The organism is Phycicoccus sp. DTK01 (assembly GCF_017312765.1).
Classification (GTDB): Bacteria; Actinomycetota; Actinomycetes; order Actinomycetales; family Dermatophilaceae; genus Phycicoccus; species Phycicoccus jejuensis.
The window spans coordinates 1-57,289 of the sequence record NZ_BOPU01000007.1 but is presented as its reverse complement, the minus strand read 5'-3'; the positions used below and the strand labels follow the sequence as shown (position 1 = coordinate 57,289).

Here is a 57,289-nt window from a genome sequence, read left to right as displayed (position 1 = left end):
TTGACCGGCTCGGCGTCGGCGAGCGCGTCGACCGTGCGCTCGGTCGGGCCGCCGAGGTCGATCGTCACCTCGAAGGGCCGGCCGGCCTTGCCGCCCTTGACGCCCCAGCAGGCGAGGATCGAGCGATCCGCGATGGACATGAAGTGCGCGTCCTCGAGCATCCGGATCTGCTTCTCGTAGCCGAGGCCGCCGCGGTGGCGCCCGGCGCCACCGGAGTCGACCGCGAGCCCGAGGCGCTCGACGCGGAACGGGAAACGGCTCTCGGTGAACTCGGTCGGGAGGTTGCGGCTGTCCGGGACGACGTGGATGGTGTCCTCGCCGTCGGCGTAGTAGCGGCCGCCCGAGCCGCCGCCGAGCACCTCGCGCATGAGGTAGTCGTTGCCGTCGCGGTCCTTGCCGTAGACGCCGGTGTAGCGGATGGTCTCCTGGTCGGCCGGCATCCGGCCGTCGACCGCCTTGGCGACGACGCCGGCGAGCACGCCGAGCAGGCGCAGGATGACGAAGGTCCGGGCGTTCGTCGGCGCCGGGTAGACCGGCGTCAGCAGGGTCCCCTTCTCCGGGAAGCGCATCTCGATGAGCGGCACGACGCCCTCGTTGACGTCGAGCTCGGCCATCCGCTCGGGGGTGTCGGCGAGGTTGCGCAGGATCGGGGCCAGCCACTTCTTGAGGAAGTTGCCGCCGACGTAGTCGCCGCAGTGGTTGATCGGACCCTTCGCCTGGGCGCTCGTCCCGGTGAAGTCGATGATGAGCCGCGGCCCGCCGTCACCGGGGCCGGGGCCGCCGGTGCTGGTCTTGGTCAGCGTGATCCGCTGCGTGTGCAGCATCGGCTCGTCGACGCCGTCGTGCTCGGCGTAGTCCTCCCAGACGTACGAGCCGTCGGGGATCTTGTCGAGGATCTCGCGGCGGTAGGTCTCGGTCGTCGCGTCGAGGATGGCGTCGAACGCGGCCTCGACCGTCTCGCGGCCGTAGCGGGTGAACAGCTCGCCGAGGCGGCGCGCGCCCATGAGGCAGGCCGAGCACTCGGCGTCGAGGTCGGCCGCGAGGCTGTCGGGCATCCGGCTGTTGCGGGTCATGATCCGCAGCGCCGCCTTGTTCGGGACTCCGCTGTCCCACAGCTTGATCGGCGGGACGGAGAGGCCCTCCTCGAACACGCTCTGGGCGCCGCTGGGCATCGACCCGGGGCAGGCGCCGCCGATGTCGTCGTGGTGGCCGAAGGCCTGGACGAACGCGACGACCTCACCCTCGTGGAAGACGGGGACGGTGACGCAGAGGTCGGGCAGGTGGCCGATGCCGCCCTCCGACTCGTAGACGTCGTTGTGGAAGAAGACGTCGCCCTCGTGCATCTCGTCCAGCGGGAAGTCGCGCACGATCGGGTGCACGAGAGCCGAGTACGAGCGGCCGGTCAGCTTGCGCAGCTGACGGTCGTGGATGCCGGCGCGGAAGTCGTGCGCGTCGCGGATCATGGGGGAGCGCGAGGTGCGCGCGATGGCGGTCTCGACCTCCATCTCGACGCTGGCCAGCGTGCCCTGGACGATCTCGACGAGCACCGGGTCGACGGCGCTGCCCTCGGGGGTGAGGCGGCCGCCGTGCTCGTACGCGGTCGGCAGGCCACCGGGGTTGACCGGCTCGCTGGCGAGGTAGGCCTCGAGGTCGACGAGCGGGTCGGGGGTGGTGGGGACGGCGGTCATCGGGTCGCCTCCTGGGTGATGACGAGGTTGCCCCAGGTGTCGACGCGGACGGCGAAGCCGGGGTGGACGGGGACGGTCGAGCCGAACTCCTCGACGATGGCCGGGCCGCTGAAGGAGTCACCGGCCCGCAGGTCGGGTCGCCACAGCACCGGGGTGTCGACGTAGCCGGCGGCGGGGTCGAAGCAGACCGGGCGGACCGAGCGCTGCGCGGGCAGCCCGTCCGTGACCTCGGACGACCCTTCGCGGTCGGGGAGCGGCCGCAGCTCGGGACGGGTGATCGGCCCGACACCGGTGACGCGCAGGTTGACCCACTCGACGTGCTGGGTCGGGTCGTCCCGGAAGTCGTAGCCGTAGAGCTGCCGGTGCTCGTCGTGGAAGCGCGTCGCGACCTCGTCGGCCCACGCCTCGTCGACCGGCCCGGGGCCGGCCGGCACGCGCACCTCGTAGGCCTGCCCGAAGTAGCGCAGGTCGGCGGTGCGGACGAACTCGTGCTGCTCGGGCGCGAAGCCCTCGGCCGTCAGCGCCGTGGCGCCCTTGGCCGTCAGCGAGTCGAGGACCGCGGCGACGGACGAGAGGTCGATGCCCTCGTGGCGCGTCACGTGCGTCTGGACGTAGTCGTTGCGGACGTCGACGGTCAGCAGGCCGAACGCGCTGAGGTTGCCCGGGTTCTGCGGGACGACGGCGCCGGCGAGGTCGAGCACGTCGACGAGCCGGCACGCGAGGAGCGAGCCCGAGCCGCCGAAGGTCGTCAGCATGAAGTCGCGCACGTCGAGGCCGCGCTTGACCGACACCTGGCGCAGGGCGTTGGCCTGGTTCCACGCGGAGATCTCGAGGATGCCCGTCGCGCAGGTCTCGAGGTCGAGCCCGAGCTTGCCGGCGAGGTCGACCAGGCCCGCGCGGGCGGCGTCGACGTCGAGGGGGATCTCGCCGCCGAGCAGGTGCGGGGGGATGCGGCCGAGGACGACGTGCGCGTCGGTGATCGTCGGCTCGGTGCCGCCACGGCCGTAGCAGAGCGGCCCGGGGTCGGCGCCGGCCGAGTGGGGGCCGACCTTGAGCGTGCCTTCCGGCGAGACCCAGGCCACCGAGCCGCCGCCCGCGCCGACGGTGACGACGTCGATCATCGGGATCTTGCTCGGGTAGGCCCCGACCGAGCCCTCGGTGGTCAGGGTCGGCTCGCCGTCGAGGACGACCGAGACGTCGGTCGAGGTGCCGCCGCCGTCGCAGGTGAGGACCTTGTGGAAGCCGGCCTTCTCGGCGATCAGCGCGGCGCCGAGCGCGCCGGCGGCCGGGCCCGACAGGACCGTCGTGATCGGCTGGTGCACGACCTCGTCGGCCGAGAGCACGCCGCCGTTGGACTTCATGACATAGAACGGCACGGGGCGTCCGCCGGTGAACCCGTCGAGGCGCTCGTGGATGTTGGTCACGTAGCGGCTGACGTTCGGCTTGACCGCGGCGTCGACGAGCGTCGTCATCGCCCGCTCGTACTCGCGGTACTCGCGCAGCACCTCGCTGCTGATGGAGACGACGGCCTCGGGGTGCTCGCGGCGCAGGACCTCGCGCATCGCGAGCTCGTGCTCGTCGTTGGCGTAGGCGTGCAGGAAGCAGACGCCGATCGTCGTGATGCCGCGGTCGCGGAAGAAGCGGGCGGCGGCGACGGCGTCGTCCTCCGAGAAGGGCCGCACCTCGGCGCCGGTGACGTCGAGGCGGCCGCCGACCGTGCGGACGGCGTCGGCCGGGACGATGCGCGGCGGCTTGACCCAGAAGTAGGAGTTGCCGTAGCCGTCGGGGACGGCCTGGCGGGCGATCTCGAGCATGAACTCGTAGCCCTCGGTGGTGATGAACCCGAGCCGCTCGACCTTGCCCTCGAGGAGCTTGTTCGTCGCGACCGTCGTGCCGTGCGAGACGGCGGTGAGGTCGTGGCCCGAGGCGCCCATGACGCCGAGGATCTTCTCGATGCCGGCGATGAAGCCGTCGGCGGGGTTCGAGGGGGTGCTCGGGGTCTTGGTCGTCACGACCTCCCCGGAGTCCTCGTCCACGGCGACGACGTCGGTGAACGTGCCCCCGGTGTCGATGCCCACCCGGATGCGTCTGCGGTGCCCGTCGGTCATGGGCACGATCCAACCCGTCCCGGGGTCGCGCTCGCGTTGGCAGATGCTGCCGACGGAACGCCGATTCGACGGCCAACCTCGCCAGGGGCCCGTGGCTGCTCGCCGCGGTGGTCAGCCGCGGGGGGCGACGACGTCGAGGTCGACGGGGCCGTGAATGCCCGCGACCCTCGCCCGGCTGCTCACCTGCCACCAGGCCCAGCCGTCCGTCGACGGGCGCAGCAGGAGGCGGCGCTCCCAGCGGTCGCGGTCGCGCAGGTCCTCCGGCAGCGGGTAGCGGCTCGTCCAGTCGTCGAGGGCGTAGAGGACGACGCGTCGGCCGGTGCTGCGCTCGACGGCCTCGACGAGGTCGGTCAGGCGCTGGTCGACGACGCTTCGGGGCGGCCGGGCCGAGCAGTTGCCGCTCAGCTCGAGGTCGAGCACCGGTGGAAGGGCGGTGTCGTCGGCGCCCACCTCGCGCAGCCGGGCCAGCATGTTCTCGGCCTGCTCGGGGCCGTCCTTGCAGAGGGTGAAGAAGTGGTACGCCCCGACCTCGAGGCCGGCCTCGCGCGCGCCGGACCAGTTGGCCGCGAAGCGCGGGTCCTCGAACGTCGCGCCCTCGCTGGACTTGAGGTACGCGGCTTCGATGCCGTCCGCGGCGACCGCGTCCCAGTCGACGTCTCCCTGGTGGGCGGAGACGTCGATGCCGTAGCGCTCACCGGCGGCGAGGTCCGGACGGTGGTGGGGGAGCACCCAGCGGTACCCGGCCCAGCCGGCCGCGACGACGAGCGCGAGCGCGACGACGACGCCGGTCGTCCACCGCAGCACCCTCCGCCCCATCCGCGCAGCCTAGGTCCCGGCCGTCCGGGGCCGAGAACCGGTCGGCGGGCGCCACGGGTTCATCGGGGAGGAACAGTGTGCTCTCCCGGCCTCCATGCGGCGCGGAAGGAATCCCTTCCACCCCGCAACCACTCCGTGCACCCGCAAGGGATCCTTTGCCGCGCGGAAGGAAACCCTTGCCGGCTGAAAGGGAAACCATGCTGAGTGGAAGAGAACCCGTGCTGGGTGGAACGGAAACCTTGTCGGGTGACTGCTTCCACGCCGTGCCGCCGCTACCTCGCCCTGCCGTCCCGACCTCGCCCTGCCCTCGCGACCTCGCGGTGCCGCCCTGACCTCGCCGTGCCGCCGTGCCATGGCACCCCGGCGAGGCGACCGGACCGCGGCACGGCGGAGTCGCACCGGCCGCCCGGTCACGACACCCCGGAACGTCCACGAGACCCCGGCTCGGAGCCGGGGTCTCGTGGACTTCTCGGGGTGACCCCGAAATGTGGAGGCGCGGAGGGGTCAGGCGGTCGGGGACGACGCGCTACGCACGACCTCGCCGTCGGTCGCCGCCGCCGTGCCCGACGCCGCCGACGCCGTGAAGCGCTGGAGCAGCGCCTGCAGGTCGACGCCCGTCGTGTTCTCGAGCATCGCCATCGTCTGGGTCAGGTTGTCCGTCACCTGCTTCGGCAGCGCGGCGGCGCCGTCGGTCGAGACGACGGTCAGCTTGTCGATGGCCGCCATCGGGGCCGCGACCTCGCGGGCCACCTGCGGCAGCACCTCGACGAGCATCTGGAGCACCGCCGCCTCGTTGTACCGGGCGAACGCGTCGGCGCGCTTGTTCATCGCCTCGGCCTCGGCCTGACCGGTCGCGAGGATGGCCGACGCCTGCGCCTCGCCCTCCGCGCGCGTGGCCTCGGCCTGCGCGACACGCAGCGCCTTGTCGGCCTCACCGCGGCGCGAGCCCTCGATGGCCTCGGCGTCGGCGAGCGCCGTGCGGCGGGCCTTCTCGGACTCACCGGTGAGGCGCGCCTTCTCGGCGTCGGCCTGAGCGGCGGCGATGCTCGCGGCCTTGCGGGCCTCGGCCTCGGCGATCGCGGCGTTGCGCGAGGCCTCGGCCTCCTGCTCGACGCGGTAGCGCTCGGCGTCCGCCGGCTTGCGGACCTCGGTGTCGAGCTGGCGCTCCTTGAGCGCGGCCTGCCGCACGGCGACCTTCTCCTGCTCGGTGAGGATGGCCTGGTCGCGGTCGGCCTGCGCGAGCGGACCCGCCGCGGCGGCCTGCGCCTGCGCGGCGTCGGTCTCGGCCTTGATCTCGGCCTGCTTGAGCGCCAGCTGCCGCTGGCTGATCGCGATCTCCTGCTCGGCGACGATGCGCGCCTGCTCGGCCGCCTGCCGGGCGTTGGCCTCGGCGATCGCGGCGAGCTGGCCGACCTTGGCCGACTCGGGGCGCCCGAGGTCGGAGAGGTAGGTGCCGTCGTCGGTGATGTCCTGGATCTGGAAGGTGTCGAGGACCAGGCCCTGGCCGGTCAGCGACGACTCGGCCTCGTCGGCGACGCGCTGCGCGAAGGCGGCACGGTCGCGGATGATCTGCTCGACGGTCAGCGAGCCGACGATCGAGCGCAGCGAACCGGCGAGCGTCTCCTGGGTGAAGGTCTCGACCTCGCCCTGCTGCGAGAGGAAGCGCTGCGCCGCGGCGCGGATGGAGTCCTCGTTGCCGCCGACCTTGACGATCGCGACGCCGTCGAGGTTGAGCTTGACGCCCTGGCCCGACACCGCCCCGCGGATCTGGACCATGATGCGGCGGCTCGAGAGGTCGAGGATGTGCAGCCGCTGCACGAAGGGGATGACGAAGATGCCGCCGCCCATGACGACCTTCTGCCCCGAGAGGTCGGTCGAGATCTCGCCGGTCTCGGGGTTGCGCACCTCCTTGCCCTTGCGCCCGGTGACGATGAAGGCCTCGTTCGGCCCCGCCACGCGGTAGCGCGACGCGACGACGAGGCCGCTGAGGACGACGAGGAGGACGAGCCCGAGAACCGCGATGAGCCCGGTCGAGACGTCTAGCCCGAACATGGGTGCCTGGCCTTTCCGGGCGCACTCGGCACCCAGGTCTGTGGGGTGACGACATGGACGCGGCGGACGGCCCCCCGGTTCCGGCCGACGCGTGGGTGCGGGGTGCCGGTCAGTCCGTCCGGCGGGCGACGGTGACGGCGGTGGGGCTGAGGACCCCCGTGACGACGATGGCCGCGCCGCTCGGGAGCGGTTCGGCGGCACGGGCGTTGAGGCGGGTGATGTGACCCGCGGCGACGACGCTGACCATCCCGTAGCCCTCGGCCGGGACGGGCTCGACGACCGTGCCGGTCAGCCCCACGAGGCCGGCCGTGCGCACGGTCGCCTCGTCACCGCCGCGCATGAGGCGGCTGCTGGCCCATCCGGCACCTCCACCGGCGGCGACGCCCGCCAGCACCCCGGCGCCGATGGCCACGCCGCTCGGCGCGCCGGCGTCGAGGACGAGGGCGCCGACGAACCCGAAGGCCGCGAGGAAGCCCGCCACCGCGAGGCCCGAGAGGAAGTCGGGTCCGATGCCGTCGAGGAAGCCGTCGACGAGGTCGCCGAGCACGAGCGAGACGACGAGCAGGAGCAGGCCGACCCCTCCGATGACGAGCATCGTGACCTGCATCCGTCGTGTCCTTCCCGCCCCGGGAGCGCGACGCAGCCGGTGCGCGCCGTCGTGTCCGGCGACCCTACCGGGTGCCGTGGAGCGGCGCCGCGGGTCTCAGATCTTCGTGAGGCGGGTGAAGGGGCTCGTGACCCGGGCCCGCTGGGCGCCGAAGTCGACGAGGACGGCCGCGGACTCGAGGACGATGACCTTGCCGAGCCCGTAGCGGTCGTGCGTGACCCGGTCACCGACGGCGAAGGTCTCGACCGGGGACTCCACCGCCTGGACGAACGGGCTGCGCGCGGAGTAGGTCGTGGGGCCGCTCGGGCGTCGTGAGGTCACGACCCCAGTGTCCCCCGGATCCGTCCGCGACACGCCGACGGGGGGTGCCGGGTCCGCTCGAGGGTGCGGACCCGGCACCGCTCACGCGTGCGGGAAGGAGGTCTTCGCCGGGGCCTCGAGGTCCGCGCGGTGGTTGCGGATGAGGTCGAGGTTGCGGTCGCGCAGGTGGTCGAAGCCCTGCCCGACGTTCGAGCCGGGGGTCAGCGAGGCCAGCGCCTCCGCCGGGTCGAGCCGCGCGGACACCCAGCCCTCGTGCGAGGCGGCCTTGGCGGCGATGTGCCCGATCGGCGTCACGACGTGGCTGTTGCCGAAGTAGTGCACGCCCGCGGCGTCGGTGCCGGTGGCGTTGGCCCCGATGACGTAGACGTGGTTGTCGTACGCCCGGGCCCGCGAGGTCAGCTCCCAGACGTCCGCCGAGCGCAGCAGCGCCGACGGGCGGGCGATGACCTCGGCGCCCTGGACGGCCTGGATGCGGGAGAGCTCCGGGTAGTCGCCGTCGAAGCAGATGATCATCCCGATCCGGCCGAGCTCGGTGTCGACGACGGTCACCGTGTCGCCCGGGGTCACCCAGCCGCCGCCGGAGACCGACTCGGAACAGAACGGGTGCGTCTTGCGGTAGATGCCCCGGACCTCGCCGCTGGGGTCGACGAGCACCGACGCGTTGTAGACGACGTCGGGGCTCGGGCCGCGCTCGTAGGTGCCGAAGACGAGGTGGATGCCGAGCTCGGCGGCCAGGTCGGTCAGCCGCTGGGTGATGGGGCCGGGCAGCTCGGAGACGAGCTCCCACAGCTCCTCGGTCGGGCAGCCGGGGGTGAACCCGGTCGTGCAGGACTCGGGGAGGACGACGAGCTCGGCGCCGGTCGCCTCGACGCAGCGGCGTGTGTACTCGATGCAGCGGTCGATGTTGGCGGTGACGGTCTCGGCGGTCAGCGGGGCCGCGACGGGCGCGACCTGGACGGCGGCGGCGGTGAAGGCGCGCATCAGCGGGCCCGCCCGATCCGGGCGCCGAGCGCGACGCCGACGAGGGCGACGACCGCCCCCGCGACGCCGGCGAGGACGAGGTCACGCGCCGACGCGGCGCCACCCGCGCCGCCGGAGCCGGGGGCGGAGGCCGCCTTCCCGACGAAGGTGGTGCCCACCGGCGCCTCGCTCGGCACCGCGACGGCGTCGGCGGACGCACCGGGCGGCGCGATGACGGGGGTCGCCGGGCCGTCGCCGGCGATGTCGGCGTCGAGGGCGCTGAAGAACTGGCCGGCCATCTTCTTCGTGACGCCGGCGAGCATCCGCTGGCCGACGCCGCCGATCGTGCCGCCGACGGTCGCGTCGGCGTCGTAGGAGAGGTCGGTGCCGCCGTTGGCCGCCGGCGACAGCGTGACGCGCACGTCCGCGTCGATGGTGCCGGGTGCCCCGGACCCGTTGGCGCGCAACGTGAGCGCCGAGGGCTTCTCCATGTCGGTCAGCGCGACCTCGCCCTGGTAGGTGCCCTTGATGGCCGCGACGCCCGCGGTGACCGTCATCGCGTAACGGTCCTCGCCGACGGTGCGCAGGGCCTCGCAGCCGGGGATGCAGCGGGCGAGGACCGCGGGGTCGAGGATGGCGGCCCAGACCTGCTCGACGGGGGACTCGAGGGTGGACGAACCGGAGATCTTCATGACGCACCTTCCAGGGCGGCGGGGACGGACGAGTGCTGCCGGCGCAGCTCCCACAGCTCGGCGGGGCTGATCGGCATGGAACGGATGGGGAAGCCCTCGGCGTCCTCGACGGCCGAGGCGATGACGGCGGTGACCGGGATGGTCCCGGCCTCACCGGCTCCCTTGAGCCCCAACGGGTTGAGGGGCGAGGGGGTCTCGAGGTGGTCGGTCTCGACGTGCGGGACCTCGGAGGCGTAGGGCACGAGGAAGTCCATGAACGAGGCGTTGAGCAGCTGGCCGCCCTCGTCGTAGACCATCCGCTCGTAGAGCGCGCCGCCGACGCCCTGCGCGACACCGCCGTGGACCTGGCCCTCGACGATCATCGGGTTGACCATGACGCCGCAGTCGTGGATGACGCAGTAGCGCAGGATCCGGATCTCCGCCGTGACCGGGTCGGTCTCGACGACCGCCGCGTGCATCCCGTTCGCGAAGGTCGCCTGGGTCGGCGAGTAGAAGTCCTGCCCCTCGAGCCCGGGCTCGTCGTCGTCGGCGACCGGCGGCTTGTCGGGGTCGAAGGTGCCGGCGAACTGGGTGGCCGCCTGGGCTGCCGTGTCGAACGCGTAGCGCAGCGGGTTGGACATCACCGCGATCGTCTTGAGGTCGATGCTCGTGCCGGGCGCGCCCTTGACCGAGATGACGCCGTCGGTGATCTCGAGGTCGTCGGGGGAGACCTCGAGCGCGTCCGCCGCGATGCGGAGGGCCTTGTCGCGCACCACCTTCGCCGCGAGGGCGACGGCGTTGCCGGACATCACGGCGCCGCGCGAGGCGAAGGTGCCGACCGCGTACGCCATCCGCCGGGTGTCACCGGTGGTGACGTGCACGTCCTCGAGGCGCACCCCGAGCTGGTCGGCGACGATCTGCGCGAGCACCGTCTGGTGGCCCTGGCCCTGGGTGGTCAGGCCGGTCGCGACGTTGACGCGCCCGTTGGTCTCGACCTGCACGTGGCCGCCCTCGTAGGGGCCGACCCCGGTGCCCTCGACGTAGCAGCCGATGCCGAGCCCGACCTTGCGGCCCTCGCGCGCGGCCTGCTCGCGGTAGGCGGCGAAGTCGTCCCAGCCGACGAGGTCCTTGAGCTTGGCCAGCGACGCGGGGAAGTCGCCCGAGTCGTACTTGAGCGGCCGGCCGTCCTGGAACATCAGGCCGTGGTCGTAGGGCATCTCGTCCGGCTGGATGAAGTTGCGGCTGCGGACCTCGGTGCGGTCCAGGCCGAGGTGCGCGGCGATGGCGTCCATCGTCCGCTCCATCGCGTAGCAGCCCTGGGGGCGGCCGGCGCCCCGATACGGCGTCACGAGAACGGTGTTCGTGTAGAGCGACCAGAACTCGACGCGGTAGGCGCCGGGCTTGTACGGGCCGAGCAGCTGGGTCGCCGTGATGATCGGGACGATGATCCCGTAGGGCGTGTACGCGCCGTTGTCGTGCCAGAAGCGGACGTCGAGGGCGAGCAGGCGGCCGTCGTCGTCGAAGCCGACGGTGACCTCCTGGAGCTGCCCGCGCTCGTGCGCGCTCGAGACGAAGTGCTCGCGGCGGTCCTCGGTCCACTTGACGTCGCGGCCGAGCCGGCGTGCCGCCCACGGCACGAGGACCTCCTCGGGCCACGGGTGCATGATCTTGACGCCGAAGCCGCCGCCGACGTCGGGGGTGACGACCTCGACCTTGGCCAGCGGCATCTCGAGCTTCGCGGCGACGGCCGCGCGCACCCCGGTGCTCGTCTGCGTCGAGGAGTAGAGGCGCAGCGACGCGTCGTCGGCGTCCCAGCGGGCGTAGACGCCCTTGCCCTCCATCGGCATGCAGGCGCTGCGCTCGATCTCGAGCTCGAGGGTCAGCGTATTGGGGGCCGCCGCCATCGCGGTGTCGACGTCACCGACCTCCTGGAGCAGGTTGGCCGCGACGTTGCCCGGGGCGTCGTCGTGCACGAGTCGCTCTGCGGCGCGGGCGTTCTCGAGCCCGACGATCGGCTTGAGCGTCTCGTACGTGACCTGGATGCGCCCGCAGGCGTCCTCGGCGACGTAGCGGTCGCGGGCGACGACCATGACGACGGCCTCGCCGACGTGGTTGACCTCGCTCTTCGCGAGGCAGTAGCCGGTGCGCGGGTGGGTCAGCGCGGGGTGGGGGATGAGGACCGGCAGCGGCTCGCCGACGCGTCCGTCGAGGTCCTCCCACGTGTAGACGGCCTCGACGCCGTCGAGCTCCCAGGCGTCGTCGATGTCGATGTCGACGACGCGGGCGTGCGCGTGCGGGCTGCGGACGAACGCGGCCTGCAGCGCGCCGAGCCCGAGGTCGTCGAGGTAGCGGCCGTTGCCGGTGAGGAGTCGTGGGTCCTCGCGGCGCTGGACGGGCTCGCCGACCTGGCGGGTGGTCATCGGGTCTCCTCCTCGCGCTCGTGGACGATCTCGGAGGCGCGCACGACCGCCTTGACGATGTTCTGGTAGCCGGTGCACCGGCAGAGGTTGCCCGAGATGGCCTCGCGCGCCTCCTCCGGGGTCGGCTTGGGGTTCTCGTCGAGGTACGCGGTGATGGTCGTGACGAAACCCGGTGTGCAGAAGCCGCACTGGAGCGCGTGGCACTCGGCGAAGGCCTGCTGCACGGGGCTGAGGTTCGCCGGGTCGTTGCCGATGCCCTCGACCGTCGTGATCTCGTGCGCCTGGGCGGTGACCGCGAAGACGAGGCACGCGCGGGCCGGCTCGCCGTCGAGGAGCACGGTGCAGGCACCGCACACCCCGTGCTCGCAGCCGACGTGCGTCCCGGTGAGGCCGAGGTCGTGGCGCAGGAAGTCCGACAGCAGTCGGCGGGCGGGGGCGCTCGCCGTCCGGCGGACGCCGTTGACCGTCAGGGTGATGTCGAGCAGCTGCTCCGTGGCGGCGTCGGTCATGCCGCTCCCTCCGTCGGGGTGGTCGTCGTGGTCAGGACCCGCCGGGTGAGCTCGGCGGCGAGCATCCGCCGGTAGTCGGCGGGGGCGTGGATGTCGGACTCGGGGTCGACGTGGGAGCGGACGAGCTCGACCACGTCGTCGAGGGGGAGGTCGCGGGCCGACCGGCCGGCGAGGGCCGGGCCGAGGTCGAGCACGTCGGGCACCGGGGTGACCGAGACGAACGAGGCGCGGGCCGAGGTGACGACGTCGCCGTCGAGCCCGACCGCGAGGGCGACGCCGGCGAGGGCGTAGTCGCCGGAGCGGCGGGCCGACTCGACGAAGCCCGTCCGCGTGCCGGCGGGCAGCCGGCCGAAGCGCACGGCGACGACGAGCTCGTCCTCGGCGAGGGTGGTCTCGAGCGGTCCGGTGAAGAAGTCGGCGGCGGCGATCTCGCGCCGGCCGCGCGGCCCGGCGGCCTCGACGACGCCGTCGGTGAGGACGGTGACGGCGGGCATCTCGCCGGAGGGGTCGGCGTGGGCGATCGAGCCGACGGTCGTGCCGCGGGTGCGGATGGCCGGGTGGGCGACGTTGCGCAGGGCCTGGGGCAGGAGGGGGAGCGCGGCGGCCGCGCCCTCGTGCCGCTCGAGGCCGGCGTGCCGGACGAGGGCGCCGACGCGCACGTGGGTGTCGGTGACCTCGACGGTGTCGAGCCCGGCGACGCCGTTGACGTCGACGAGGTGGGCCGGCGAGGCGAGGCGCATCGAGAGCAGGGGGATGAGGCTCTGGCCGCCCGCGAGCACCTTGCCGTCGTGCCCGACGTCGCCGAGGACGGCGACCGCCTCCTCGAGCGTGCGGGGTGCGTGGTGGACGAAGGGGGCGGGCTTCACCTGGTCGATCCTGCCTCTCGGGTGGGCGCCGCGGTAGGGGCGGGGCCGGTGGGTGGGGTGGGGTGTGCGGGTCGTCCGGGAAAAGCAGTGCGCCCCGCCCGGTGCGGTGCCCGGGCGGGGCGCACGTGGTCGGTCAGGGGCGGCTGTCGCGCCCGGGGTCGCGGGAGCCGCGGCCGCCGGGGTAGCCGTCCTGGTAGAGGTCGTCGATGCCGTCGCTGTCGCCGTAGACGTGGTCGCCGACCGCGACGAGCGTGCCCTCGGCGTCCTTGCGCAGCTCGGCCGGGGCGAGCGCCCGGGCCAGGTGCCAGCCGGCGACCGTGACGATGGTGCCGAGCGCGATGCCGCCGAGCGAGAAGTCGTCGGTCACCTTGAGCTCGACGTTGCCGATGCCGATGATGATGCCCGCGGCGACCGGGACGAGGTTGATCGGGTTGCCGAAGTCGACCCCGTTCTCCTTCCAGATCTTCGCGCCGAGGAGGCCGATCATCCCGTAGAGGACGACGGTGATGCCGCCGAGCACGCCGCCCGGGACCGACGCGACGAGGGCGCCGAACTTCGGCGAGAGGCCGAAGAGGAGCGCGACGATCGCGGCGACGTAGTACGCGGCCGTCGAGTAGACGCGGGTCGCGGCCATGACGCCGATGTTCTCGGCGTAGGTGGTCGTCGGCGAGCCGCCGACCGAGGTCGCGATGACCGTGCCGATGCCGTCGGCGGCGATGGCGCGGCCCATGACCGGGTCGAGGTTGGCGCCGGTCATCTCGGCGACGGCCTTGACGTGGCCGGTGTTCTCGGCGATGAGGGCGATGACGGCGGGCAGGACGAGCAGGATCGCGGTGGCGGAGAAGCTCGGCAGGTGCCACCCGACGACCTCCTTGCCGTCCGCGGCGACCATCGTCTGGCTCGGGAAGCCGAACCATGCGGCGTCACCGACGCCCGAGGTGTCCCAGCGCAGGTGGGTCGTCGCCTCGGTGGCGCCGCCGAGCACGGAGGTGATCTGGCCGACCGTGTGGTCGAGGACCCACGAGAGGAGCGTGCCGAAGATCAGCGCGAGGAAGATCGCGACGCGGCCGATGAAGCCCTTGAAGGCGACGGCGACGACGATCGTGAAGAGCATCGTGAGGAAGCCGACCCACTGGTCCTGCGGCCAGTAGATGCCGGCGACCACGGGGGCGAGGTTGAACCCGATGAGCATGACGACCGCGCCGGTGACGACCGGGGGCAGCACCTCGTGGAGGACGCGCGAGCCGAGGAAGTGGATCGCGACGCCGACCGCGGCGAGGACGAGGCCGGCGACGAGGATCGCACCGGTGACCTCGGCCGAGTCGCCGCCCTGCGCGCGGACGGCCGCGACGCCGCCGACGAACGAGGCGGAGGTGCCGAGGTAGCTCGGGACCTTGCCCGAGACGATGAGGAGGAACGCGATGGTCGCGATGCCGCTCATCATGATGGCCAGCTGGGGGTTCAGCCCCATGACCAGCGGGAAGACGAACGTCGCGCCGAACATCGCGACGACGTGCTGGGCGCCGAGCCCGATGGTGCGACCCCACGAGAGGCGTTCGTCGGGGGCGACGACCTCACCGGGGCCGAGCGACGCGCCGTCGCCCTTGACCTTCCATCCGAGACCGAGGGACATGCGGTGACCTCTTTCGCCGGGGCCGCGTCGGTGACGCCGCTCACAGGGTTTGTGATACCGGGAACCTAGTGACCGGTGTGGGAGGACACCCTCAGCAATCTTTGACAGCCGGATGCCGCTTCGGTTGGCAACCTGCTGTCGCTGTGGTCGTGGTGTCACACGCCCGGGTCGGTCGTGTGACGCGCGCGTGTCCAGCGGCGTGTCGGGCGGGCGAGGATGGCCGGGTGCACTCCGTGGAGCTCCTCCTCGACGACGCCGGCGACGCGGCCGTCGTCGCCGAGTGGGGCGCCCTCGCCGACGCCGGGCTGCCGAGCCAGGCGCAGCACCGCGGGGCGTCCAACCGCCCGCACGTCACGCTCGTGACGAGCGAGGGCTGGCCCGGGCGTGAGGCGGTGGTCGACGCGCTCGCGGACCTGCCGCTGCCCACGCGGCTCGGGGCGCCGGTCGTCTTCGGGCGGGGGCCGTTCGTGCTGGCCCGTCTGGTCGTGGTGACCGCCGGGCTGCTCGGGGTGCAGTCCGCGCTCGGGGGTCTCCTGGCCCCGGTGTCGTCGCCGCTCGTCGAGCCGGGCCGGTGGGTCCCGCACGTGACGCTCGGCCGGCGGCTGTCGGCATCCCAGGTGGGGGAGGCGCTCGCGCTGCTCGACGACGGGCCGGGCGAGGTGGTGTTCGACGCCGCGCGGCACTGGGACTCCGTCGCCCGCGAGACCGAGGAGCTCACTCCGCCCCGCGATCCGGCCGGCGCCCGTAGCGTCGACGGATGACGTCCCGCCGCTTCGACTTCGCGTTCGACCCCCGCTACCGGATCGCCGGGCTGCCGTTCGGCGTGCTGCCGGCGACGACCTGGGTCGAGGTGGGCGACGGGCGGCTGCGGGCGCGGTTCTCGTGGTGGACCCTCGACTCCTCGCTCGCCAACGTGGCGGGGGTGGAGCAGTCGGGCGGCTACGCGTTCGTCAAGACCGCCGGTCCGCCGCACCTGTCGTTCACGGACCGGGGCGTCACCTTCGCCACGAACGGCTCGCGGGGAGTCTGCGTCTCGTTCCACCGGCCGGTCCCGGCGATCGACCCGACCGGGACCATCCGGCACCCCGGCGCCACGTTCACGGTCGCCGACCCGGACGGCTTCGAGGCCGCCCTGCGTGACGCCTGAGCCTCCGCACCCCGGCGTGGCGCCGCGGCCTCCCGGCCGCCGTCAGGGGCGCGTCGTGCCGTGGACCGCCAGCGCACGTCGGGCGTAGACCCGCGGGGCGATCCTCGGGACGAGCACCCGCGGGACGAGCGGCGCCGAGCGGAGCATCGTCGCGAGAACCTCCGGGTCGCCCTCGTAGGCGAACATGCCGACGACGAGCGGGAGCGCACTCCGGGGCACGCCCGCCGCCCCGGCGGCGCCGACGGCGTGCCACTCGGCCTCGGTGAGGTGGACCGCGGCGAGGGGGAGCAGGTGGCGCTCCTCGAACTCGAGGTGCTCCGCGAGGAGGAGGTGGAGCTCGCGCAGCGCGGCGGCGAGGACGGCCCCCGAGCCCTTCGCCGCCTCCGGCGACCAGTCCCGGCGGGCCGCGGCCACGCGCTCGAGGGCGTGGTCGATGCCCTCGTGCTGCGACTCGGCGACGTCGAGCAGTGCGGCGTGCGGCGGGGCGAGACGGGGACGCAGGACGGGCCAGAGGAGCTCGTCCTCGCCGCTGTGGTGGTGGTGCAGGACGTCGGCCAGCAGGGCGAGGTGCTGCTCGACCCGACGGGCCTGCCGGCGGTCCCCGTGCGCGACCCGCTCGACCGCGGGCGCGGCCAGGCGGAGCTCACGCAGCAGCGCGGTGTGCACGACGAGCATGTCGCGGACGTCGACGCCGGGGGCGGGTGCCGCGTCCCGGGTGGTGGCGACGGGGGGCGTCGGTTCGTCACCGGCGTCCGAGGCCGACGAGGGCAGGGCGCACGCCCAGCGCGCGGCGCGGTGGTCCCACCAGCAGTCGCTGTCGTGAGCGTGAGCGTGGGCGGGGGTCAGGTCGATGAGGCCGAGGGTCTGTCGTGAGGTGGTGTCCATGGCACGAGCGTCCGGTGTGCGGGGGCGTGGGCCCATCCCAGAAAGGTGGGGACCTGTGCGCCTTCGGCTCCGTCCGGGGTCGGCCGGGGCGAGACTACGGCCATGGGGACCGGCCGCGTGGCGAGGCCCGGCCGGTGGCGAAGCCTGCGCGACCGGCTGGAGGAGTCGCTCGCACCGACCCTGGAGCCGACCGTGCTCGCCGAGCGGGTCTACGCGGCGGTGGCCGCGCACGCCCCCTACGACTTCGCGTGCCTCGCCTTCACGGATCCCGCCTCGGGGGTGGTCACCTGGGCGTCCAAGACCCGCTCGCTGGGGGTGGGCGACGAGGAGTTCTCGGCGTCGGAGTACGGCGGGCCGGACGTCAACAAGCTCGCGGACCTCGCGCGGCGTGACCCGCCGGTGGGGGCCCTGTGGGTCGACACGGACGGGCGTCCGGAGACGTGTCGGCGGCACCGTGAGTTCATGCACCCGCGGTTCGGGTTCACCGACGAGCTGCGCGCCGTGTTCGTCAGCCGGGGCGCGAGCTGGGGAGCGCTCGGCGTGTACCGCGGGCCGGGCGACCCGCCCTTCACGCAGGCGGAGGCCGACGAGCTCGGCGCCGCCTGCCCGACCATCGCCTCGGCGATCCGCCGCAGCCTGTTCCGGCCGGTGCCCGCGACCGGCCCGACCGGCCCGACCGGCCCCGCGGACCCGGGGGTGGCCGTCGTCGTCGTGGACGACGCGGACCGCCCCACGCTGGCCACGCCCGGCACGCAGGCGGCGATCGAGCAGCTCGGTGGCCTCGAGTCGGGGTCGCTGCCGGCGAGCGTCCTCGCGGTGGTGGCGACCACGCGCGCGGGGGGAGAGCCGTTCCAGAGCCAGGTGCGGACGACGGACGGGCGCTGGCTCAGCGTCCGAGCGGCGCCGCTGACCCCCGGCGGACCCACGGACCTCGCCCCCGCGGGCCGGATCGTCGTCAGCATCGACGCCGCCCCGCGCTCGGCCGTCAGCCGGATGGCCCTCGCCGCCCACGGGCTGAGCCGGCGCGAGGAGGACGTGGCCGTGCTCGTGCTGCAGGGGCTGGACACCCGGGCGATCGCCGCGTCGCTGCACCTCTCGCCCCACACCGTGCAGGACCACCTGAAGTCCGTGTTCGCCAAGCTCGGGGTGTCGAGCCGGCGCGAGCTGACCGCGCGGCTCGTCCTGGAGTGACCGACGGGCCGACCGGCTGGGCACGCCTCTCGCGGTGCGTCGACGTCAGAAGGGGGGAGGGGCGGTCGACGTCGGCCGGCGTGACCGGTGGCGCGGCCGGACGACACAGGTCATCGGGACGCGCGGGCGGACGACGTGGACGCGGCAGGCCGGGGCGCGGTGCGCGTGCTCGAGCTGGTGCTCGACGGCCGAGTGGGGGCCGTCGGGCAGGACGAGCCGCGGCATGCCGCGGGGCGGGGGACTGGCATCGGTCCCGGTGTCCGGCAGCACGGTGAGACCGAGCCGGTCGGGCGGATGGGTGGTCCGGACCCGGCCGGTGGGGTCGGTCCAGGTCATCGTGGCGTCCGGGTGGAGGACGGCCCGCCAGCCTGGGCGCTGCTTGGTGCGGTGGTGCCGACGGCACAGGCAGACGAGGTTCGAGGCGCTGGTTGGCCCGGTGGGGAACGGGACGACGTGGTCGAGGTCGCAGAACCGGGCGGCGACGTGGCAGCCGGGGAAGCGGCAGTGCTGGTCGCGGTCGCGGACGAAGGCCGCCAGCCGGGCGCCGGGTCGGTAGGCCGCGGTGGCGAGGGTGTCCTCGGGATCGACGGGCGCGCCGGTGGTCGGGTCGCAGCGGAGGAGGGGCGTCGCGTCGGCAGCGTCGGTGCCGCCGCTGCGGTCGAGGGCCGCGGCCAGCCATCCGCGGGGGACGAGGACCGAGGCGCCGGGGCGCAGGCCGGTGACCTCGACGAGGTCGGCGTCCGAGACGACGGCGGCGGGCTCCACTGAGTTCCGTTCGGCGGCAGCGGTGGACCCGTTCGGAGTGGCAAGGACGACCCGGACGTCGATCGTGGCCTGTCCGATGACGAGGTCCGTGAGCGCCTTCGCGCGGGCGCGGTCGATGCGGTCGCAGACCCCGTCGGCGACGTACTGCTGGGCGAGCCGGTCGATGGCCGCCCACGCCGCGCAGGCCTCTTCGGACGGGAACGTGCCGTGCCAGGTGTCGACGCCCGGCTCGTCGACCCACCGTTGCAGGGAGGACTCCGAGCGGGTACGGATCGCGCGCTGCCGCAACAGGTCCGGCGAGATGCGGCTGAGGACGCGGCGCACCCGCCGCCTCAGCACCGGCGCGGCATCGCGGTCGAGGTGCTCGTTGATGGTCGCGACCACCGTCGCGGCCACGTCGGCGGGCACCTCCTCGAGCTCGTGGGCGACGACCTGGGCGCGGAAGGCGTCGAGCCGGCCGGCGGCCATCGCGTCGTGCAGCCCGCCGAGCCCGGTGTGGGTGCCGGTCCCGTCCGGGCCGTCGGCCGCGCGCCGGACGGCGTCGCGGACCCGACGCTCCGCGGCGACGGACGAAAGGCACAGGACGCCGGAGACGATGGCCGGCGCGTCGAGGGCGACGTGCCCCGGCGCACGACGGCGCCCCACGAGCGTGCCGTCCTCCTCGATCTCGGTCTCCAGCGCGGCCAGGGCGACGATCGCGCTGTCCTGCAACGCTGTCGCGACGTTGACGAGGGCCTGCAGCTCGCCGACGAGAGCCGCGCAGTCGCCGAGCGAGCCACCGACCGGAGTCGGGGGCTGGGTCTCGACGAGGAGCTCGCGGGCAGCGAGGACGGCCGCTGTGACCTGTGCCGGGTCGAGCATGAGCACCCCCTCGTTGCGAGGGTCCCAGTCTATCGAAAGCCTGTTCGAACCGCAAGAGCGAGATCGTCCAATCATGCTGTCGGCCAGTGCTTTCCATCATGTCCGAAGGGATCAGCCTGGATGATCGCACCTGGGCGCAATCAACCTCGGCGTCGGCCAGGTCGACGTCGTGAGCGGAAGGCGGTGTCGGGGCTTCGTGAGTACGCCATGATGCCGACATGGTTGTCTGGCGACGACACGGGGCGGGTGAGTGGTGGCGACGTCGCGTCACGATGCGATCTGGCGGTCACCGGTCGGCGCCAGCTCGCTGTCCGCGCGCGCGGACAGGCGCCGCTCTGGCCCTGGCCGTCGCGGTCTTCTCCGGGTGCGAGAGCCCAGAGATCGGTGGGCTGAACGTCCGCAACGGCACTGAGGAGACGATTCGGGTCGTCTTCCTCTCACCCACGCCTGCTCGGACTGGTGAACCCATCGAACCGGGACTGCAAGTGGCCACGGGGTTGGCGTACGGAGACAACTGCAGTCGATGGGCGCCGCTGGAAGTCATCAACGCGCGTGGCGAGCTCATCGCGCGCACGGGGTCTCCGTGCGGCCTGAGGACGTGGGTCATCACGACGCCGACCATGGCGGTTCGCAACCAGACGGGTGTGGTCCTGAGCGTCGGGACACGAACCGCGGGCCTTGGCTCCGGCGTCACGGTCCAGCCCGGCGACACGGAGGAGGTTCCCGTGGCCACCGACTCGCATGGCTGCGCCGCGGGCGTCTCCTACGTCGCTTGGGGACCGACCGGCGAGGAGCTGGCCACGACGGAGCAGCCGTGCCTCGGTGACGACTGGGTTGTCTCTCTGCCCTGAGTCGACCTGCCCCACTCCGCCGCCGGCCGACCTCGCTCAGAGCGGCGTGAGCAGATGTGCACGTCGAACCTGCAGTAGCGGATACACGCTGTGCGCCCGTTGGAGATGCTCGCCCGGAGATGCTTGTCACGGCACCCTCGGACGCCCCACTGGTCTCCCATCGGCAGCGTCTGGCTGTCAGAGGCCCTTCATGCGGTGGACGCGCAGCGCGAGGGCGAGCGTGAGGCGCAGCTGGGGGTCGGTCGTGAACGGGCCGAGCATCCGCTCGAGCTTGGCGATGCGGTAGCGCAGCGTGTTGTAGTGGAAGAACAGCCGGCGCGCGGTCTCGGCGACGTTGAGGTTGGTGTCGATGAGCACCGACAGGGTGTTGCGCAGGTCGGCGTTCTCGGGGACGTCGTCGGTCGCGAGCTCGCCGAGGCTCTCGGTGACGAAGCGCCGCAGGTCGGCCGAGTCGGGGACGAGCGCGAGCAGGCGGTAGATGCCGAGCTCGTCGAAGTGCGCGAGCCCGGAGTCGCCGTGCACCTGGCGCCCGACGTGCACCGCCGTCAGCGCCTCGTCGTAGGCGCGGGGCAGGTCGGCCGGCGAGGTGACGAGCCGCGAGACACCGGTGGTGAAGGTGCGCCTCCCGCCGCCGCCGTCGCCGCGGACGACCCGCGCGAGCTCTGCCACGGGTCGCAGAACGGCCTCGGTGTCGGCGTCCTCGTCGACCGGCAGGAGCACGACGACCTCCTGGCTGAACCCCGCGACGGCCACGGAGGTGTCGCGCGAACGCACCGCCTGGGTCCACGCCCGGACGAATCGGTCCTGGAGGCCGCGCACCTCCTCGGCACTGCGGGTCGTCGCCGAGTCGTCCTCGTCGGTCTCGGCGGCGACGACGACGAGCGGCCGGTCGACCCGCCACCCGAGGGACGCCGCGTGCGAGGCGACGTCCGCGGGGTCACCGGCGCGCCCGGCGAGGGCGTCGCGCAGGAACTCCGCGCGGTACTTGCCCTCGACGGCGGCGACCGCCTGCTCCTTCGTGATGGCCAGCGCCGCCACGGTCGCCGCCCGCTCGAGCATGTGGACGTCGGTGCGGGACAGGGCCGGACCGGGGGAGTACGCGCCGAGCATCCCGAGGTCGGACGAGCCCGCGACGATGCGCACGAAGGCGCGGGTCGGGTCGGCGCCGCGGTCGGGGTCGCGCCAGCCGACGGGCTCGTCCTCGACGAGCAGGCGCCCGGTGCGGTCGAAGCAGGCGAGGTCGGTCACGTCGTCGACGCCGTCGAGCGAGCCAGCCTGCGACAGCAGGCGGCCGTCGGTCGTCGTCACGGTCGCCGCGCCGCCGAAGAACCCGGCGACGGCCTCGGCGACCTGCGCCAGCCCCCCGCCGTCGAGCACGACGTGGACGAGGACACGGTGCACCTCGTCCTCGCGGGCGAGCAGGGCCCGCTGGTGCTCGACGAGGGCCGCGAGCTCGACCGGGTCCGCGCTCTGCTCCGGCGGGACGGCTGGCAAGGTCTGTGCGCGATCGGGCCCATCGTTGGCAACTCTGACCATCCGGGCACTCTAGCGGCGTCACTAGCGTCTCGGTATGCCCATCCCGGACCCCACCGCCGCGCCCCGCGTGCTGGCCGGTGCGGTCTCGCCGCTGACCGCCGACCTCGTCCACGGTCCGCCCCGACGCGCCGAGGTGCTCGCTGCCGGCCGCGTCGGCGTCTACCTGCGGCTCGACGGGCGCGTCCTCCCGGTGCTCGGCCCGGACGCCGTCGCCCTCCCGTCGGCCCTGCGGGTCACCGAGCCCCTCGACGTCGCCGCCCTCGCCCCGGGGGACGCGGTCTTCGTCGGCGAGGGGAGGGTGCGCCTGCCCACAGCCACGGTCGTCGCGCGGCGCACCTGGCGTCCGGCGCGCGTGCCGACGGGGCACCTCGGCCTCGACGACGGCCGCGTGGCCGCGCTGCTGGCCGCCGCCACCGTGGAGGCTCCGGGATGGCTCGTCGCCGGCACCGCGGGCGCCGTCTCCGATGCCGAGCCGGAGGTCGCCGTCCGCGCCCTCGTCGGCCGCGGGCCGGGGCTCACCCCGAGCGGGGACGACGCCCTCGCCGGCGCACTCCTCCTGCACCGCGCCGCGGGCGTCCCCTCCGACGCGCTCGCCGCCGCCGTCCGTGGGCGGCTCACCGCGACCACGGCGGTCTCGGCTGCCCTCCTCGAGGGCGCCGTCGACGGCTGGGCCACGCCGGACGTCGTCGCGCTCGTCTGCGCCGTCGCCCGCGCCGACGCCGCCGGCGTCACCACCCATCTGCCCGCCGTCCTCGCGGTGGGGCACACCTCCGGCCGCGACGTCGTCACCGGGCTCGCCGCCACCCTCGCCGTCCTGGCACCCACCGGAAGGATCGCCGCATGACCGTCCACGTCGAGCTCCGTCGAGGGGCCTACCACGACTCGGTGAGCCTCATGCAGGTCTCCCGCAGCGTCGCCGGCTCCCCGGGGGTGCAGGCGGCCCAGGTCGCGATGGCCACCGAGCTCAACGTCGACGTCCTGCGCCAGATGGGCTTCGAGGTGCCGGCCGACGCCGGGCCCAACGACATGGTCGTCGCCGTCCGCGCGGACGACGAGGCCGGCGTCGAGAGCGGCCTCGCCGCCGTCGAGGACGCCCTGCGCGCCCTCTCCGCCAGCTCGTCCGACACCGGCGCGGCCGACGAGGTCCCGCCGGCCACGCTCGGCTCGGCCATCCGCCGGGCCGGCGCCGGCCTCGCCGTGGTCTCGGTCCCCGGCGCGCACGCCGTCACCGAGACCTACGACGCCATCGCCGCCGGGGCCTCGGTGATGCTGTTCTCCGACAACGTCTCCGTCGAGGACGAGGTCGCCCTCAAGGACGCCGCGGCCGCCGCCGACGTCCTCGTCATGGGGCCGGACTGCGGCACCGCGCTCGTCGGCGGGGTCGCGCTGGGGTTCGCCAACGTCGTGCGCCAGGGCCCGGTCGGCATCGTCGCCGCGTCGGGCACCGGTGCGCAGCAGGCGATGTGCCTCCTGGAGGCCGCGGAGGTGGGCGTCAGCCACTGCCTCGGCGTCGGCGGTCGCGACCTCAAGGCCGCCGTCGGCGGTCGCTCCACGCGGCAGGCGCTGCGGGCGCTCGCCGACGACGCGTCGACCGAGTGGGTCCTCGTCGTCTCCAAGCCCCCGGACGACGCCGTGCTCGAGACCGTGCGGGCGGAGGCGGCCGACCTCGGCCTGCGCGTCCACTGGGCGACCCTCGGCGCCGGCCGCCCCGACCTCACCGCCGCCGTCGAGCAGGCGCTCGCCGCGGAGGGCGTCACCGTCCCGACCTGGCCCGCGACGACCGCCACCCCCGAGGACGCCGGCCTCACCGTCGGTGCGGCCCTGCGCGGCCTCTTCTGCGGCGGGACCCTGGCCGAGGAGTCGCTGCTGGTCGCCACCGAGACCCTCGGCCCGATCGCGTCCAACCTCGGCCACGAGCCGGCGCTGGGCGCCGACCTCACGGACACCGGGCACGTCGTCGTCGACTTCGGCGCCGACGAGCTGACCCGCGGCCGCGCCCACCCGATGATCGACCCGACCCTGCGGATGGAGCGGATCGCCGCCGAGGCCGCCGACCCGACCTGCGGCGTCCTCCTGCTCGACCTCGTCCTCGGGCACGGCGCCCATCCCGACCCCGCCGGCGAGCTCGCCGACGCCGTCCGCGACGCCCGCGACACCGCGCACGCCGACGGCCGAGCGCTGCCGGTCGTCGTCTCCCTCACCGGGACCGACGCCGACCCCCAGGGACGCAGCCGCTGCGCCGAGGCGCTCGCCGCGGCCGGCGCGTCCGTCTTCCTGTCCAACGCGGCGGCCACCCGGCACGCCGTCTCCCTGCTCGGAGGTGCCCGATGACCGCCCCGCTCCGCGGCCTGCTCGCTGCCGACCCCGTCGTCGCGACCTCCGGCGTCGCCCTCTTCGCCGACGCGCTGCGCGACCAGGCCGTCCCGGTCACCGACGCCGGCTGGCACCCGCCGATGCCCGGCACCGAGGACGCCCTCGCCCGGGTCATGGCCGACCCGCGCCGCGAGGAGGCGAACGCCACCGCCCTGGCCCGGATGACCGCGGCCGAGGCCACCCTCGTCGACGTCGCCCCCGCCTCGGAGGCCCTCGGCCTCGAGCGCGGTACCTTCCTCCACGCCGGCCCGCCCATCACGTGGGAGCGCGCGTCCGGGCCGCTGCGCGGCGCCCTCATCGGCGCGGTGCTCCTCGAGGGTCTCGCCGAGACCGCCGAGGACGCCGAGCAGCGCCTCGCGGCAGGCGAGTTCGAGCTCGAGCCCTGCCACCACCGCGGCGCGGTCGGGCCGATGGCCGGCGTCGTCAGCCCGTCGATGTGGACCTACGTCCTGCGCGACGAGGTGCACGACAACACCTCGTGGTGCTCGCTCAACGAGGGCCTCGGCAAGGTGCTGCGCTACGGCGCGTACGGCCCCGAGGTCGTCGAGCGCCTGCGCTGGATGGGCGACGTCCTCGGCCCGATCCTGCGCCAGGCCGTCCGCAGCACCGGCCCCATCGACATCCGCGCGATCGTCGCGCAGATGCTCCAGATGGGCGACGAGGGCCACAACCGCAACCGCGCCGGCTCGCTCATGCTCCTGCGCGAGCTGCTGCCCGGGATGATCACCGCCGACGCGTCGTCGGCCGACGTCGCCGAGGCCGTGCGCTTCTCGGGGGCGAACGAGCACTTCTTCCTCAACCTCGGCATGCCCGCCTGCAAGCTGGCGACCCTCGCCGCCGAGGGCATCCCCGGGTCGAGCGTCGTCACGACCATGGCGCGCAACGGCACCGACTTCGGCATCCGCGTCTCGGGCACCGGCGACCGCTGGTTCACCGGCCCGGCGAACACGCCGCAGGGGCTCTTCCTCGGCGACTACGGACCCGAGGACGCCAACCCCGACATCGGCGACTCGGCGATCACCGAGACCGGCGGCATCGGCGGCTTCGCGATGGCCGCGGCGCCGGCCATCGTCCGGTTCGTCGGCGGCGACGTGCCGTTCGCCCTCGCCGCGACCCGTCGGATGTACGAGGTGACCGTCGGCGAGCACCCGGTCTACCAGGTGCCGGTGCTCGGCTTCCGCGGGACGCCGGTCGGCATCGACGTCACCAGGGTCGTCCGCACCGGCGAGCTGCCCCAGATCAACACGGGGATGGCCGGCCGTGTCGCGGGCACCGGACAGGTCGGCGCCGGTCTCGTCACCCCGCCCGAGCAGTGCTTCACGCAGGCCGTCGAGGCGCTCGCGGAGGCCGTCCCCCGCTGACCGGCCGCCGTGCCGGCCTCAGTCAGCCGCTCGTCGCGTCGAGGAGCTGGAGCAGGTCGTGCGCGGCCAGCTCCACCTCCTTGTGGCGCCACTCCGAGGCCCGGTACACGCAGGCGATGAGGGCGCTGCGGTGCACGCGGCGGAAGTCCCCGGCGACGAAGGCGTAGCGCGCCTTCGTGCCGTCGGCGGCGCCCTCGGTCAGCCCGAGGTGCCACGCGGCGTACTCCGGCCAGGAGTGGCGCTCGAGGAAGGCGTTCTGCGCGGCGGCGTCCGGCTGGACCGCACCCCAGTCGCTGTCGAGCACGTACTGGTGGGCCGCGATGCGCGCCCGCACGTGCTCCACCGCCTCGTCGTTGACCCGGTAGACCGCCACCCCGACCACGCTAGCCGCGCGGCGGGACGAGTGGCGTGCGGTCGCCGACGGAGGTCGTGCGCGACCGGACCCATCCGGACCCATCCGGACCCATCCGGACCCCCGGACCGTTCCGAACGACTCGTCGTGACCGGCTCCTGGCAGAGGAGGACCGGCCACGGGTGCCGGTGGGGCGGCGTAGCAGAGGGGCCGCCCCACCGGTGCTCCCGTGCCCGGCGTGGTCCGGACGTCGTCCCCACCCCCGTCGCGTCGATGGGAGGATGGGCGGGTGAGCGCCACGACACTCGACGGCAAGGCCATCCTCGCGACGATCAAGGACGAGCTGCGCGCCCGCGTGGCCGCGCTCGCGGAACGCGGCGTCGTGCCCGGGCTGGGCACCGTCCTCGTCGGTGAGGACCCCGGCAGCCAGTGGTACGTCGGCGCCAAGCACCGGGACTGCGCGGAGATCGGTATCCACTCGATCCGCCGTGACCTGCCGGCGACCTCCTCCCTCGACGACGTGCTCGCGGTCGTCCGCGAGCTCAACGCCGACCCGGCGTGCACCGGCTTCATCGTCCAGCAGCCGACCGGCCTGGACGAGAACGCGATCCTGTCGGCGGTCGACCCGGCCAAGGACGTCGACGGGCTGCACCCGACGAACCTCGGGTGGCTCGTGCTCGGCGAGCCGGCGCCGCTGCCCTGCACGCCGGTCGGCTGCATCGAGCTCCTCCGCCGCTACGACGTGCCGATCGCCGGCGCGAAGGTCGTCGTCGTGGGCCGCGGCCTGACCGTCGGCCGTCCGCTCGGGCTCATCCTCACGCGGCGTTCCGAGAACGCCACCGTCACCCTGTGCCACACCGGCACCCGCGACCTCGCGGCCGAGGTGCGCCAGGCCGACATCGTCATCGCCGCGGCCGGCGTGCCCGGCATCGTCACGGCCGAGATGGTCAAGCCCGGTGCGGCCGTGCTCGACGTCGGCGTCTCGCGGATCGTCGACGAGGAGACCGGCAAGGGCCGGGTCGCCGGCGACGTCGCCGACGACGTGTGGGACGTCGCGGGCTTCGTCAGCCCCAACCCCGGCGGGGTCGGGCCGATGACCCGCGCGATGCTCCTCTCCAACGTCGTCGAGGCCGCCGAGCGTGCCGCCGGACTGCACCCCGGGGGTGGCTGAGGTGGCCGTCCCCGGAACGCACCCGATGGCCGCGAGGACGTGGACGGCCGCCCCCGTCGTCGCGCTCGTCGCCCTCGCCCTGACCTGGGGCCGCGACATCGGCACGCTCGTCGTCGTCCTCGTCGCGATCCTCCTCGCCCTCGCCGTGCTCGCCGCCGTCCACCACGCGGAGGTCGTCGCGCACCGGGTCGGGGAGCCGTTCGGCTCGCTCGTCCTCGCGGTCGCGGTGACCGTCATCGAGGTCTCGCTCATCGTCACGCTCATGCTCAGCGGCGGCGACGAGGCCGCGACGCTCGCGCGCGACACGGTCTTCGCGGCGGTGATGATCACCGTCAACGGCATCATGGGCCTCTCGCTGCTGCTCGGGGCGCGCCGCTTCGGCTTCGCGCGCTTCAACGCCGAGGGGACCGGCGGCGCGCTGGCGACGGTCGCGGCCCTCGCGGCCACCTGCCTCGTGCTGCCGACCTTCACGACCGGCCAGCCCGGCCCGGAGTTCACCGGCCCGCAGCTGGTCTTCGCCGCCGTCGCCTCGCTCAGCCTCTACGCGGCGTTCGTCGTCACCCAGACCGTCCGCCACCGCGACTTCTTCCTTCCCGTCACCAAGCAGGGCAAGCCGGTCACGGACGAGGACTCGGAGGACCACGCCGACCCGCCGACGAACCGCGAGGCGACCGTCTCGCTGGTCCTGCTGCTGCTCTCGCTCGTCGGGGTCGTCGGCCTCGCGAAGATCGAGTCGCCGGCCATCGAGTCGGCGGTCCTCGCCGCCGGGCTGCCGGTGTCGTTCGTCGGTGTCGTCATCGCGCTGCTCGTGCTCCTGCCCGAGACGATCGCGGCGGCCAACGCGGCGCGGCGCGAGCGTATCCAGGTGTCACTCAACCTCGCGATGGGGTCGGCCATGGCGTCGATCGGCCTGACCATCCCGACCCTCGCGGTGGCGTCCATCTGGGTGCCGACGCCGCTGCACCTCGGGCTCGGGCCGACGCAGATCGTCCTGCTCTCGATCACGATGATCGCGGCGGTGCTGACCGTCGTGCCGGGTCGCGCGACGCGGCTGCAGGGCACGGTGCACCTGACGCTGCTCGCGGCCTTCTTGTTCTTGTCGATGTCCCCGTGACACCCGTCGAGTGAACAGAACACGCCGTGCAGCCCGAGGGCCGCACGGCGTGTTCTGTTCACTCGACGGGCTGAGCCGCCGGGGCAACCGGGCTCAGATGAGGCCGAGCTCCTTGACGGCGTCGCGCTCACCGACGAGCTCGGCGACCGAGGCGTCGATGCGCCCGCGCGAGAACTCGTCGATCTCGAGGCCCTGGACGATCTCCCAGCGACCGCCGGAGACGGTGACGGGGAAGGAGGAGATGATGCCCTCCTGCACGCCGTAGGAGCCGTCGGAGCGGACGGCCATCGACACCCAGTCGCCGTCGGGCGTGCCCTCGACCCAGGTGCGGGCGTGGTCGATGGTCGCCGACGCGGCGGAGGCCGCCGAGGAGGCGCCGCGGGCGTCGATGATGGCGGCGCCGCGCTTGGCGACCGTCGGGATGAAGGTGTTCTCGAGCCAGTCCTGGTCGCCCACGGCCTCGGCGGCGTTGCGGCCGCCGACCTCGGCGTGGAAGAGGTCGGGGTACTGGGTCGCCGAGTGGTTGCCCCAGATCGTCATCTTCCTGATCTCGGTGACCGGCACGCCGAGCTTCGCGGACAGCTGCGAGATGGCGCGGTTGTGGTCGAGGCGGGTCAGCGCCGAGAAGCGCTCGGTGGGGATGTCGGGGGCGTTGCTCATCGCGATGAGGGCGTTGGTGTTGGCCGGGTTGCCGGTCACGGTGATGCGGATGTCGTCGGCCGCGACCTCGTTGAGGGCCTTGCCCTGCGGGGCGAAGATGCCGCCGTTGGCCTCCAGCAGGTCGCCGCGCTCCATGCCCGGGCCGCGCGGGCGGGCACCGACGAGGAGGGCGTGGTTGACGCCGTCGAAGACCTTCGTCGCGTCGTCGCCGATCTCGACCTTCGCGAGGGTCGGGAAGGCGCAGTCGTCGAGCTCCATGACGACGCCCTCGAGCGCCTTGAGGGCCGGCGTGATCTCGAGCAGGCGCAGCTCGACGGGCGTGTCCGGCCCGAGCAGCGCACCGCTCGCGATGCGGAACAGGAGGCTGTAGCCGATCTGGCCGGCGGCGCCGGTGACGGCCACCTTGACGGGCGTGGTGCTCACGGATGTAACCCCTTCGGACGAGCGAGTCTGGATGTCGGTTCGACGCTATCAGCGCGGCGCCCGACGCCCACAGGCACGGCCGGGTGGGGTTGGCCACTCCCACCCGCCCGGGGAGGGGTGCGGGTGAAAGGTGGCCGGCTCCGTCAGCGGGGTGCGTCGGGGTCGACGCCGTCGGCGACGCGGACGTCCTCGGCCTCGATCTCGCCGGAGATGTCGCGGTCACGGCGGTCGACACCGGTGATGAGGTGGAAGGTCGCGCCGGCGATGGCCGCCCCGAAGATCGGCGCCAGCCAGAAGACCCACAGCTGGCCGGGCGCGCCAGCGCCGTTGAAGAACGCGACGCCGGTGGAGCGGGCCGGGTTGACCGAGGTGTTGGAGATCGGGATCGAGACCAGGTGGATCAGGGTGAGCGCCAAGCCGATCGCAATGGGCGCGAAGCCCTCAGGGGCGCGCGAGTCCGTCGCGCCGAGGATGACGTAGACGAAGACGGCGGTGAGCAGCGCCTCGGCGACGAACACCGCGACGAGCGAGTAGCCGCCGGGGGAGTGCTCACCGAAGCCGTTGGCGGCGAGGTTCCCCTCCGCGCTGAAGCCGTCCTTGCCCCGGGCGATGCCCCAGACGGCGAGGCCGCCGAGCAGGCCGCCGACGACCTGGGTGACGACGTAGGCCGGCACGTCGCGCCACTCGAAGCGCCGGGCGACGGCGACGCCGATGGTGACGGCCGGGTTGAAGTGCGCCCCCGAGACGTGGCCGACGGCGTAGGCCATCGTCATGACGGTGAGGCCGAACGCGAGGGCGACGCCGACGAAGCCGATGCCGAGCTGCACGCTCTGGCCGGCGACGACGTTGGGCGCGAGGTAGGTCGCGGCGAAGACGGCCGACCCGCAGCCACCGAACACGAGCCAGAACGTGCCGAGCAGCTCCGCACCGAGCCGCTGCACCATCGTGGGTGTGGTCATGGCGCTCAGTGTGGCGCGTCGGCGGCGCGGACGCACGGGTCCGTCGAGGGTGGGCCGGTCGTGTCGTGGGGTCGCTACGTTGGACGCAGCACCCTCGACCGAAGGAGAGACCGTGATCGACCACGGACCGCAGCCGTTCGTCACCGACATCGAGGCCGCGACGCTCGGCAACGACACCTATCGCTCGACGCTGTGGACCGGCGCGAACCTGCAGGTCACGGTGATGAGCCTCGAGCCCGGGCACGAGGTCGGCCTCGAGGTGCACGACGACCACGATCAGTTCCTGCGCCTCGAGGAGGGCACGGCCCGCGTCCAGATGGGGCCGGCCGCGGACGCGCTGACCTTCGACGAGACGGTCAGCGACGACTGGGCCGTCTTCGTCCCGGCGGGGTCGTGGCACAACCTCACCAACGTCGGTGACGGTCCGCTGCGGCTGTACTCGGTCTACGCGCCGGCGGAGCACCCGCACGGCACCGTGCACGCGACGAAGGCGGAGGCCGACGCCGCCGAGGCCGAGCACCACCAGCACTGAGCATCGCGCGTCGCCCCACGACGGAGGCCGGGCCCACCTCGCGGTGGGACCCGGCCTTTGGCGTGAGGGAGCCTGCCGGTCAGCGCTTCAGCGCGTCGAGGATGCCGTTGAGCGTGCCGCTCGGGCGCATGACGGACGCGGCCTTGGCGGGGTCGGGGCGGTAGTAGCCGCCGATGTCGGCCGGCTTGCCCTGCACCGCGAGGAGCTCGGCCTCGATGGCGTCGGTCTGCGCGACGAGCTGCTCGGCGACGGGCGCGAACACCTGCGCGAGCTCGGCGTCCTCGGTCTGCGCAGCGAGCTCCTGGGCCCAGTAGCGGGCGAGCCAGAAGTGGCTGCCGCGGTTGTCGATCGAGCCGACCCGGCGGGCCGGGGACTTGTTCTCGTCGAGGAGCGTGCCGGTGGCGCGGTCGAGGGCGTCGCCGAGCACGCCGGCGCGGGCGTTGCCGCGGTCGGCCTCGTGGCGGAAGGACTCGGCCAGCGCGAGGAACTCGCCGAGGCTGTCCCAGCGCAGGTAGTCCTCGGCGACGAGCTGCTGGACGTGCTTCGGGGCCGAGCCGCCGGCACCGGTCTCGAAGAGGCCGCCACCGTTCATCAGCGGGACGACGGACAGCATCTTCGCGGAGGTGCCGAGCTCGAGGATCGGGAAGAGGTCGGTGTTGTAGTCGCGCAGGACGTTGCCGGTGACCGAGATCGTGTCCTCGCCGCGGCGGATGCGCTCGACCGAGAGCTTGGCGGCCTCGACGGGCGAGAGGACGCGGAGGTCCAGGCCGTCCGTGTCGTGCTCCGGCAGGTAGGCCTCCACCTTGGCGATGAGGTTGCGGTCGTGGGCGCGGGTCTCGTCGAGCCAGAAGACGGCCGGCGTCTGCGAGGCCCGGGCGCGGGTGACGGCGAGCTTGACCCAGTCGCGGATCGGGGCGTCCTTGGTCTGGCAGGCGCGCCAGATGTCGCCCGCCTCGACGTCGTGGCTCATGAGGACCTCGCCGGAGCCGTCGACGACCTCGACGCGGCCGGCGGCCTCGATCTCGAAGGTCTTGTCGTGGCTGCCGTACTCCTCGGCCTTCTGCGCCATGAGGCCGACGTTGGGGACCGAGCCCATCGTCGTCGGGTCGTAGGCGCCGTGGGCCTGGCAGTCCTCGATGACGGCCTGGTAGACGCCGGCGTACGAGGAGTCGGGGATGACCGCGAGGGTGTCGGCCTCCTCGCCGTCCGGGCCCCACATGTGGCCGGCCGTGCGGATCATCGCCGGCATGGAGGCGTCGACGATGACGTCGCTCGGGACGTGGAGGTTCGTGATGCCCTTGTCGGAGTTCACCATCGCCAGGCGGGGGCCGTCGGCGAGGCCCTGCTCGAACGCGGCGCGGATCTCGGCGCCGTTCGGGAGGGCGTCGAGGCCGTCGAGGATGCCGCCGAGGCCGTTGTTCGGCGAGAGGCCGGCGGCCGCGAGGTCGTCGCCGTACGTCGCGAAGACCTCGGGGAAGAACGCGGTGACGACGTGGCCGAAGACGATGGGGTCGCTGACCTTCATCATCGTCGCCTTGAGGTGCACCGAGAAGAGGACGCCGTCGGCCTTGGCCTGCGCGACCTGCTCGCGCAGGAACGCGTCGAGGGCGGCGGCGCGCATCACGGTGGCGTCGACGATCTCGCCCTCGAGGACCTTCAGGCCGTCCTTGAGGACGGTCTCGGTGCCGTCGGCGGCCACGTGGCGGATGGTCAGGGTGTCGTCGGCCGGGAGGACGACCGACTGCTCGTTGCTGCGGAAGTCGTCGGCGCCCATCGTCGCGACGCGCGTGCGGCTGTCGGCCGACCAGGCGCCCATCGAGTGGGGGTGCTTGCGGGCGTAGCCCTTGACGGCAGCGGGCGCGCGGCGGTCGGAGTTGCCCTCGCGCAGGACCGGGTTGACCGCGCTGCCCTTGACCTTGTCGTAGCGGGCGCGGACGTCGCGCTCCTCGTCGGTCTGCGGGCTGTCCGGGTAGTCGGGGAGGGCGTAGCCCTGCGACTGCAGCTCCTTGACGGCCGCCTTGAGCTGCGGCATCGACGCCGAGATGTTCGGCAGCTTGATGATGTTCGCCTCCGGCGTCGTCGCGAGCTCGCCGAGCTCGGTGAGGGCGTCGCCGATGCGCTGCTCCTCGGTGAGGTGCTCCGGGAAGAGGGCGAGGATGCGGCCGGCCAGCGAGATGTCGCGGGTCTCGACGTCGACGCCGGCGGAGGAGGCGAAGGCCTCGATGACCGGGAGGAACGAGTACGTGGCCAGCATCGGGGCCTCGTCGGTCAGGGTGTAGATGATCTTCGTGGCCATGGTCGTCGTCGACGCTCCTCGGTGGTGGCGGTTATCTTGACGTCAAGACAAACCCTAGCGGAGTCGCCCCGGGGTGACCAGACGGTGCGGCGCCCCCGACGCCGGCCGCGGTGGCCGCGGATGGTGGACTGGTCCGCATGATCGTCGCCTCCGCCAACGTCAACGGCATCCGGGCCGCGCAGCGCCGCGGCGGCGTCGAGTGGCTGGCCGCCAGCGGCGCCGAGGTGGTCACGCTGCAGGAGGTGCGCGCCGACGACGGCCAGCTGCGCGCGGCCCTCGACGGCTCGCCGTTGGCCTCCTGGGAGCTCGCCCACGGCCCCTCCGTCGCGAAGGGCCGCGCCGGCGTGGCCGTCCTCTCCCGCCATCCCGTCAAGGACGTGCGCACCGACGTCGGCGAGGAGTTCGACGGCGCGGGTCGCTGGGTCGAGGCCGACGTCGTCGTGGCCGGCCGGGTCGTCACGGTGGCCTCGGCCTACGTCCACACCGGCGAGGCCGGCACGCCGCGCCAGGACGAGAAGGACCGCTTCCTCGACGCGGTCGGCGCGCGCGTCGGGGCGTGGGCCGCCGACGGGCGCCTCGCCGTCCTCACCGGCGACCTCAACATCGCGCACACGCAGGACGACCTCAAGAACTGGAAGGGCAACCGCGGCAAGGCCGGCTTCCTGCCCGAGGAGCAGGCGCACCTCACCCGCTGGGCGTCAGAGCACGGCCTCGTCGACGTGACCCGTCGCCTCCACGGCCCCGGCCCCGGTCCCTACACGTGGTGGTCCTGGCGCGGGCAGGCGTTCGACAACGACGCGGGCTGGCGCATCGACTACCAGCTGGCCACCCCGTCGCTCGCCGCGCTCGCCGTCGCCGCCTCGGTCGGCCGGGCGCCGAGCTACGCCGAGCGGTGGAGCGACCACGCGCCCGTGCTCGTCGAGTACGCCCTCTGAGCCGCCCCGCCCGACCCGCGTCCGCCCGGCTCAGGCGAGCCGGTCGAGCGCCTCGCGCACCTCGGCGAGCACCTCCGGCCGCGCGACGACGAGGTCGGGCAGCCACGGGTTCTCGCGGTTGTACTCCAGCGGCGAGCCGTCGAGCCGCGTCGGCGCCAGGTCGTGCCCGAGCGCGACGGCGACCGGCGCCGCCGAGTCCCACTCGTACTGGCCGCCGGCGTGCACGTAGGCGTCGACCGTGCCGTCGACGACGGCCATGGCCTTCACCCCGGCCGAGCCCATCGCCACGAGCTCGGCGCCGAGGGACTCGGCGAGCGAGACGACAAAGGCCGGCGGACGGCTGCGGCTCACCGCGAGCCGCACCGGGCCGTCCGGGCGCGCGGGGAGCGGGGACGGGCGGTCCATCCGGTGCACGACGCCGCGCGCGGGGATGCCGACGGCGCCCGCGACGAGGTCACCGTCCTGCCAGAGGGCGACGTGCACGGCCCAGTCGTCGCGCGGCCGCTCGGAGAACTCGCGGGTGCCGTCGAGGGGGTCGACGATCCAGACGCGGGAGGCGGACAGGCGGACGGGGTCGTCCGCGCCCTCCTCGCTGAGGACCGCGTCGTCGGGGCGCAGCTCGCCGAGCAGGCGCATCATCAGCTCGTGGGAACGGCGGTCGCCGAGGTCCTTGAGCTCCTGCCCCTCGAGGTCGGCGTGCTCCTCGCGCAGGGCGAGCAGGAGGGCGCCGGCCTGCTCGGCCACCTCCGCGGCGACGGCGTGGTCGTCGGCTGATGGTGTGGTCACGGTGGTCCTTCGTCGAGCGTCGGGGTCGGTGGTCAGAGGTCGGACGTGCGGGAGGTGCGGAACGGGGTCATCCCGTGGCGCACCCGGAGGAGGGCCCACGCGAGCGGGCCGAGGACGAGGAGCGCGGCGCCAGCCGCCCCCACGCCGAGGGGCGGGAGGCGCAGCAGGCTCAGCCCCGTGAGGGTGAGGACGATGACGATGCCCCGCCGGACCGCCTGCGAGGGGATCCACGACGAGAGCCGGGCCCCGAGGAAGGTGCCGGGGGCGCCGCCCACGACGAGGGGGATGAGCACCGCCCAGTCGACGCCGGTGACGACGACGTGGCCAATGGCCGCGGCGATGACGAGCGGCACGGCCTGCACGAGGTCGGTGCCGACGAGGCGCTTGACCGACATCCCGGGGTTGAGCAGCAGGAGCGAGATCATGATGATCGAGCCCGAGCCGACGCTCGTCAGGCCGACGAGGAAGCCGCCGACCGCGCCGACGAGGACGGTCGGGAGGGGCTTGACCCGGCGGGTGTCGTCGGAGCGCGCGCCCCAGTCGAGGAACGTCGAGCCGTAGACGCGGGCCGTGTACGTCAGCGCGGTGAGCAGCAGCGTGACGCCGATGGCCAGCCGCAGCGTCTCCTGCGCGGCCTCGCCGGAGCCGAGCTGCCCCACGAGCCACGCCCCGACGAGGGCGCTCGGCACGGAGCCGGCGACGAGCATCCCCGCGAGCCGGAGGTCGGGGGAGCCCTGCCGGGTGTGCACGGCGGCGCCGATCGACTTGTTGACCGCGGCCGCGACGAGGTCGTTGGCGACCGCCGCCGTCGGCGGGATGCCGAGGAACACGAGCGCCGGCGTCATGAGGGCCCCGCCGCCCATCCCGGTGAGGCCGACGACGACGCCGACCCCGAGGGCGACGACGAGGACGGCGAGGGCGTCGGTGGTGAACAGCGCGTCAAGCACGGTGGGTCCCGTCGGTCGGTCGGAGCAGCGCGAGCACCTCGTCGGCGCAGCCGGGGACGTCGCGCCCGGTCGTGTCGAGGCGCAGGTCGGGGTCGGCGGGCACGTCGTACGGCGCCGAGATGCCGGTGAAGTCGGGGATGTCGCCGCGCCGGGCGGCGGCGTACAGGCCCTTGCGGTCGCGGCGCTCGCACTCCTCGAGCGGGGTCGCGACGTGGACGAGGACGAACCGGCCGCCGCGCTCGCGCACGCGCTCGGCCACCTGCCGGCGGACCTCGTCCTCGGGGGCGATCGGGCTGCAGACGGCGATGCCGCCGTGGTGGGCGACCTCCGCCGCGACCCAGCCGATGCGCAGCACGTTGGTCCGACGGTCCGCGGGGCTGAAGCCGAGGCCGGCGGTGAGGTGGCGACGGACGACGTCGCCGTCGAGCAGGGTCAGCGCGCGACCGTCCTCGACGAGCCGGGTCGAGACCGCCCGGGCGACGGTCGACTTGCCCGACCCGGAGAAGCCGGTGAGGAAGAGGACGACACCTCCGAGCCCGTCGGGGCTCCCGTCCGTGGCGGGGGCGGCGGAGGACGCGGCGCGCGCGTCGTCGACGCCCAGGGTCGCGAGGAGCGCCCGGCGGCGCTCCGCGTCACCGGGCGGGAGGGGCAGCACGAGCACCCGGGACGGGTCCCCCGTCGCGGCGAGGGCCGCGCGGACGGTGTCGACGGCCTCCGACGGCCCGTCGAGCGAGGTCGAGACGAGGGCGAGGACCACGGCGCCGGCGGGAACCTCGGTGGGGACCTCGGACGGGTTCTCCGCCAGCAGGACCCGGCGGCCGGTGAGGTCGACCGGCTCGGCGGGGTGCAGCTCCTCGAAGGGGCGGCTCGAGGGCCACCCCAGCCACTGCGGGCGTCCCGTCACCATCCCGGCACCGGCGTCGTCGAGCTCCTCGAGGCGGACGACCGGCACGCCCTCGGGGTCGACGACGACCAGCCCGCCGGCGGCAATCGTGTTCTGGCGGACGTCGTCGGGGAGGGGCAGCGGGCGCACCGACGCGTCCGGTCCGTAGAGCCCGCGCCGCAGCAGGACGAGGTCGTCGAGGTCCACCCTCGGGGGGCTGAACGTCGGCAGCGGGTCGGTCACGCGGCCAGTCTGCCCACAAATCGGTGTCCGAGGTGCAGATTCCCACGACGTGGGGTACACGGTCGCGGGTAGGGTCGGCCGCGACCCGTCACGGAAGGCAACATCCAGTGCAGACCCATGCCGACTACCGGCTCTCGCAGCTCGACGAGCTCGAGTCGGAGTCCATCCACATCTTCCGGGAGGTGGTCGCCGAGCTCGAGCGACCTGTCCTCATGTTCTCCGGGGGCAAGGACTCGATCGTCATGCTCCGGTTGGCCGAGAAGGCCTTCTACCCGGCGCGGCTGCCGTTCCCGCTGCTCCAGGTCGACACCGGGCTCGACTTCCCCGAGGTGCTCGCGACGCGCGACAGCTGGGTCGAGCGCCTCGGCGCGACGCTCGTCGTGGCGTCGGTCGACGAGGCCATCGCCAACGGCGTCGTCGTCGACGACGGCCGCACGAGCCGCAACCGCCTCCAGACGGGCACGCTGCTCGACGCCATCGAGAAGAACGGCTTCACCGCGGCGTTCGGCGGCGGCCGGCGCGACGAGGAGAAGGCCCGCGCCAAGGAGCGCGTCTACTCCCACCGCGACGAGTTCGGCCAGTGGGACCCGAAGAACCAGCGCCCCGAGCTGTGGTCGCTCTACAACGGGCGCCTCCACGCCGGCGAGCACATGCGGATCTTCCCGCTGTCCAACTGGACCGAGCTCGACATCTGGCACTACCTCGAGCGCGAGGAGGTCGAGATCCCCTCGATCTACTTCGCCCACCGCCGCCGCGTCTTCGAGCGCGACGGGATGCTCCTCAGCGAGCACCCCGCCAACCCGTGCCGTGACGGCGAGGTCGTCACCGAGCGCACCGTCCGGTTCCGCACCGTCGGCGACCTCAGCCTCACCGGCTGCGTCGAGAGCGAGGCGAGCACGCTCGCCGAGATCGTCGAGGAGGTGGCGGTCGCGCGGGTCACCGAGCGTGGTGCCACCCGCGGCGACGACCGCTTCTCGGAGGCCGCCATGGAGGACCGCAAGAAGGAAGGCTACTTCTGATGGACCTGCTCAGGTTCGCCACCGCCGGCTCCGTCGACGACGGCAAGTCGACCCTCATCGGTCGTCTGCTGCTCGACTCCAAGGCCATCTTCGAGGACCAGCTCGAGGCCGTCGAGGCCACGTCGAGGACCAAGGGCTTCGACTACACCGACCTCGCGCTGCTCACCGACGGCCTGCGCTCCGAGCGCGAGCAGGGCATCACGATCGACGTCGCCTACCGCTACTTCGCCACTCCCCAGCGGAAGTTCATCATCGCGGACACCCCGGGGCACGTGCAGTACACGCGCAACATGGTGACCGGTGCCTCGACCGCCGACCTCGGCCTCGTGCTCGTCGACGCCCGCCAGGGCCTCACCGAGCAGTCGCGCCGGCACGCGGTCATCCTCTCGCTGCTGCGGGTCCCGCACCTCGTCCTCGCGGTCAACAAGATGGACCTCGTCGACTGGGACGAGGAGACCTTCAACCGCATCCGCCAGGAGTTCGTGCAGTTCGCGCAGCGCCTCAACGTGCCCGACCTCGCGGTCATCCCGATCTCGGCGCTCCAGGGCGACAACGTCGTGACGCGCAGCGAGAACATGCCCTGGTTCGAGGGCTCCTCGCTCATGCACCACCTCGAGAACGTGCACATCGCCTCGGACCGCGACCTGCGCGACGTCCGCTTCCCGGTGCAGTACGTCGTGCGCCCGAAGTCCGACGAGCACCACGACTACCGCGGCTACGCGGGACGCGTGGCGAGCGGTGTCCTCAAGCCGGGTGACGAGGTCCTCGTCCTCCCGAGCGGCCTGACGAGCAAGATCGCCGGGATCGACCTGTACGACGAGGAGGTGGCCGAGGCCTTCCCGCCGATGTCCGTCGTCGTGCGGCTCGAGGACGACCTCGACGTCTCGCGCGGCGACATGATCTGCCGCGTGCGCAACGCGCCGGAGCCGACGCAGGACATCGACGCGATGGTCTGCTGGATGACGCGCGACCCGCTGCGGCCCGGCCGCAAGCTCGCCATCAAGCACACCACCCGCTCGGCGCGCGCGCTCGTCAAGGACGTGCAGTACCGGCTCGACATCAACACCCTCCACCGCGACCTGGAGGCGGGTGAGCTGGGGCTCAACGAGATCGGGCGCATCCGGCTGCGGACGACGCAGCAGCTGTTCGTCGACCCGTACGAGCAGAACCGCACGACCGGCTCGTTCATCCTCATCGACGAGGCCACCGGCACCACGGTCGGCGCCGGGATGACGAACTAGTCCCCGCACGCACGAGAGGGCGCCCCGCGGTCGCGGGGCGCCCTCCGTCGTGCCAGGCGTCGGGTCGGGCGCGGCGTCAGGCGTCGCGCGCGGCCGGGCCGCCGGCGGTGACGGTGAAGCAGGTCGGCTCCTCCCACCCGCGGGCGCCGAAGGCCGCGCGCACCGCGGTGACTGCGTCGTCGGCGGAGTCGCGCGGCACGAGCGCGATGCACGAGCCGCCGAAGCCGCCGCCGGTCATCCGCGCCCCGAGCGCACCGGCGCCCTCGGCGGCCTCGACCGCGACGTCGAGCTCGTCGCAGCTGACCTCGTAGTCGTCGCGCAGCGAGGCGTGGGAAGCGGTGAACAGCCGGCCGACCTCGTCGAGGTCGTCCGCCCGCAGCGCGGCCACGGCCTGCCGCACCCGCTCGATCTCGGTGACGACGTGGCGGGTGCGCCGGCGCAGCTCGTCGGTCGAGAGCCGGTCGAGGGCGGCGTCGAGCCCCGACGGGTCGACCTCGCGCAGCGACGCGACCCCGAGCTCGGCGGCCGCCGCCTCGCAGGCCCGCCGGCGCTTCCCGTACTGGCCGTCGTTGAGCGCGTGGGAGGCGCGGGTGTCGGTGACGAGCAGCACCATCCCGGCGGCCTCGAGGTCGAACGGCACGTGCTCGGTGGCGCCGTCGCGGCAGTCGAGCAGGAGGGCCGAGCCGGGCCGGCAGAGCAGGGCGGCCGACTGGTCCATCCCGCCCGTGGCGGCGCCGGCCACCTCGTTCTCGGCCCGCACGCAGGCCGTGGCCAGGCGGGCGCGGGCGTCGTCGTCGCCGAGCAGGTCGAGCCCGAAGAGGTCGCTGGCGGCCGCGCCGACCGCGCACTCGAGCGCCGCCGAGCTCGACAGGCCGGCGCCGAGCGGCACCTCGCTCGTCACCGTCACGTCCATCCCGCGCACCGGGTGACCGTCCTCGCGCAGCGCCCACAGGACCCCGGCGACGTAGGCGGCCCAGCCGTCGGGGGAGCCGGGGCCGACGGTGCCGAGGTCGACCTCGACCGTCTCGCCGGTCTGGACCGAGTGCACGCGCAGGAGGTCGTCGGTGCGGGGCGACGCCGCGGCGGTCGTGCGCTGCGGCAGGGCGATCGGCAGCGCGAGGCCGCCGTTGTAGTCGGTGTGCTCGCCGATGAGGTTGACCCGTCCGGGGGCCGACCAGACGCCCTCGGGCGCTGAGCCGTGGACGTCGCGGTGGGTGGTGGCGGCACTCGTCATGCGGGTGAGTCTAGGGATGCGCGGCAGGGCACAATGGGGACCATGCCCGCCCAGCCCCCGACCGATGCCGCACGCCCCCGGATCCTCTCCGGGATGCAGCCGACGAGCGACTCGCTCCACCTCGGCAACTACCTCGGGGCGCTCGTCAACTGGGTCGGGCTGCAGGAGGACTTCGACGCCTACTACTTCGTCGCCGACCTCCACGCGCTGACCGTCCCGACCGACCCCGAGGTGCTGCGCCGCCGCACCCGCGTCACCGCCGCGCAGTTCATCGCCGGCGGGGTCGACCCGGAGCGCTCGGCCGTCTTCTGCCAGAGCCACGTCACGGCGCACGCCGAGCTCGGCTGGGTCATGAACTGCCTCACCGCCTTCGGCGAGGCCAGCCGGATGACGCAGTTCAAGGACAAGACGGCCAAGGGCCAGAACGCCAACGTCGGGCTGTTCACCTACCCGATGCTCATGGCCGCCGACATCCTCATGTACGACGCCGCGTACGTGCCGGTCGGCGAGGACCAGCGCCAGCACCTGGAGATCACCCGCGACCTCGCCGAGCGCTTCAACACGCGCTTCGGCCCGACGCTGGCCGTGCCCGAGCCGTACATCCTCAAGGAGTCGGCCAAGATCATGGAGCTGACCGACCCCACGTCGAAGATGTCCGGCACGAACTCGCCCGACAAGGGCCTGCTGCTGCTCAGCGACGAGCCGAACCGGCTGCGCAAGAAGATCATGTCCGCGGTCACGGACACCGAGACCGAGATCCGCTACGACCCGGAGACCAAGGCCGGGGTCTCGAACCTGCTCGTCATCCACAGCGTGCTCACCGGGACGCCCGTGGCCGACCTCGAGGCGGAGTTCGCGGGGCGCGGCTACGGCGACCTCAAGAAGGCCGTGGCCGAGGTCGTGCTCGAGGCCGTGGGCCCGTTCCGCTCCCGGATGGCCGAGCTGCTCGACGACCCCGCCGAGCTCGACCGCATCCTCGCCCGGGGTGCCGAGCGCGCCGCGGTCGTCGCGGCGGCGACGATGACCCGCGTCCGGGACGCCGTCGGCCTGCTGCCGGCCGCGCGCTGAGGAGCCTGCTCGTGCCCGTCCACGGCGTCGCCGTCACCATCCCCGAACCCTGGGGCGAGCAGCTGCAGTCCGCCCGAGCCGGTTTCGGCGACCCGATGGCCGACGCCATCCCGCCGCACGTGACGTTGCTGCCGCCCACGGTCGTCCCAACCGAGCACCATGCGGAGTTCACGGACCACCTCGATGACGTCTGCCGCGCGGTCCGGCCGTTCGAGATGGTGCTGTCCGGCACGGGGACCTTCCGGCCGGTCTCGCCGGTCGTGTTCGTCCAGGTCTCCAAGGGGATCGGGGAGTGCGAGCGGCTCGAGAGCGCCGTGCGCGGCGGGCCCGTGGAGCGCACGCTGGACTTCCCGTACCACCCGCACGTGACGATCGCCCACCACCTCGACGACGACGCGCTCGACCGCGCCTTCGAGGGGCTCGCGGGGTTCCGCTGCGCCTTCACCGTCGCGAGCATCGAGCTCTACCACCACGACCCGGACGGCGTCTGGCGCGTCATCCGGTCGCTCCCGCTCGGCGGCTGACGACCGGTCGCGCTCAGGCGGCCCGGCGTCCGCGGCGGCTCCACCGGGCGTCGACCGCCCCCTCGTAGTGGCCGACGAGCTCCGCGGTGACGCCGGCCCAGGTGCGTGGCTCGACCGACGCACGGCCGGCGCGGCCCGTCCGCGCGCGCAGGGCCGGGTCGGCGGCGAGCGCGGCCACCGCGGCGGCGAGGGCGCCCGGCCGGTCGGGGTCGACGAGCAGCCCGGTGCGCCCGTGCTCGACGAGGTCGAGCGGCCCGCCCCGCGCCGGCGCGACGACCGGCAGCCCGCTCGCGTGCGCCTCCTGGAGGGTCTGCCCGAACGTCTCGCGGGTCCCCGTGTGGACGAACACGTCGAGCAGCCCGTAGGCGTCGGCCAGGGCCTCGCCGGAGCGCGCGCCGAGCAGGACCGGCGGCCGGTTCGGGCGACCGGGGGTGCTCGCCACCGCCTCGGCGAGCAGCGCGGCCGTGCGGGCGCGGTCCGGGCCGTCGCCGACGAGGACGAGGCGCACGCCCGGCACCCGCGCGACGTCGGCCAGCCGGTCCAGCTCCTTCTCGGGGGCCAGCCGGCCGACGTAGCCGACGACGACCTCCCCGTCGGGGGTCAGCTCGCGCCGGGCGGCCGCGACGGCGTCGCGGCGGCCGGGGTGGAAGAGCCGCGCGTCGACGCCCCGTCCCCACCGGGCCGTCCGGGGCACCCCGTGCGCGGCGAGCTCGGCCATCGTGTGTCGTGACGGCGCGAGCGTCAGGTCGGCGAGGCCGTGGACGCGACGCACCCAGCGCCACGCGGCCTGCGAGGCACCGGGCCCGACCGGGCGGGGCGCGTGCTGCGCCAGGTAGCTCGGCATGTCCGTCTGGTAGACGGCCACGGACGGGATGCCCAGGCGCGCGGTCTCGCGCAGCGCGCGGGCGCCGAGGACGAACGGGGAGGCGACGTGCACGACGTCCGGCCGCAGCTCCTCGAGCACGTCCCGCACGGCGCCGGACGGCAGGCCGGTGGGGAAGGCCCGGACCGACACCGACGGGACGGCGTGCACCGGCACGCCGGCGTGCTCCGCGGGCGCGGGCCGCGGGCAGACGACGGAGACGCGGTGCCCCTGCGCGGCGAGGCACTCGACGACCCGGCAGACCGAGGTGGTCACGCCGTTGAGGGTCGGGAGGAAGGACTCGGTGACGACGACGATGCGCACGACCCCCAGCGTCCCCCCGCCGGGCGACGGGCCGGCGACGGCCGGGTCGGGATCCGGTGACGAGCGGGTGACCGGATACCCTCGGGCCATGCCGGAGATCGAGGGGTTCTGGGCCGTCGTCCCGGCCGGTGGCGCCGGCACCCGGCTGTGGCCGCTGAGCCGCGCCGGCCACCCGAAGTTCCTCCTCGACCTGACCGGCGGCGGCCGCTCGCTGCTCCAGGCGACGCTCGACCGGCTGGCCCCCCTCACCGGCGACCACGCCGTCGTCGTCACCGGCGCCGCGCACGCCGACGCCGTCCGCGCCCAGCTGCCGGAGCTCCCGGCCGGTCGCGTCCTCGCCGAGCCCGCGCCACGTGACTCGATGGCCGCCATCGGCCTCGCCGCCGCCGTCGTCGAGCGCACCGACCCCGACGCCGTCATCGGGTCCTTCGCCGCCGACCACGTCATCCCCGACGCCGACGCCTTCCGGACGGCGGTCCGCGAGGCGGTCGACGTCGCGCGCGACGGGCACCTCGTGACGCTCGGGGTCGAGCCGACGCACCCGGCCACCGGCTTCGGGTACATCCGGGCGGGTGAGCCGCTCGCCGGCTTCCCGACGGCCCTGCACGCCGTCGAGTTCGTCGAGAAGCCGGATGCCGAGCGCGCCCGGGCCTACGTCGACTCCGGCGAGTTCCGTTGGAACGCGGGGATGTTCGTCGTCCGGGCCTCGGTCCTGCTCGACCTGCTCGCGCAGTGGCACCCCGACCTCGCCGCCGGACTGCGCGAGATCGCGGCCGCACCGAGCCGTCTCGACGACGTGTGGCCCGGGCTGACGCGCATCGCCATCGACCACGCCGTCGCCGAGCCGGCCGCGGCGGCCGGCCGGGTCGTCGTCGTGCCGGCGCCCTTCGGGTGGGACGACGTGGGCGACTTCGCGAGCCTCTCGGCCCTGCTGCCGGCGCCGGACGGCACGGCCGTCCTCGGGGACCGCTCGGACGTCACCGTCCTCGACGGCTCGGGGGTCGTCGTGCCGGGCGGCGCCCGGCGGGTCGCGGTCGTCGGGCTCGACGACGTCGTCGTCGTCGACACCCCGGACGCCCTCCTCGTGACGACCCGGGCCCGGGCCCAGGAGGTCAAGGCGGTCGTCGACGTGCTGCGTGCCGAGGGCCGCACCGACCTGCTCTGACCCCCGCGTCACCCGTTCGGCGGAGACGCGGCCGAAGTGCTCTCCCCCTGTCGCCCCCCGCCGCTAGGGTGCGCTCCGGTGCGGCCGCGGCGAGCGGTCGCGCCGCCGAGCCCGCATCCCCCGGGATGCCCACCGAGGGGGAGTCCCATGTCGTCGTCCGTCCCGCCGTCCGGCCCGCTGCGCGGCCCCGAGCCGCCCTTCGACCCTCCCGCGTACGGAACCGTCGAGCCGTCCGATGCCGCCGGCGCCTCCGCCGACAATGTCGTCACCGAGCAGCCCGGCGCGCGCCGCGGCCTCGGGCGCGGGCTCGCGGTCGGCGGCATCGCCGCGCTCGTCGTCGTCGGTGGCGCCGGCGCCTGGGCGTGGACCGCGCTCGGTGGGGGAGGCGAGCGACCCGCCGACGTCCTGCCCGGCACGACGTTCGCGTACGCCGCCGTGGACCTCGACCCCGGCGCGGGCCAGAAGGTCGAGGCCCTCCGCACGCTCTCGAAGTTCCCCGGGCTGTCCTCGAAGGGCGTGTCCGAGAAGTCCGACCTCGGCACGACGCTCACCGACCTCGTCCTCTCCGACGACGAGTGCGCGAACCTCGACCCCGCGCGCGACGTCACCCCGTGGCTCGGGCAGCGGGCGGCCGTCGCCGGCGTCACCGTCGGCGAGGACTCCGTGCCGGTCGGCGTCGTCCAGGTCACCGACGACGAGGCCGCCGGCGCCGGGATGCTCAAGCTCCTCGCCTGCTCCGAGCACCAGGACGCGGCGAAGACCGACGGCCTGACCCCGACGTGGATCGTGCGCGACGGCTGGGCCTACGTGGCCCGGGACGCCGACACCGCGACGCGCGTCGCCGACGCCGCCGCGAAGACCACCCTCGCCGGGTCGCGCGACTGGGCCGAGTGGACCGGCGCCGTCGGTGAGCAGGGCCTCCTGACGATGTACCTCGCCCCGAAGCCGGGCAGCCAGATCCGCTCGCTCGTCGGGTCGCTCGACCTCGGCGAGGACCTGTCGGCCCTCGAGTCGGCCACCGCGCAGGACGACGAGTTCGTCGGGGGTGCGATGACCCTGCGCTTCGCGGACGGCGGGTTCGAGCTCGAGGGCGTGAGCGGCCTGGACGACGCGACCCGGACGATGCTCGGGTCCGGGGCGGGGACGTCGATGGCCTCGCTGCCCGACGACACGCTCGCGGCGCTCGCCGTGAGCCCCGGCCAGGGGTGGTTCGAGGCGCAGGCCGCCCGGATGTCGGCGCAGTCGGGCGCGGACGTCGAGGAGCTGTACTCCGCCATCGAGGAGGCGACCGGCCTCGAGCTCCCGGGTGACCTCGAGACGCTCTTCGGCACGAGCACCGTGCTCTCGCTCGGCCCGGGCTTCGACCCGGCGGCTCTCGACACCGCCGGTCCCGGCGCCCTGCCGGTGGCGGCCAAGGTCACCGGCGACGCGGCCGGGATCGAGGACGTCCTCGGCCGGCTCGGGGCGCTCGACCCGAGCGTCGGCGAGCTGCTTGCGACGACCCGCGCGGGCGACCGCACCGTCGTCGTCGGCCCCGACGCCGACTACCGGACGAGCGTCGCCACGGGCGGCTCGCTCGGCAGCCAGGCGGCCTTCCGCTCCGTCGTGCCGCACGCCGACACGGCCGTCGCGGCGTTCTACCTCGACGTCGACGGTCGCGACGGCTGGCTCGCCCGGCTCGCGGCCGACGAGCCGGAGGTGGCGAAGAACCTCGAGCCGCTCTCGGCCGTCGGGATGTCGATGTGGCCGGAGGGCGACACCCTGCACACCCGGGTGCGCGTGACGACCGACTGACCTCGTACCGCGGCGACGACGACCTCGCGGAGCGACCCCGTCCGGCACCCCGCCGGGCGGGGTCGCTCGCGCTCAGGCGACGTCGCGCCGACCGTAGGCGAGCGCCCCGGCCGCCGTGAGACCCGCGGCCGCGAGCGTCATCACGGCCGCGGCGAGGGCCGCGAAGTCCCCGCCGGGCAGCTGTTCGAGGTGCGCGAAGGGCGAGACGTCGACGAGCCAGCCCGGCAGGTCCATCGTCGGCCCGAGCTCGCCGACGACGAACCCGACGAGGAGGAGGGCCCAGGCCAGCGGCGCGAGGCGGGGGCGGGCGCCGACGAGCAGGCCGGCCACCCCGACGAGGACCCACACCGCGGGGAGCGTGGCGGCGAACGCGCCGAGCGTCGCCCAGAAGCCCGGGGCGCTGCTGCTCGCGAGGGAGCCGACGACACCGACGGTCGCCCCGATGACGACGAGGAAGAGGGTCGTCGCCAGCACCGCGACGAGGACGTGCGCGCCGTACCAGCGCAGTCGGCTCGTCCCCGTCGCGAGCATCGACTCCCCGAGGCCCGACCGCTCCGAGGCGCCGAGCCGCAGGACGAGGGCGACCCCGGCCGCGGCGACGGCGACGGCGACGAAGCGCGTCTCGCTCGCGAGGTAGATGTCCTCGACGGTGCCGGCGGACCCGCCGAGGGCCTCGAGGAAGCGCGCCATCGCGGGGTTGGAGGTGAGGTCGCCGACCGCCCCGAGCAGCGACCCGAGGACGACGCCGCCGACGAGCATCCCGACGACCCAGCCGGTGACCGTCCCGGTCGCGAGGCGGGAGACGAGGGCGAACGGACCCGTGAGGCTGCGGGCAGCCCGGGCCGGGCCGAGCCGGGCCGGGAGCACGCCCGCGCCGAGGTCGCGCCGGCCGAGCACGGCGAGCCCGGTCGCCACCCCCGCGACGAGCACCGCGAGGCCCAGCAGGAGGACCCACGTCCGGTCCGGTCCGTACGGCTCGACCCGTCCGGCCCAGCCGAGCGGGGAGGCCCATCCGAGGGCGTGGACGACGCCGTCGTCGACCGAGTCCGCGGCCGCCCGCAGGACGAAGGCGGCACCGAGCGTGCCGAAGGCCAGCCCGCCGGCCCCGCGCGTCGTCGAGGCCAGCTGGACGGCCGTCGCGGTGATGCCGACCCAGGCGAACCCTGCTGTCGCCCAGGCGACCCCGAAGGCCACCGACCCCGCCGGGTCCATCCCGAGCGAGGCCAGGCCGAGGGACGACAGGCCACTCGCCGCGACGACACCGAGCAGCGCGACGAGGATCCCCGCCGCGAGCGGCGCCCAGCGCCCGACCGCGCCCGCGCCCACGAGCTCGAGGCGGCCTTCCTCCTCCTCGGTCCGGGTGTGCCGCCGCACGAGGACGACCGCGAGCACCGCGACGAGGACGGCGCCCGTCATCACGGTCTTGAAGACGGCGAGCGCGTCGGCGTCCGCGGCGCTGATCGGGCCGTACATGGCGACGACGGCCGGGTTGCCGACGAGGTCGCCGAGGCCCGCGACCGCGGAGGCGTCGTCGGGGAAGAGCTCGAGCGTGGCCTGCGCGGAACCCACGGAGAGCAGGACGAGGCCGAGGACGCTCGCGGGGAGGATCACCCGGTCGCGGCGCAGCGCGAGCCGCAGCAAGCGGCCGAGACCGGCCAGCCGCGTGGTCATGCCGGCACCTCCTCCCGGTGCGCCTCGGTCCGGTAGCGGGCGAGGAAGAGCTCCTCCAGCGTCGGGGGCCGGCAGGTCAGCCCGGTGACCCCGCGCGGCGCGAGCGCGGCGACGAGCGCGTCGAGGTGGTCGGGGTCGACCGTCAGGCGCAGGGTCGAGCCCTCGACGGAGACGTCGTGGGTGCCCGGCCACGCGCCGACCTCCACCGCCGTCGGCACCTCGCGCAGCTCGGCCTCGACGGTCGTGCGGGTCAGGTGGCGCAGCTCGGTGAGGGTGCCGGAGTCGACGACGCGCCCGGCCCGCACGATGCTCACGCGCTCGCAGGCGCGCTCGACCTCGCTCAGCACGTGGCTCGACAGCAGGACGGTGCGGCCGCGCTCGCGCAGACCGGCGAGCTCCTCCTGGAAGACCCGCTCCATCAGCGGGTCGAGCCCGGTGGTCGGCTCGTCGAGGACGAGGAGCGGCGCCTCGCTCGCCAGCGCCGCGACGAGGGCGACCTTCTGGCGGTTGCCCTTGCTGTAGGCCTTGCCCTTCTTCGTCTCGTCGAGCTCGAAGGCGTCGACGAGGCGTCGGCGGCGGTCCTCGTCGAGGCCGCCCCGCAGCCGGCCGAGCAGGTCGATGGTCTCGCCGCCGGTCAGCGTCGGCCAGAGCACGACGTCGCCGGGGACGTAGGCGAGGCTGCGGTGCAGCTCGGTGCTGTCGGCCCAGGGATCACGCCCGAGCACGGTGGCGCGGCCGTCGTCGGCGCGCAGGAGCCCGAGGAGGATGCGCAGCGTCGTGGACTTGCCGGACCCGTTGGGGCCGAGGAAGCCGTGGACCTCGCCCTCGCGCACGGTGAGGTCGAGGCCGTCGAGGGCGGTGGTGCGGCCGAAGGACTTGCGCAGCCCGACGACGTCGATGGCGGTGGTCACGTCGTCCACGCTACTCCGGTTTCACAATGTTGTGAATGTTGTAATGTTCGCCGCATGGCGACCTCCCACCCCACGAGCCCGGGGCACGACCTCCCGGACGCCGCGGTCGTCGAGCAGGTCGGTGGGACCCTCGCGTCGCTGGGGATGCAGCTCCAGCCGGCGCGGGTCTTCGCCGCGTTGCTCGCGACCGAGGACGGCCGGCTCACCTCCGCCGAGCTGGTCGAGCTGCTGGGCCTCAGCCCCGCGGCGGTGTCCGGCGCCGTCCGCTTCCTCACCTCGGTCCGGATGGTCCGGCGCGAGCGCGAGCGGGGGAGCCGTCGGGACGTCTACGTCGTCCAGGACGACGCATGGCACGACGTCATGGTCCAGAAGGAGAGCCTCTACGGGCCGCTCGTCGTCGCGCTGACCGCGGCCCGGGATGCCGTCGGCGAACGGACCCGCGCGGGGGAGCGGATGCAGCTCTCGGTCGAGTTCCTCGAGTTCGTCATGGCCGAGATGGAGCAGATGGCCTCCCGCTGGGACGAGTACAAGGCACGCCGGACGACGCCTCAGGTCTGAGGGGGGTGTCGCCGCCGGCGCCGTCGTGCTCGTCCTCGAACGGGACGCCGCCGCGTCCCGCGGGTCGGGACCGGCGTGACGGTTCGGCGGGTTCGGTCCGGGCGGCGAGGTCCGCGGCGGTACAGTCGGTCCTCTGATGAACGACGATGCCCTCCTCGCCGCCCTCGGCGAACGCATCACCTCGCTTGCACCCGAGCTCATCGAGATCCGGCGCGACCTCCACGCCCACCCCGAGCTGTCCCGCGAGGAGACGCGCACGACCCAGTCCGTGGCGCGACGGCTCGACGCCGCCGGCGTCGCCGTCCGGCTGCTCCCCGGCACCGGCGTCCTCGCCGACCTCGGCGCGGCCGAGCCCGTGCACCGCATCGCGCTGCGCGCCGACATGGACGCCCTGCCCGTCCGCGAACGCTCCGGCCTCGAGTTCGGCTCGCGCACCGAGGGCGTGTGCCACGCCTGCGGCCACGACGTGCACACCGCCGCCCTCGTCGGTGCGGTGCTCGCCCTCCACGAGGTCGAGGACGCGCTCGCCGACCGCGGGATCGCCGTCCGGGCCGTCTTCCAGGCCGCCGAGGAGGTCATGCCCGGCGGCGCGCTCGACGCCATCACGGCCGGCGCCCTCGAGGGGGTCGACTCCGTCTTCGCCGTCCACTGCGACCCGAGCATCGACGTCGGCCAGGTCGGGCTGCGCGAGGGGGCGCTCACCGCTGCCGCGGACCAGGTGCACATCACGCTGCACGGTCGGGGCGGCCACACCTCGCGCCCGCAGCTGACCGAGGACCTCGTCTTCGCGCTGGCCAAGGTCATCACCGACGTGCCGGCCGTCCTCGGCCGCCGCCTCGACCCGCGCACCGGCGCGGCCCTCGTGTGGGGCAGCGTGCAGGCCGGCCGGGTCGCCAACGTCATCCCGTCCTCGGGCGAGTGCCGCGGCACCCTGCGGATGCTCGACGCCGAGTCGTGGCACACCGTCGGTCCGCTGCTCGAGGAGATCGTCCACGGCGTCGTCCAGCCGTACGGCGTCAAGGCGCAGGTCGAGCGGGTCAAGGGCGTGCCGCCGGTCGTCAACACGGCCGACGGCATCTCGGCCCTTCGCCGCGGTGCGCTCGCCGGCCGGCTGGCGCCGGTGCCCACCGCGCAGTCGCTCGGCGGCGAGGACTTCGCCTGGTACCTCGACCACGCGGCCGGCGCGATGGCCCGCCTGGGCACCCGCACGCCGGGTGGTCCCACCTACGACCTGCACCAGGGCGACCTCGTCGTCGACGAGCGGGCGATCGCCCTCGGCGCGCGGCTGCTCGCGACCGCCGCGGTCGTCCGCGGGCTCGACGCGCGGCGCCAGGCCCCGAAGGAGGAGTCGTGACCGCTACCGACGTCGACTGGGACGCCCTGCGCGTCGAGGCCGTCCGGATGACCACGCTCGCGTACTGCCCCTACAGCGAGTTCCCCGTCGGGGTCGCCGGGTGGGTCGACGACGGCCGGATGGTGTCCGGCTGCAACGTCGAGAACGCCGGCTACGGCGTCACGCTCTGCGCCGAGTGCGGCATGGTGTCGACGCTGCACGCGACCGGTGGTGGCAAGCTGACGGCCGTCTGGTGCGTCGACGGCCGCGGCGACACCCTCATGCCGTGCGGCCGGTGTCGACAGCTGTTGTGGGAGAGCGGAACTGCGGACACCCTCCTGCAGACTCCGGAGGGCGTCCTGACGATGCGCGAGGTGCTGCCGCAGGCCTTCGGCCCCGACGACCTCGCCACCCGGCGCCCCTGACCGTCGACCGTCCGCGGGACGGCAGATCTCGACGAGAACGGGCCCGCGCGGCGGTCACCCGGGGGCGTTCTGACGGGGTGTCGGCTCCTGCCATGATGGGCGGATGACCGAAGCCTTCGACGCCGTCGACGTCATCGTCCACAAGCGCGACCGCCGCGAGCTCTCCGACGCGGAGATCCGCTGGGTCGTCGACGCCTACACCCGCGGGGTCGTCGCCGAGGAGCAGATGAGCTCGCTCGCGATGGCCATCCTCCTCAACGGGATGACCCGCCGCGAGATCTCCACCTGGACCACCGCGATGATCGCCAGCGGCGAGCGGATGGACTTCTCGTCCCTCTCGCGCCCGACCGCCGACAAGCACTCCACCGGCGGCGTCGGCGACAAGATCACGCTCCCGCTCGCGCCGCTCGTCGCCGTCTTCGACGTCGCGGTGCCGCAGCTGTCCGGGCGCGGCCTCGGCCACACCGGCGGCACGCTCGACAAGCTCGAGTCGGTCGCCGGCTGGCAGGCGGGCCTGACGAACGAGGCGATGATGCGCCAGCTCGACGACATCGGCGCCGTCATCTGCGCCGCCGGCTCGGGCCTGGCACCGGCCGACAAGAAGCTCTACGCACTGCGCGACGTCACCGGGACGGTCGAGGCGATCCCGCTCATCGCGTCCTCGATCATGAGCAAGAAGATCGCCGAGGGCACGGGCGCGCTCGTCCTCGACGTCAAGGTCGGCTCGGGGGCGTTCATGAAGACCCGCGAGAACGCGACCGAGCTCGCCCGGACGATGGTCGACCTCGGCACCGACGCGGGCGTCACGACGGTCGCGCTGCTCACCGACATGTCGACCCCGCTCGGCCTCACCGCCGGCAACGCGCTCGAGGTCCGTGAGTCGGTGGAGGTGCTCGCCGGAGGCGGGCCCGAGGACGTCGTCGAGCTGACCGTCCGCCTGGCCGAGGAGATGCTCGAGGCCGCCGGTCGCGGCGGCCAGGACGTCCGCGCGGCGCTGTCCGACGGGCGCGCGATGGACGTCTGGCGCCGGATGATCGCCGCCCAGGGTGGAGACCCCGACGCCGCGCTCCCGACCGCCGCGCACACCCACGAGGTGAAGGCCACCGCGTCGGGCACGCTGACCCGCCTCGACGCCTACGCCGTCGGTGTCGCGGCCTGGCGCCTCGGCGCCGGCCGCGCGCGCAAGGAGGACCCGGTGCAGGCGGGCGCCGGCGTCGAGATCCACGCCAAGCCCGGCGACACCGTCCGCGAGGGCGACGTGCTGCTCACGCTGCACACCGACACCCCTGAGCGGTTCGCCCGCGCCGAGGAGGCGCTCGAGGGCGGCATCGACGTCGTCGACGGCGGCACCGCGCAGACCCCCGACTCCGTCGTCATCGACCGGATCGCCTGATGGCCACCGCCGCCCCGACCGCGGAGGTCGTCCGCCGCGCCCCGAAGGCCCTCCTGCACGACCACCTCGACGGTGGCGTGCGCCCCTCGACCGTGGTCGAGCTCGCCGCGGCCTCCGGCTACGACGGGCTGCCGACGACCGACCCCGAGGAGCTCGGGCGCTGGTTCCGCGACGCCGCCGACTCGGGCTCGCTCGAGCGCTACCTCGAGACGTTCTCGCACACCGTCGCCGTCATGCAGACGCGCGAGCAGCTGACCCGCGTCGCCCGCGAGTGCGCGCTCGACCTCGCCGCCGACGGTGTCGTCTACGCCGAGTCGCGCTTCGCGCCGGAGCTGCACATCGAGGGCGGGCTCTCGCTCGAGGAGGTCGTGCAGGCGGTGCTCGCCGGCTTCCGTGAGGGCGAGGCGGAGGCCGCGGCCGCCGGCACCCCCATCCGGATGGTCGCGCTCCTCACGGCGATGCGCCACGCCGCGCGCTCCCGCGAGATCGCCGAGCTGGCCGTCGCCCACCGCGACCACGGCGTCGGCGGGTTCGACATCGCCGGGGCCGAGGCCGGGTTCCCTCCCACGCGCCACCTCGACGCGTTCGAATACCTGCGCCGTGAGAACGCACACTTCACGATCCACGCGGGCGAGGCCTTCGGGCTGCCGTCGATCTGGGAGGCGATCCAGTGGTGCGGCGCCGACCGGCTCGGGCACGGCGTGCGCATCGTCGACGACGTCGAGGTCCTCGACGGAGGCGCGGTCTCGCTCGGCCGGCTCGCCGCGTACGTCCGCGACCGGCGCATCCCGCTCGAGATGTGCCCGTCCTCGAACCTGCAGACGGGGGCGGCGGAGTCGATCGCCGCGCACCCGATCACGCTGCTCAAGGGTCTGCGCTTCCGGGTGACGGTCAACACCGACAACCGGCTGATGAGCGGCACGTCGATGTCGCGCGAGATGCAGCTGCTCGTCGACGAGGCCGGGTGGACCCTCGAGGACCTGCGCTGGGTGACCATCAACGCGCTCAAGTCCTCGTTCCTGCCGTTCGACGAGCGGCTCGAGCTGATCGAGCACGTCGTCAAGCCGGGGTACGCCGCCCTCGGTGCCTGACGCCCCCGTCCACTGATTGCGAGTTCCGCCGCTCGACACGCCCCGCGCCGGCGCGTCGGGCGGCGGAACTCGCAAGAAGTCGGAGCTCGGGCGATCGGAGGCAGGCCCGGCGACTGGTGACGAGACCCGCGCCGGGGTCAGGCGAGGGGGTCGGCGCCGACGACGCGGCGCCGCAGGGCGTCCTCGCGGGCGAGGCGCTCGGTGTCGCGCCGGCGGCGCTCGGCGATGACGGCGGAGAGCACGTACTCGGGGTGGAAGCCGGCCGGTGGGGCGGGCGCGACGAAGCGCAGCACGTCGGTGAGCAGCTCGCGGGCCATCGGCTCGCGCGAGGCCGGGGTCAGGCTGCCCGAGCGGGCGAGGAACTGGCGCACGGCGACCGTCAGCCCGGCCGGGAGCGCCGCGACGTCGGCGGCGCCGGCCCAGGCGGCGAGCGGCGGCGGCATCACGGGCGGCGGCAGCAGGCGCATCCGGCTGCGCTGGGTGACGACGTAGGTGCCGGCGGCGTAGTCGCCGAGCCGCTTGCTGCGGGCGCTGACCACCGACGACACGAGCGCGGGGACGCCGAGGAACGGCGGGGTCCACAGCTCGACGACCCCGACGAGCGCGCGGGTCAGGGCGTGGCGGACGGTGATGGGCCCGCCGTCGTCGCGCACGGTGCGCAGGCCGAGCGCCAGCTTGCCGAGCGTGCGTCCGCGGGTGAGGGTCTCCATCGCCGTCGGGAAGCCGACGAGCACGGCGACGGTGGCGACGAGCCCGAGGGCGGTGGCGACCGCGGTGCTCGCGTTGGCGACGAGCCAGCCGACGCCGAAGCCGATCGCGATGAGCAGCACCACCGTCACGACGACGTCGATGAGCCCGCTGGCGGCCCGGACGAGGGTGCCGGCGACGGGCAGCTCGACGGCGACGCCCTCGCCCGTCACGACGTCCTCGCTCGCGTACGCGCGGTAGCCCGTCTGCTCGCTGCTGCTCACGGGCACAGGCTAACCGGGTGGGCCGACGCGCGCGGTCGCCTAGGCTGAGCCCGTGGACCTCGACGCCTACGTGGCCGCCCACCAGGCGCAGTGGAACCGGCTCGAGACGCTCGTGGGGCAGCGTCGGCACACCGGCGCCGAGGCCGACGAGCTGCTCGACCTCTACCAGCGCGTCTCGACACACCTCTCGGTCGTCCGCTCGGCGAGCCCGGACCCCTCGCTCGTCGCCCACCTCTCCTCCCTCGTCGCGCGGGCGCGGTTCGCGACGTCGAGCCGCCGCGGGACCTGGTGGCGCACGCCGATCACGTTCTTCACGACGACGTTCCCCGCCGCGCTCTACCGGCTACGGTGGTGGTGGGTGACGACCGCGCTCGTCAACGTCGGGATCGCCTTCCTCGTCGGCTGGTACGCCTACCGCCACCCGCAGGTGTGGACCCGGACGATGACCCCCGAGGAGATCTCGCAGTTCGTCGACACCGACTTCGAGAACTACTACAGCGAGTACGCGCACCTGGACTTCACCGGGCTCGTCTGGACGAACAACGCCTGGGTGTCGGCGCTGGTCATCGCGCTCGGCGTCCTCGGGCTCCCGGTCATCTACATCCTCGCGAACAACGTGCTCAACGTCGGCATCTCCGGGGCGCTCATGGCCTACAACGACCGCACCGCGCTGTTCTTCGGGCTGATCCTCCCGCACGGGTTGCTCGAGCTGACGGCCGTCTTCGTCGCCGGCGCCGTCGGGCTGCGGATCTTCTGGTCGTGGGTCAGCCCCGGCGGGCTGCCCCGAGGGCGGTCACTGGCGCGGGAGGCGCGCACCGGGACGGGGGTCGCGCTCGGGCTCGTCGCGGTGCTGTTCGTCAGTGGCGTCATCGAGGGGTTCGTCACGCCGTCGGGGCTGCCGACGTGGGCACGCATCGCCATCGGGCTGCTCGCCGAGACGGCGTTCGTGCTCTACGTGTTCGTCGTCGGGCGGGCCGCGGCCGCGCGGGGTGCCTCGGGCGACGTCGCCTCGCGCGACCTCGGCGACTCGGTGCGCGTCGCCGCCTGACCAGGGGGGAACCGGACGAGGAGCCCACCGCGCTCTCGACCGACTCAATTGTGGCGGGAGCAGCGCGTGCGTGGGTCATTCACTGCCGCGCATCGAGACCAGCTCACTCTGACGAACCCTTTAACGGTCCAGCAGCGTTGGCAACTTTACAATCTGTGACTACTCCCCGTGGTTAAAGGTTCGGGTCAGAGGTCCCGCTGGTGGCGGCCAGTCGTGACATGATCGATGCCGTGGATGCTTTTGGGATCGCCGTGAATGCAATCTTTCTTGTTGCGGGAGCAATTATGGGCGTGGCTTTCACGGAGCTAGCCAAGCGACCAAAATTGGTGATAACTGGTAACTCCTCGGGGCGCGTAGCATCTGCAGATCCTGCTACGGAAGAATATTGGCGCTGCTCCGTGACACTGACGCACCCACCGTCCTTTTTGGGTGTAAATGTCGGGGAGACGATGTTATTTGGTAGAACTATCATTCCTCCCATACGAATCGGCTTGAACATTGACCGCAATACGACTAAGTGCCAGGCGATCCTTTCTGACGCGCACGCGGGATTCTCGCAAGGTCTCGCTTTCTATACCTCTAATGGTCCCTCGAAACACTCCGAGTTGGTAGAAGTGCCGTGTGGAGAGTCGGTTGCGTTTCACCTGTTTGCTCGACCCGCGCACACGGCATACCCGTATTTCGTCTTCGCGCGGAACTCTGCGGGGGAGGAATCGCCACGTCCAGCGGCCCTAACATTTGACAGGCCGCAGAAGTTTCGATTGATGGTCCTTTATGCGCACGGAAGCCGGAGGCTTACCGAGGACGTTTCGGTAGAGCCGATGGCCGATGGGCGGCTCCTGATCAGCGTAGGATCGCAGCGCATCTACTGCTGAAATCGGGATTGCACCCCCCGGCATGGCAGCCGCTGCGAAGCCGGAGGGTGCGCCGCCCGCCTTTGACTAACTACTTGATTTGTCACCAGGGCTGTAGAGGGCCGGTTGCCCACGGCTGCTGTCGTTGAGCCCTAGGAGAGTTCATAATCGCGCATCGGCGATACAGACGCTTGAGGGTGGGGCGTTTGTAAAGAGTATGTAGGACTGTCGGCGGCGGTCAGACGATTGGCATGACTTCGAGCGGGGTGCGCTCACGCGGCGGGGCTGGCGCGGTCATCGGGTGGGCGGCGGAGGGCGCGGTCGTACGAACCGGGGGTGAGGTCCCAGGCGACGTGGTGGCCGTGCTGGTCGGGGTGTGCTCGGACGGTGGCCCAGAGGCGGCGGTGGTGGACGTGGGTGTGGTGGCGGGGGCAGAGGAGGGCGGCGTTGGTGACGTCGGTGGGTCCGCCGTCGGCCCAGTGCAGGACATGGTGGGCGCGGGTCCAGGCGGCGGGGGCGGTGCAGCCGGGGTAGGTGCAGCCGCGGTCGCGCAGGAGCAGGTGGCGGCGTTGGCCCCGGCTGAACAGTCGCAGGACGCGGGTGAGAGTGAGGGGTTCGCCGCGGGCGCCGAGCAGGTGGATCAGGAGGCCGGCGTCGCAGCCGAGCCGGCGGACGCTCTCGGGGGGTAGGAGGGTGCCGTCGGCGGTGGTGGCGAGCACGGTCCCGGCGCCGCGCGCGGTCCCGGTGAGGTTCGTGAGCAGCTCGCCGGGGTCCGGAGTCGTCCCGGTGGTGGTGAGGTCGGTGAGGGGGATGGTGAGGTGGAGGGTGGTGTCGGGGCCGCGGTCGGTGTCGTGGGTGCCGGTGTGCAGGGTGGTGGCGGT

At 73.8% G+C, this 57,289-nt stretch carries 50 protein-coding genes (1 of these 50 cut by a window edge); 22 read left to right on the top strand and 28 right to left on the bottom strand.

The window, feature by feature from the left end:
- The 12 genes from J3473_RS14725 to J3473_RS14670 form a co-directional block, all read right to left on the bottom strand.
- Nucleotides 1–1,688: the 5' portion of a hydantoinase B/oxoprolinase family protein gene (locus J3473_RS14725; protein ID WP_242525889.1), read on the bottom strand. It extends 304 nt beyond the left edge of the window; only the first 1,688 of its 1,992 coding nucleotides appear in the window; its start codon is at nt 1,686–1,688; its stop codon lies off the left edge, out of view.
- Nucleotides 1,685–3,796 (bottom strand): hydantoinase/oxoprolinase family protein, encoded by a 2,112-nt coding sequence (locus J3473_RS14720; RefSeq protein ID WP_207024596.1) that lies wholly within the window; start codon nt 3,794–3,796, stop codon nt 1,685–1,687. Before J3473_RS14720 ends, J3473_RS14725 begins: the two co-directional genes overlap by 4 nt.
- A 111-nt stretch (nt 3,797–3,907) precedes the next feature.
- A complete protein-coding gene (locus J3473_RS14715) occupies nt 3,908–4,612 on the bottom strand; it encodes a GH25 family lysozyme (protein WP_207024594.1) in 705 nt (234 codons plus the stop codon).
- A 504-nt stretch (nt 4,613–5,116) separates the two neighbouring features.
- Nucleotides 5,117–6,664, bottom strand: coding sequence for a flotillin family protein (locus J3473_RS14710; protein ID WP_207024592.1), 1,548 nt, complete (start codon nt 6,662–6,664; stop codon nt 5,117–5,119).
- Between the two features lie 109 nt (nt 6,665–6,773).
- The gene (locus J3473_RS14705) at nt 6,774–7,271 is read right to left on the bottom strand and encodes a hypothetical protein (protein ID WP_207024590.1); all 498 of its coding nucleotides are present in this window, start codon (nt 7,269–7,271) and stop codon (nt 6,774–6,776) included.
- A 96-nt stretch (nt 7,272–7,367) separates the two neighbouring features.
- Entirely contained in the window at nt 7,368–7,592 is a 225-nt protein-coding gene (locus J3473_RS14700; protein WP_036830171.1) for a hypothetical protein, read from the bottom strand.
- Nucleotides 7,593–7,673: 81 nt separating this feature from the next.
- A complete protein-coding gene (locus tag J3473_RS14695; protein ID WP_207024588.1) occupies nt 7,674–8,573 on the bottom strand; it encodes a carbon-nitrogen hydrolase family protein in 900 nt (299 codons plus the stop codon).
- Nucleotides 8,573–9,244, bottom strand: coding sequence for a carbon monoxide dehydrogenase subunit G (locus J3473_RS14690; RefSeq protein ID WP_030528747.1), 672 nt, complete (start codon nt 9,242–9,244; stop codon nt 8,573–8,575). The genes J3473_RS14695 and J3473_RS14690 overlap by 1 nt, the downstream gene beginning before the upstream one ends.
- Nucleotides 9,241–11,643, bottom strand: a complete 2,403-nt coding sequence (gene cutA / locus J3473_RS14685) for an aerobic carbon-monoxide dehydrogenase large subunit (RefSeq protein WP_207024586.1) — start codon at nt 11,641–11,643, stop codon at nt 9,241–9,243. The genes J3473_RS14690 and cutA overlap by 4 nt, the downstream gene beginning before the upstream one ends.
- Entirely contained in the window at nt 11,640–12,152 is a 513-nt protein-coding gene (locus J3473_RS14680; protein WP_207024583.1) for a (2Fe-2S)-binding protein, read from the bottom strand. The genes cutA and J3473_RS14680 overlap by 4 nt, the downstream gene beginning before the upstream one ends.
- Nucleotides 12,149–13,018, bottom strand: coding sequence for a xanthine dehydrogenase family protein subunit M (locus J3473_RS14675; protein ID WP_207024581.1), 870 nt, complete (start codon nt 13,016–13,018; stop codon nt 12,149–12,151). The genes J3473_RS14680 and J3473_RS14675 overlap by 4 nt, the downstream gene beginning before the upstream one ends.
- Before the next feature lie 133 nt (nt 13,019–13,151).
- The gene (locus J3473_RS14670) at nt 13,152–14,651 is read right to left on the bottom strand and encodes a uracil-xanthine permease family protein (RefSeq protein WP_207024579.1); all 1,500 of its coding nucleotides are present in this window, start codon (nt 14,649–14,651) and stop codon (nt 13,152–13,154) included.
- 224 nt (nt 14,652–14,875) lie between these two features.
- Between J3473_RS14670 and J3473_RS14665 the strand changes: the two genes are divergently transcribed.
- Nucleotides 14,876–15,412 (top strand): 2'-5' RNA ligase family protein, encoded by a 537-nt coding sequence (locus J3473_RS14665; protein WP_207024577.1) that lies wholly within the window; start codon nt 14,876–14,878, stop codon nt 15,410–15,412.
- On the top strand, nt 15,409–15,798 hold the full coding sequence (locus tag J3473_RS14660) for a hypothetical protein (protein ID WP_207024575.1): 390 nt from the start codon (nt 15,409–15,411) through the stop codon (nt 15,796–15,798). The genes J3473_RS14665 and J3473_RS14660 overlap by 4 nt, the downstream gene beginning before the upstream one ends.
- A gap of 42 nt (nt 15,799–15,840) precedes the next feature.
- Here J3473_RS14660 and J3473_RS14655 read toward each other — a convergent pair whose 3' ends face one another.
- Nucleotides 15,841–16,683, bottom strand: coding sequence for a hemerythrin domain-containing protein (locus J3473_RS14655; RefSeq protein WP_207024572.1), 843 nt, complete (start codon nt 16,681–16,683; stop codon nt 15,841–15,843).
- A 102-nt stretch (nt 16,684–16,785) separates the two neighbouring features.
- Between J3473_RS14655 and J3473_RS14650 the strand changes: the two genes are divergently transcribed.
- Nucleotides 16,786–17,874 carry a helix-turn-helix transcriptional regulator gene (locus J3473_RS14650; protein ID WP_207024570.1) on the top strand — a complete coding sequence of 363 codons (1,089 nt, stop codon included), beginning with the start codon at nt 16,786–16,788 and terminating at the stop codon, nt 17,872–17,874.
- 45 nt (nt 17,875–17,919) lie between these two features.
- Here the strand turns inward: J3473_RS14650 and J3473_RS14645 are convergent, their stop codons facing one another.
- Together J3473_RS14645 and J3473_RS14640 are read right to left on the bottom strand one after the other, a co-directional pair.
- Nucleotides 17,920–19,500, bottom strand: coding sequence for an HNH endonuclease signature motif containing protein (locus J3473_RS14645; RefSeq protein ID WP_207024568.1), 1,581 nt, complete (start codon nt 19,498–19,500; stop codon nt 17,920–17,922).
- Between the two features lie 1,028 nt (nt 19,501–20,528).
- Nucleotides 20,529–21,845: a CdaR family transcriptional regulator gene (locus tag J3473_RS14640; protein ID WP_242525888.1), complete on the bottom strand. Its 1,317-nt coding sequence runs from the start codon at nt 21,843–21,845 to the stop codon at nt 20,529–20,531.
- A 76-nt stretch (nt 21,846–21,921) separates the two neighbouring features.
- Between J3473_RS14640 and J3473_RS14635 the strand changes: the two genes are divergently transcribed.
- From J3473_RS14635 to J3473_RS14625, 3 genes are read left to right on the top strand one after another with little or no spacing between them, the layout of a single operon-like run.
- A complete protein-coding gene (locus J3473_RS14635; RefSeq protein ID WP_207024564.1) occupies nt 21,922–22,731 on the top strand; it encodes a DUF2877 domain-containing protein in 810 nt (269 codons plus the stop codon).
- Nucleotides 22,728–24,218 (top strand): FdrA family protein, encoded by a 1,491-nt coding sequence (locus J3473_RS14630; RefSeq protein ID WP_207024562.1) that lies wholly within the window; start codon nt 22,728–22,730, stop codon nt 24,216–24,218. Before J3473_RS14635 ends, J3473_RS14630 begins: the two co-directional genes overlap by 4 nt.
- Nucleotides 24,215–25,621: a DUF1116 domain-containing protein gene (locus J3473_RS14625; protein WP_207024559.1), complete on the top strand. Its 1,407-nt coding sequence runs from the start codon at nt 24,215–24,217 to the stop codon at nt 25,619–25,621. The genes J3473_RS14630 and J3473_RS14625 overlap by 4 nt, the downstream gene beginning before the upstream one ends.
- Nucleotides 25,622–25,643: 22 nt before the next feature.
- Here the strand turns inward: J3473_RS14625 and J3473_RS14620 are convergent, their stop codons facing one another.
- Nucleotides 25,644–25,994 carry a hypothetical protein gene (locus tag J3473_RS14620; protein WP_207024557.1) on the bottom strand — a complete coding sequence of 117 codons (351 nt, stop codon included), beginning with the start codon at nt 25,992–25,994 and terminating at the stop codon, nt 25,644–25,646.
- Between the two features lie 268 nt (nt 25,995–26,262).
- On the opposite strand from J3473_RS14620, the gene J3473_RS14615 reads away from it, so the two are divergent.
- Both J3473_RS14615 and J3473_RS14610 read left to right on the top strand, forming a co-directional pair.
- Nucleotides 26,263–27,144 carry a bifunctional methylenetetrahydrofolate dehydrogenase/methenyltetrahydrofolate cyclohydrolase gene (locus tag J3473_RS14615; protein ID WP_030528734.1) on the top strand — a complete coding sequence of 294 codons (882 nt, stop codon included), beginning with the start codon at nt 26,263–26,265 and terminating at the stop codon, nt 27,142–27,144.
- 25 nt (nt 27,145–27,169) lie between these two features.
- Complete coding sequence (locus J3473_RS14610; RefSeq protein ID WP_207024782.1) at nt 27,170–28,258, top strand: calcium:proton antiporter; 1,089 nt, start codon at nt 27,170–27,172, stop codon at nt 28,256–28,258.
- A gap of 93 nt (nt 28,259–28,351) precedes the next feature.
- Here the strand turns inward: J3473_RS14610 and J3473_RS14605 are convergent, their stop codons facing one another.
- Nucleotides 28,352–29,341: a malate dehydrogenase gene (locus J3473_RS14605; protein ID WP_030528732.1), complete on the bottom strand. Its 990-nt coding sequence runs from the start codon at nt 29,339–29,341 to the stop codon at nt 28,352–28,354.
- 143 nt (nt 29,342–29,484) lie between these two features.
- Complete coding sequence (aqpZ, locus tag J3473_RS14600) at nt 29,485–30,300, bottom strand: aquaporin Z (RefSeq protein WP_207024555.1); 816 nt, start codon at nt 30,298–30,300, stop codon at nt 29,485–29,487.
- Nucleotides 30,301–30,412: 112 nt separating this feature from the next.
- On the opposite strand from aqpZ, the gene J3473_RS14595 reads away from it, so the two are divergent.
- Nucleotides 30,413–30,832, top strand: a complete 420-nt coding sequence (locus J3473_RS14595) for a cupin domain-containing protein (protein WP_242525887.1) — start codon at nt 30,413–30,415, stop codon at nt 30,830–30,832.
- Between the two features lie 79 nt (nt 30,833–30,911).
- Here J3473_RS14595 and J3473_RS14590 read toward each other — a convergent pair whose 3' ends face one another.
- Nucleotides 30,912–33,128 carry an NADP-dependent isocitrate dehydrogenase gene (locus tag J3473_RS14590; RefSeq protein ID WP_207024551.1) on the bottom strand — a complete coding sequence of 739 codons (2,217 nt, stop codon included), beginning with the start codon at nt 33,126–33,128 and terminating at the stop codon, nt 30,912–30,914.
- A 137-nt stretch (nt 33,129–33,265) separates the two neighbouring features.
- Between J3473_RS14590 and J3473_RS14585 the strand changes: the two genes are divergently transcribed.
- Nucleotides 33,266–34,063, top strand: a complete 798-nt coding sequence (locus J3473_RS14585) for an exodeoxyribonuclease III (protein ID WP_207024549.1) — start codon at nt 33,266–33,268, stop codon at nt 34,061–34,063.
- 30 nt (nt 34,064–34,093) lie between these two features.
- On the opposite strand, the gene J3473_RS14580 is transcribed toward J3473_RS14585, so the two are convergent.
- Genes J3473_RS14580 through cysC form a run of 3 tightly spaced genes read right to left on the bottom strand, consistent with a single transcriptional unit; the run spans nt 34,094 to nt 36,922 of the window.
- Complete coding sequence (locus J3473_RS14580; RefSeq protein WP_036830162.1) at nt 34,094–34,849, bottom strand: 3'(2'),5'-bisphosphate nucleotidase CysQ; 756 nt, start codon at nt 34,847–34,849, stop codon at nt 34,094–34,096.
- A gap of 32 nt (nt 34,850–34,881) precedes the next feature.
- The gene (locus tag J3473_RS14575) at nt 34,882–35,796 is read right to left on the bottom strand and encodes a sulfite exporter TauE/SafE family protein (RefSeq protein WP_030528727.1); all 915 of its coding nucleotides are present in this window, start codon (nt 35,794–35,796) and stop codon (nt 34,882–34,884) included.
- On the bottom strand, nt 35,789–36,922 hold the full coding sequence (cysC, locus tag J3473_RS14570) for an adenylyl-sulfate kinase (RefSeq protein ID WP_242525886.1): 1,134 nt from the start codon (nt 36,920–36,922) through the stop codon (nt 35,789–35,791). Before cysC ends, J3473_RS14575 begins: the two co-directional genes overlap by 8 nt.
- Nucleotides 36,923–37,029: 107 nt before the next feature.
- Between cysC and cysD the strand changes: the two genes are divergently transcribed.
- Nucleotides 37,030–37,941 (top strand): sulfate adenylyltransferase subunit CysD, encoded by a 912-nt coding sequence (gene cysD, locus J3473_RS14565; protein ID WP_030528725.1) that lies wholly within the window; start codon nt 37,030–37,032, stop codon nt 37,939–37,941.
- Entirely contained in the window at nt 37,941–39,182 is a 1,242-nt protein-coding gene (locus J3473_RS14560) for a sulfate adenylyltransferase subunit 1 (protein ID WP_030528724.1), read from the top strand. Before cysD ends, J3473_RS14560 begins: the two co-directional genes overlap by 1 nt.
- Before the next feature lie 76 nt (nt 39,183–39,258).
- Here the strand turns inward: J3473_RS14560 and galK are convergent, their stop codons facing one another.
- Nucleotides 39,259–40,416, bottom strand: a complete 1,158-nt coding sequence (gene galK / locus J3473_RS14555; RefSeq protein ID WP_207024547.1) for a galactokinase — start codon at nt 40,414–40,416, stop codon at nt 39,259–39,261.
- 33 nt (nt 40,417–40,449) lie between these two features.
- On the opposite strand from galK, the gene trpS reads away from it, so the two are divergent.
- Together trpS and J3473_RS14545 are read left to right on the top strand one after the other, a co-directional pair.
- Complete coding sequence (gene trpS, locus J3473_RS14550; protein ID WP_207024545.1) at nt 40,450–41,484, top strand: tryptophan--tRNA ligase; 1,035 nt, start codon at nt 40,450–40,452, stop codon at nt 41,482–41,484.
- Between the two features lie 11 nt (nt 41,485–41,495).
- On the top strand, nt 41,496–42,008 hold the full coding sequence (locus J3473_RS14545; RefSeq protein WP_207024543.1) for a 2'-5' RNA ligase family protein: 513 nt from the start codon (nt 41,496–41,498) through the stop codon (nt 42,006–42,008).
- Nucleotides 42,009–42,021: 13 nt separating this feature from the next.
- On the opposite strand, the gene J3473_RS14540 is transcribed toward J3473_RS14545, so the two are convergent.
- On the bottom strand, nt 42,022–43,194 hold the full coding sequence (locus J3473_RS14540; RefSeq protein ID WP_207024541.1) for a glycosyltransferase family 1 protein: 1,173 nt from the start codon (nt 43,192–43,194) through the stop codon (nt 42,022–42,024).
- A gap of 88 nt (nt 43,195–43,282) precedes the next feature.
- On the opposite strand from J3473_RS14540, the gene J3473_RS14535 reads away from it, so the two are divergent.
- Together J3473_RS14535 and J3473_RS14530 are read left to right on the top strand one after the other, a co-directional pair.
- Entirely contained in the window at nt 43,283–44,359 is a 1,077-nt protein-coding gene (locus J3473_RS14535) for a mannose-1-phosphate guanylyltransferase (protein WP_030528719.1), read from the top strand.
- 147 nt (nt 44,360–44,506) lie between these two features.
- Nucleotides 44,507–46,153, top strand: coding sequence for a hypothetical protein (locus tag J3473_RS14530; protein WP_207024539.1), 1,647 nt, complete (start codon nt 44,507–44,509; stop codon nt 46,151–46,153).
- A gap of 72 nt (nt 46,154–46,225) precedes the next feature.
- Here J3473_RS14530 and J3473_RS14525 read toward each other — a convergent pair whose 3' ends face one another.
- Together J3473_RS14525 and J3473_RS14520 are read right to left on the bottom strand one after the other, a co-directional pair.
- Nucleotides 46,226–47,824, bottom strand: a complete 1,599-nt coding sequence (locus J3473_RS14525; RefSeq protein WP_207024537.1) for an ABC transporter permease — start codon at nt 47,822–47,824, stop codon at nt 46,226–46,228.
- Nucleotides 47,821–48,735 carry an ABC transporter ATP-binding protein gene (locus J3473_RS14520; protein ID WP_207024535.1) on the bottom strand — a complete coding sequence of 305 codons (915 nt, stop codon included), beginning with the start codon at nt 48,733–48,735 and terminating at the stop codon, nt 47,821–47,823. The genes J3473_RS14525 and J3473_RS14520 overlap by 4 nt, the downstream gene beginning before the upstream one ends.
- A 54-nt stretch (nt 48,736–48,789) precedes the next feature.
- On the opposite strand from J3473_RS14520, the gene J3473_RS14515 reads away from it, so the two are divergent.
- The 5 genes from J3473_RS14515 (at nt 48,790) to J3473_RS14495 (ending at nt 53,535) form a co-directional block, all read left to right on the top strand.
- Entirely contained in the window at nt 48,790–49,293 is a 504-nt protein-coding gene (locus tag J3473_RS14515) for a GbsR/MarR family transcriptional regulator (protein ID WP_207024533.1), read from the top strand.
- 136 nt (nt 49,294–49,429) lie between these two features.
- The gene (locus J3473_RS14510) at nt 49,430–50,647 is read left to right on the top strand and encodes an amidohydrolase (RefSeq protein ID WP_207024531.1); all 1,218 of its coding nucleotides are present in this window, start codon (nt 49,430–49,432) and stop codon (nt 50,645–50,647) included.
- Complete coding sequence (locus J3473_RS14505; protein WP_207024529.1) at nt 50,644–51,051, top strand: cytidine deaminase; 408 nt, start codon at nt 50,644–50,646, stop codon at nt 51,049–51,051. The genes J3473_RS14510 and J3473_RS14505 overlap by 4 nt, the downstream gene beginning before the upstream one ends.
- Nucleotides 51,052–51,154: 103 nt before the next feature.
- The gene (locus J3473_RS14500; RefSeq protein ID WP_207024527.1) at nt 51,155–52,444 is read left to right on the top strand and encodes a thymidine phosphorylase; all 1,290 of its coding nucleotides are present in this window, start codon (nt 51,155–51,157) and stop codon (nt 52,442–52,444) included.
- Nucleotides 52,444–53,535 (top strand): adenosine deaminase, encoded by a 1,092-nt coding sequence (locus J3473_RS14495; protein ID WP_207024525.1) that lies wholly within the window; start codon nt 52,444–52,446, stop codon nt 53,533–53,535. Before J3473_RS14500 ends, J3473_RS14495 begins: the two co-directional genes overlap by 1 nt.
- A 137-nt stretch (nt 53,536–53,672) precedes the next feature.
- On the opposite strand, the gene J3473_RS14490 is transcribed toward J3473_RS14495, so the two are convergent.
- On the bottom strand, nt 53,673–54,506 hold the full coding sequence (locus J3473_RS14490) for an RDD family protein (protein ID WP_242525885.1): 834 nt from the start codon (nt 54,504–54,506) through the stop codon (nt 53,673–53,675).
- Between the two features lie 52 nt (nt 54,507–54,558).
- Here J3473_RS14490 and J3473_RS14485 point away from each other — a divergent pair, with 52 nt between their 5' ends.
- On the top strand, nt 54,559–55,554 hold the full coding sequence (locus tag J3473_RS14485; RefSeq protein ID WP_207024523.1) for a stage II sporulation protein M: 996 nt from the start codon (nt 54,559–54,561) through the stop codon (nt 55,552–55,554).
- Nucleotides 55,555–56,680: 1,126 nt separating this feature from the next.
- Here the strand turns inward: J3473_RS14485 and J3473_RS14480 are convergent.
- Nucleotides 56,681–57,289 (bottom strand): HNH endonuclease signature motif containing protein (locus J3473_RS14480; RefSeq protein WP_207024522.1); only part of this gene is annotated, 609 nt, incomplete at its 5' end.

Coding starts and splice junctions, on each gene's coding strand:
- J3473_RS14630 (WP_207024562.1), top strand. CDS start 22,728: ATGACCGTCCACGTCGAGCTCCGTCGAGGGGCCTACCACGACTCGGTG.
- J3473_RS14590 (WP_207024551.1), bottom strand. CDS start 33,128: ATGGCCACGAAGATCATCTACACCCTGACCGACGAGGCCCCGATGCTG.
- J3473_RS14535 (WP_030528719.1), top strand. CDS start 43,283: ATGCCGGAGATCGAGGGGTTCTGGGCCGTCGTCCCGGCCGGTGGCGCC.
- J3473_RS14690 (WP_030528747.1), bottom strand. CDS start 9,244: ATGAAGATCTCCGGTTCGTCCACCCTCGAGTCCCCCGTCGAGCAGGTC.
- J3473_RS14525 (WP_207024537.1), bottom strand. CDS start 47,824: ATGACCACGCGGCTGGCCGGTCTCGGCCGCTTGCTGCGGCTCGCGCTG.
- J3473_RS14655 (WP_207024572.1), bottom strand. CDS start 16,683: ATGGACACCACCTCACGACAGACCCTCGGCCTCATCGACCTGACCCCC.
- trpS (WP_207024545.1), top strand. CDS start 40,450: ATGGGGACCATGCCCGCCCAGCCCCCGACCGATGCCGCACGCCCCCGG.
- J3473_RS14710 (WP_207024592.1), bottom strand. CDS start 6,664: ATGTTCGGGCTAGACGTCTCGACCGGGCTCATCGCGGTTCTCGGGCTC.
- J3473_RS14635 (WP_207024564.1), top strand. CDS start 21,922: ATGCCCATCCCGGACCCCACCGCCGCGCCCCGCGTGCTGGCCGGTGCG.
- aqpZ (WP_207024555.1), bottom strand. CDS start 30,300: ATGACCACACCCACGATGGTGCAGCGGCTCGGTGCGGAGCTGCTCGGC.
- J3473_RS14660 (WP_207024575.1), top strand. CDS start 15,409: ATGACGTCCCGCCGCTTCGACTTCGCGTTCGACCCCCGCTACCGGATC.
- J3473_RS14695 (WP_207024588.1), bottom strand. CDS start 8,573: ATGCGCGCCTTCACCGCCGCCGCCGTCCAGGTCGCGCCCGTCGCGGCC.
- J3473_RS14705 (WP_207024590.1), bottom strand. CDS start 7,271: ATGCAGGTCACGATGCTCGTCATCGGAGGGGTCGGCCTGCTCCTGCTC.
- J3473_RS14715 (WP_207024594.1), bottom strand. CDS start 4,612: ATGGGGCGGAGGGTGCTGCGGTGGACGACCGGCGTCGTCGTCGCGCTC.
- J3473_RS14495 (WP_207024525.1), top strand. CDS start 52,444: ATGGCCACCGCCGCCCCGACCGCGGAGGTCGTCCGCCGCGCCCCGAAG.
- J3473_RS14515 (WP_207024533.1), top strand. CDS start 48,790: ATGGCGACCTCCCACCCCACGAGCCCGGGGCACGACCTCCCGGACGCC.
- J3473_RS14530 (WP_207024539.1), top strand. CDS start 44,507: ATGTCGTCGTCCGTCCCGCCGTCCGGCCCGCTGCGCGGCCCCGAGCCG.
- J3473_RS14625 (WP_207024559.1), top strand. CDS start 24,215: ATGACCGCCCCGCTCCGCGGCCTGCTCGCTGCCGACCCCGTCGTCGCG.
- J3473_RS14720 (WP_207024596.1), bottom strand. CDS start 3,796: ATGACCGACGGGCACCGCAGACGCATCCGGGTGGGCATCGACACCGGG.
- J3473_RS14610 (WP_207024782.1), top strand. CDS start 27,170: ATGGCCGCGAGGACGTGGACGGCCGCCCCCGTCGTCGCGCTCGTCGCC.
- J3473_RS14670 (WP_207024579.1), bottom strand. CDS start 14,651: ATGTCCCTCGGTCTCGGATGGAAGGTCAAGGGCGACGGCGCGTCGCTC.
- galK (WP_207024547.1), bottom strand. CDS start 40,416: ATGACGAGTGCCGCCACCACCCACCGCGACGTCCACGGCTCAGCGCCC.
- J3473_RS14510 (WP_207024531.1), top strand. CDS start 49,430: ATGAACGACGATGCCCTCCTCGCCGCCCTCGGCGAACGCATCACCTCG.
- J3473_RS14585 (WP_207024549.1), top strand. CDS start 33,266: ATGATCGTCGCCTCCGCCAACGTCAACGGCATCCGGGCCGCGCAGCGC.
- J3473_RS14500 (WP_207024527.1), top strand. CDS start 51,155: ATGACCGAAGCCTTCGACGCCGTCGACGTCATCGTCCACAAGCGCGAC.
- J3473_RS14645 (WP_207024568.1), bottom strand. CDS start 19,500: ATGCTCGACCCGGCACAGGTCACAGCGGCCGTCCTCGCTGCCCGCGAG.
- J3473_RS14650 (WP_207024570.1), top strand. CDS start 16,786: ATGGGGACCGGCCGCGTGGCGAGGCCCGGCCGGTGGCGAAGCCTGCGC.
- J3473_RS14680 (WP_207024583.1), bottom strand. CDS start 12,152: ATGACCGACGCCGCCACGGAGCAGCTGCTCGACATCACCCTGACGGTC.
- cutA (WP_207024586.1), bottom strand. CDS start 11,643: ATGACCACCCGCCAGGTCGGCGAGCCCGTCCAGCGCCGCGAGGACCCA.
- J3473_RS14560 (WP_030528724.1), top strand. CDS start 37,941: ATGGACCTGCTCAGGTTCGCCACCGCCGGCTCCGTCGACGACGGCAAG.